This is a genomic window from Bacillus sp. YH3-2-B2 (genome assembly GCF_053663335.1).
On the sequence record NZ_JBSJQE010000001.1, the window covers coordinates 681,372 to 739,042 of the forward strand.

The 57,671-nt window shown below is 47.6% G+C and carries 58 protein-coding genes (2 of these 58 cut by a window edge); 56 read left to right on the plus strand and 2 right to left on the minus strand.

What is annotated here, in order from left to right; translation table 11 throughout:
• From ACWJJX_RS03420 to ACWJJX_RS03445, 6 genes are all read left to right on the plus strand, one after another.
• Positions 1–835 carry the 3' portion of an inorganic phosphate transporter gene (locus ACWJJX_RS03420; RefSeq protein ID WP_146283541.1) on the plus strand. Its footprint begins 230 nt before the window's first position, so the window shows 835 of its 1,065 coding nt (coding positions 231–1,065); its start codon lies beyond the left edge, outside the window; its stop codon occupies positions 833–835.
• A gap of 48 nt (positions 836–883) precedes the next feature.
• On the plus strand, positions 884–2,032 hold the full coding sequence (gene sat, locus ACWJJX_RS03425; protein WP_454022739.1) for a sulfate adenylyltransferase: 1,149 nt from the start codon (positions 884–886) through the stop codon (positions 2,030–2,032).
• 13 nt (positions 2,033–2,045) lie between these two features.
• Complete coding sequence (gene cysC / locus ACWJJX_RS03430) at positions 2,046–2,639, plus strand: adenylyl-sulfate kinase (RefSeq protein ID WP_003154363.1); 594 nt, start codon at positions 2,046–2,048, stop codon at positions 2,637–2,639.
• A gap of 124 nt (positions 2,640–2,763) precedes the next feature.
• Positions 2,764–3,537 carry a uroporphyrinogen-III C-methyltransferase gene (cobA, locus tag ACWJJX_RS03435; protein ID WP_077722182.1) on the plus strand — a complete coding sequence of 258 codons (774 nt, stop codon included), beginning with the start codon at positions 2,764–2,766 and terminating at the stop codon, positions 3,535–3,537.
• Complete coding sequence (locus ACWJJX_RS03440) at positions 3,538–4,323, plus strand: sirohydrochlorin chelatase (RefSeq protein ID WP_454022740.1); 786 nt, start codon at positions 3,538–3,540, stop codon at positions 4,321–4,323.
• Positions 4,304–4,792: a precorrin-2 dehydrogenase/sirohydrochlorin ferrochelatase family protein gene (locus ACWJJX_RS03445; protein ID WP_172614680.1), complete on the plus strand. Its 489-nt coding sequence runs from the start codon at positions 4,304–4,306 to the stop codon at positions 4,790–4,792. Before ACWJJX_RS03440 ends, ACWJJX_RS03445 begins: the two co-directional genes overlap by 20 nt.
• Positions 4,793–5,185: 393 nt before the next feature.
• Here the strand turns inward: ACWJJX_RS03445 and ACWJJX_RS03450 are convergent, their stop codons facing one another.
• A complete protein-coding gene (locus ACWJJX_RS03450) occupies positions 5,186–6,892 on the minus strand; it encodes an Rqc2 family fibronectin-binding protein (RefSeq protein ID WP_146283538.1) in 1,707 nt (568 codons plus the stop codon).
• A 119-nt stretch (positions 6,893–7,011) separates the two neighbouring features.
• Here ACWJJX_RS03450 and ACWJJX_RS03455 point away from each other — a divergent pair, with 119 nt between their 5' ends.
• The 17 genes from ACWJJX_RS03455 (at position 7,012) to spoVM (ending at position 24,566) form a co-directional block, all read left to right on the plus strand.
• Positions 7,012–9,684 (plus strand): calcium-translocating P-type ATPase, SERCA-type, encoded by a 2,673-nt coding sequence (locus tag ACWJJX_RS03455; protein WP_278071833.1) that lies wholly within the window; start codon positions 7,012–7,014, stop codon positions 9,682–9,684.
• Positions 9,685–9,765: 81 nt separating this feature from the next.
• Positions 9,766–10,641, plus strand: coding sequence for a YicC/YloC family endoribonuclease (locus ACWJJX_RS03460; protein ID WP_032856820.1), 876 nt, complete (start codon positions 9,766–9,768; stop codon positions 10,639–10,641).
• Between the two features lie 76 nt (positions 10,642–10,717).
• Positions 10,718–10,987 (plus strand): extracellular matrix/biofilm regulator RemA, encoded by a 270-nt coding sequence (remA, locus tag ACWJJX_RS03465; protein WP_003154355.1) that lies wholly within the window; start codon positions 10,718–10,720, stop codon positions 10,985–10,987.
• 7 nt (positions 10,988–10,994) lie between these two features.
• Positions 10,995–11,609: a guanylate kinase gene (gene gmk, locus ACWJJX_RS03470; RefSeq protein WP_454022741.1), complete on the plus strand. Its 615-nt coding sequence runs from the start codon at positions 10,995–10,997 to the stop codon at positions 11,607–11,609.
• 3 nt (positions 11,610–11,612) lie between these two features.
• Positions 11,613–11,816, plus strand: coding sequence for a DNA-directed RNA polymerase subunit omega (rpoZ, locus tag ACWJJX_RS03475; protein WP_003154346.1), 204 nt, complete (start codon positions 11,613–11,615; stop codon positions 11,814–11,816).
• 90 nt (positions 11,817–11,906) lie between these two features.
• The gene (gene coaBC / locus ACWJJX_RS03480) at positions 11,907–13,127 is read left to right on the plus strand and encodes a bifunctional phosphopantothenoylcysteine decarboxylase/phosphopantothenate--cysteine ligase CoaBC (protein ID WP_418657666.1); all 1,221 of its coding nucleotides are present in this window, start codon (positions 11,907–11,909) and stop codon (positions 13,125–13,127) included.
• Positions 13,124–15,535, plus strand: coding sequence for a primosomal protein N' (priA, locus tag ACWJJX_RS03485; protein ID WP_014304990.1), 2,412 nt, complete (start codon positions 13,124–13,126; stop codon positions 15,533–15,535). Before coaBC ends, priA begins: the two co-directional genes overlap by 4 nt.
• A gap of 24 nt (positions 15,536–15,559) precedes the next feature.
• Entirely contained in the window at positions 15,560–16,042 is a 483-nt protein-coding gene (gene def, locus ACWJJX_RS03490; RefSeq protein ID WP_003154343.1) for a peptide deformylase, read from the plus strand.
• Between the two features lie 4 nt (positions 16,043–16,046).
• Complete coding sequence (gene fmt, locus ACWJJX_RS03495; RefSeq protein WP_062623345.1) at positions 16,047–17,000, plus strand: methionyl-tRNA formyltransferase; 954 nt, start codon at positions 16,047–16,049, stop codon at positions 16,998–17,000.
• Complete coding sequence (rsmB, locus tag ACWJJX_RS03500; protein WP_062623346.1) at positions 16,987–18,330, plus strand: 16S rRNA (cytosine(967)-C(5))-methyltransferase RsmB; 1,344 nt, start codon at positions 16,987–16,989, stop codon at positions 18,328–18,330. The genes fmt and rsmB overlap by 14 nt, the downstream gene beginning before the upstream one ends.
• Positions 18,331–18,333: 3 nt before the next feature.
• Positions 18,334–19,425 carry a 23S rRNA (adenine(2503)-C(2))-methyltransferase RlmN gene (gene rlmN / locus ACWJJX_RS03505; protein WP_003154339.1) on the plus strand — a complete coding sequence of 364 codons (1,092 nt, stop codon included), beginning with the start codon at positions 18,334–18,336 and terminating at the stop codon, positions 19,423–19,425.
• A 5-nt stretch (positions 19,426–19,430) separates the two neighbouring features.
• Positions 19,431–20,192 carry a Stp1/IreP family PP2C-type Ser/Thr phosphatase gene (locus ACWJJX_RS03510; protein ID WP_071391846.1) on the plus strand — a complete coding sequence of 254 codons (762 nt, stop codon included), beginning with the start codon at positions 19,431–19,433 and terminating at the stop codon, positions 20,190–20,192.
• Entirely contained in the window at positions 20,186–22,129 is a 1,944-nt protein-coding gene (gene pknB / locus ACWJJX_RS03515) for a Stk1 family PASTA domain-containing Ser/Thr kinase (protein WP_102422463.1), read from the plus strand. Before ACWJJX_RS03510 ends, pknB begins: the two co-directional genes overlap by 7 nt.
• A 14-nt stretch (positions 22,130–22,143) precedes the next feature.
• A complete protein-coding gene (gene rsgA, locus ACWJJX_RS03520) occupies positions 22,144–23,034 on the plus strand; it encodes a ribosome small subunit-dependent GTPase A (RefSeq protein ID WP_454022742.1) in 891 nt (296 codons plus the stop codon).
• 1 nt (position 23,035) lies between these two features.
• A complete protein-coding gene (gene rpe / locus ACWJJX_RS03525; protein WP_003154331.1) occupies positions 23,036–23,689 on the plus strand; it encodes a ribulose-phosphate 3-epimerase in 654 nt (217 codons plus the stop codon).
• 65 nt (positions 23,690–23,754) lie between these two features.
• Positions 23,755–24,399 (plus strand): thiamine diphosphokinase, encoded by a 645-nt coding sequence (locus tag ACWJJX_RS03530; RefSeq protein WP_031378749.1) that lies wholly within the window; start codon positions 23,755–23,757, stop codon positions 24,397–24,399.
• A gap of 86 nt (positions 24,400–24,485) precedes the next feature.
• Positions 24,486–24,566 (plus strand): stage V sporulation protein SpoVM, encoded by an 81-nt coding sequence (spoVM, locus tag ACWJJX_RS03535; RefSeq protein WP_003154329.1) that lies wholly within the window; start codon positions 24,486–24,488, stop codon positions 24,564–24,566.
• Positions 24,567–24,643: 77 nt separating this feature from the next.
• Here the strand turns inward: spoVM and rpmB are convergent, their stop codons facing one another.
• Complete coding sequence (rpmB, locus tag ACWJJX_RS03540; protein ID WP_003154328.1) at positions 24,644–24,832, minus strand: 50S ribosomal protein L28; 189 nt, start codon at positions 24,830–24,832, stop codon at positions 24,644–24,646.
• Between the two features lie 258 nt (positions 24,833–25,090).
• On the opposite strand from rpmB, the gene ACWJJX_RS03545 reads away from it, so the two are divergent.
• From ACWJJX_RS03545 to hslV, 33 genes are all read left to right on the plus strand, one after another.
• The gene (locus ACWJJX_RS03545; RefSeq protein WP_003154327.1) at positions 25,091–25,453 is read left to right on the plus strand and encodes an Asp23/Gls24 family envelope stress response protein; all 363 of its coding nucleotides are present in this window, start codon (positions 25,091–25,093) and stop codon (positions 25,451–25,453) included.
• Positions 25,454–25,468: 15 nt separating this feature from the next.
• On the plus strand, positions 25,469–27,136 hold the full coding sequence (locus ACWJJX_RS03550; RefSeq protein WP_070081813.1) for a DAK2 domain-containing protein: 1,668 nt from the start codon (positions 25,469–25,471) through the stop codon (positions 27,134–27,136).
• A gap of 142 nt (positions 27,137–27,278) precedes the next feature.
• Entirely contained in the window at positions 27,279–27,941 is a 663-nt protein-coding gene (gene sdaAB / locus ACWJJX_RS03555) for an L-serine ammonia-lyase, iron-sulfur-dependent subunit beta (RefSeq protein WP_003154325.1), read from the plus strand.
• Positions 27,942–27,961: 20 nt separating this feature from the next.
• Positions 27,962–28,864, plus strand: a complete 903-nt coding sequence (gene sdaAA, locus ACWJJX_RS03560; RefSeq protein WP_003154324.1) for an L-serine ammonia-lyase, iron-sulfur-dependent, subunit alpha — start codon at positions 27,962–27,964, stop codon at positions 28,862–28,864.
• On the plus strand, positions 28,842–30,890 hold the full coding sequence (recG, locus tag ACWJJX_RS03565; RefSeq protein WP_063636633.1) for an ATP-dependent DNA helicase RecG: 2,049 nt from the start codon (positions 28,842–28,844) through the stop codon (positions 30,888–30,890). Before sdaAA ends, recG begins: the two co-directional genes overlap by 23 nt.
• 106 nt (positions 30,891–30,996) lie before the next feature.
• The gene (gene fapR / locus ACWJJX_RS03570) at positions 30,997–31,563 is read left to right on the plus strand and encodes a transcription factor FapR (protein ID WP_003154320.1); all 567 of its coding nucleotides are present in this window, start codon (positions 30,997–30,999) and stop codon (positions 31,561–31,563) included.
• A gap of 13 nt (positions 31,564–31,576) precedes the next feature.
• Positions 31,577–32,575, plus strand: coding sequence for a phosphate acyltransferase PlsX (gene plsX / locus ACWJJX_RS03575; protein ID WP_003154319.1), 999 nt, complete (start codon positions 31,577–31,579; stop codon positions 32,573–32,575).
• Positions 32,576–32,593: 18 nt separating this feature from the next.
• Positions 32,594–33,547 carry an ACP S-malonyltransferase gene (gene fabD, locus ACWJJX_RS03580; protein ID WP_007409759.1) on the plus strand — a complete coding sequence of 318 codons (954 nt, stop codon included), beginning with the start codon at positions 32,594–32,596 and terminating at the stop codon, positions 33,545–33,547.
• Positions 33,540–34,280: a 3-oxoacyl-[acyl-carrier-protein] reductase gene (gene fabG, locus ACWJJX_RS03585; RefSeq protein ID WP_454022743.1), complete on the plus strand. Its 741-nt coding sequence runs from the start codon at positions 33,540–33,542 to the stop codon at positions 34,278–34,280. Before fabD ends, fabG begins: the two co-directional genes overlap by 8 nt.
• A gap of 84 nt (positions 34,281–34,364) precedes the next feature.
• Positions 34,365–34,598 carry an acyl carrier protein gene (gene acpP, locus ACWJJX_RS03590; protein WP_003154310.1) on the plus strand — a complete coding sequence of 78 codons (234 nt, stop codon included), beginning with the start codon at positions 34,365–34,367 and terminating at the stop codon, positions 34,596–34,598.
• Positions 34,599–34,736: 138 nt separating this feature from the next.
• On the plus strand, positions 34,737–35,486 hold the full coding sequence (gene rncS, locus ACWJJX_RS03595) for a ribonuclease III (protein ID WP_003154303.1): 750 nt from the start codon (positions 34,737–34,739) through the stop codon (positions 35,484–35,486).
• 101 nt (positions 35,487–35,587) lie between these two features.
• Positions 35,588–39,148: a chromosome segregation protein SMC gene (gene smc / locus ACWJJX_RS03600; protein ID WP_070081815.1), complete on the plus strand. Its 3,561-nt coding sequence runs from the start codon at positions 35,588–35,590 to the stop codon at positions 39,146–39,148.
• 19 nt (positions 39,149–39,167) lie between these two features.
• A complete protein-coding gene (gene ftsY / locus ACWJJX_RS03605) occupies positions 39,168–40,157 on the plus strand; it encodes a signal recognition particle-docking protein FtsY (protein WP_003154301.1) in 990 nt (329 codons plus the stop codon).
• Positions 40,158–40,240: 83 nt separating this feature from the next.
• Positions 40,241–41,011, plus strand: coding sequence for a phosphotransferase family protein (locus ACWJJX_RS03610; protein WP_025851293.1), 771 nt, complete (start codon positions 40,241–40,243; stop codon positions 41,009–41,011).
• Positions 41,012–41,132: 121 nt separating this feature from the next.
• The gene (locus tag ACWJJX_RS03615) at positions 41,133–41,465 is read left to right on the plus strand and encodes a putative DNA-binding protein (protein WP_003154299.1); all 333 of its coding nucleotides are present in this window, start codon (positions 41,133–41,135) and stop codon (positions 41,463–41,465) included.
• Positions 41,466–41,478: 13 nt separating this feature from the next.
• Complete coding sequence (gene ffh / locus ACWJJX_RS03620; RefSeq protein WP_003154298.1) at positions 41,479–42,819, plus strand: signal recognition particle protein; 1,341 nt, start codon at positions 41,479–41,481, stop codon at positions 42,817–42,819.
• A 105-nt stretch (positions 42,820–42,924) separates the two neighbouring features.
• Positions 42,925–43,197 carry a 30S ribosomal protein S16 gene (rpsP, locus tag ACWJJX_RS03625; RefSeq protein WP_003154296.1) on the plus strand — a complete coding sequence of 91 codons (273 nt, stop codon included), beginning with the start codon at positions 42,925–42,927 and terminating at the stop codon, positions 43,195–43,197.
• Complete coding sequence (locus tag ACWJJX_RS03630; protein WP_007611392.1) at positions 43,197–43,442, plus strand: KH domain-containing protein; 246 nt, start codon at positions 43,197–43,199, stop codon at positions 43,440–43,442. The genes rpsP and ACWJJX_RS03630 overlap by 1 nt, the downstream gene beginning before the upstream one ends.
• Before the next feature lie 90 nt (positions 43,443–43,532).
• A complete protein-coding gene (locus tag ACWJJX_RS03635) occupies positions 43,533–43,919 on the plus strand; it encodes a YlqD family protein (RefSeq protein WP_003154291.1) in 387 nt (128 codons plus the stop codon).
• Between the two features lie 4 nt (positions 43,920–43,923).
• Complete coding sequence (gene rimM, locus ACWJJX_RS03640; protein WP_003154290.1) at positions 43,924–44,448, plus strand: ribosome maturation factor RimM; 525 nt, start codon at positions 43,924–43,926, stop codon at positions 44,446–44,448.
• Positions 44,445–45,176: a tRNA (guanosine(37)-N1)-methyltransferase TrmD gene (gene trmD / locus ACWJJX_RS03645; RefSeq protein WP_454022744.1), complete on the plus strand. Its 732-nt coding sequence runs from the start codon at positions 44,445–44,447 to the stop codon at positions 45,174–45,176. Before rimM ends, trmD begins: the two co-directional genes overlap by 4 nt.
• Before the next feature lie 140 nt (positions 45,177–45,316).
• Positions 45,317–45,664, plus strand: coding sequence for a 50S ribosomal protein L19 (gene rplS, locus ACWJJX_RS03650; protein ID WP_003154288.1), 348 nt, complete (start codon positions 45,317–45,319; stop codon positions 45,662–45,664).
• 142 nt (positions 45,665–45,806) lie between these two features.
• Positions 45,807–46,655 (plus strand): ribosome biogenesis GTPase YlqF, encoded by an 849-nt coding sequence (gene ylqF, locus ACWJJX_RS03655; protein ID WP_070081818.1) that lies wholly within the window; start codon positions 45,807–45,809, stop codon positions 46,653–46,655.
• 72 nt (positions 46,656–46,727) lie between these two features.
• Entirely contained in the window at positions 46,728–47,495 is a 768-nt protein-coding gene (locus tag ACWJJX_RS03660; protein WP_094246942.1) for a ribonuclease HII, read from the plus strand.
• 16 nt (positions 47,496–47,511) lie between these two features.
• A complete protein-coding gene (locus ACWJJX_RS03665) occupies positions 47,512–49,215 on the plus strand; it encodes a glycosyl transferase (RefSeq protein ID WP_454022745.1) in 1,704 nt (567 codons plus the stop codon).
• Positions 49,212–49,493, plus strand: coding sequence for a FlhB-like flagellar biosynthesis protein (locus tag ACWJJX_RS03670; RefSeq protein WP_007409769.1), 282 nt, complete (start codon positions 49,212–49,214; stop codon positions 49,491–49,493). The genes ACWJJX_RS03665 and ACWJJX_RS03670 overlap by 4 nt, the downstream gene beginning before the upstream one ends.
• Positions 49,494–49,667: 174 nt before the next feature.
• Positions 49,668–50,825, plus strand: a complete 1,158-nt coding sequence (gene sucC / locus ACWJJX_RS03675; RefSeq protein WP_003154283.1) for an ADP-forming succinate--CoA ligase subunit beta — start codon at positions 49,668–49,670, stop codon at positions 50,823–50,825.
• A 28-nt stretch (positions 50,826–50,853) separates the two neighbouring features.
• Positions 50,854–51,756, plus strand: a complete 903-nt coding sequence (gene sucD, locus ACWJJX_RS03680) for a succinate--CoA ligase subunit alpha (RefSeq protein ID WP_316275771.1) — start codon at positions 50,854–50,856, stop codon at positions 51,754–51,756.
• A gap of 64 nt (positions 51,757–51,820) precedes the next feature.
• Entirely contained in the window at positions 51,821–52,720 is a 900-nt protein-coding gene (gene dprA / locus ACWJJX_RS03685) for a DNA-processing protein DprA (RefSeq protein WP_077722193.1), read from the plus strand.
• A gap of 181 nt (positions 52,721–52,901) precedes the next feature.
• Entirely contained in the window at positions 52,902–54,977 is a 2,076-nt protein-coding gene (gene topA, locus ACWJJX_RS03690; RefSeq protein ID WP_003154274.1) for a type I DNA topoisomerase, read from the plus strand.
• A 64-nt stretch (positions 54,978–55,041) separates the two neighbouring features.
• Positions 55,042–56,349 (plus strand): FADH(2)-oxidizing methylenetetrahydrofolate--tRNA-(uracil(54)-C(5))-methyltransferase TrmFO, encoded by a 1,308-nt coding sequence (gene trmFO, locus ACWJJX_RS03695; RefSeq protein WP_316275772.1) that lies wholly within the window; start codon positions 55,042–55,044, stop codon positions 56,347–56,349.
• Positions 56,350–56,418: 69 nt separating this feature from the next.
• Positions 56,419–57,336 (plus strand): tyrosine recombinase XerC, encoded by a 918-nt coding sequence (gene xerC, locus ACWJJX_RS03700; RefSeq protein ID WP_007409774.1) that lies wholly within the window; start codon positions 56,419–56,421, stop codon positions 57,334–57,336.
• Between the two features lie 15 nt (positions 57,337–57,351).
• Positions 57,352–57,671: the 5' portion of an ATP-dependent protease subunit HslV gene (gene hslV, locus ACWJJX_RS03705; protein WP_003154267.1), read on the plus strand. 226 nt of this gene lie beyond the right edge of the window; only the first 320 of its 546 coding nucleotides appear in the window; the start codon lies at positions 57,352–57,354; the stop codon falls past the right edge of the window.

The following is a 57,671-nucleotide window of genomic DNA, read 5'->3' on the forward strand; positions in this document are numbered from 1 at the left end:
TGTCTGCATTATAATCGGAGCGGCGGCGCTATCGTTATTCACGGCGAATGTGCTCGGCATTCCGCTGTCGACGAGTGAGGTCACTGTCGGGGCGATTGTCGGTGTCGGCGTCGCGTACAAAGTATTGTTTTTACAGCATCTTTTGGTCATCGTGATTTTTTGGGTGCTCGTACCGTTCGTCGCGTTCTGTTTCACCTTTCTCGTATCGAAGGTATTCAGTTCTCTGAATATTCGAGTCATTTCGAAACGGAAACAGAAGATTTTAGGGATTGTGCTGCTTTTTGCGGGGTTTTGGGAAGCTTTTTCAGCCGGAATGAACAATGTCGCAAATGCGGTGGGCCCTTTGGTGGCTGCGGGCGTACTCAGCGTGTCAAAAGGAACGCTGTACGGAGGCATCTTTGTCGCTCTCGGCGCTCTGCTTTTAGGACGTAAAGTGCTTGAAACCAACGGGAAAAAGATTACGAGATTTTCAGCCGGAGAAGGCATACTGCTTTCAGGAACCGGCGCGGGGCTTGTCATTATCAGTTCCGTCTTCGGTCTGCCGGTCCCATTGGCGCAAGTCACATCATCATCAATTATCGGTATCGGAATGGCCAAAAACGGGCCGAACGTTTTTCATAAAGAAGTCGTGAAAACGATGCTCAAAGTTTGGGTCGTTTCGCCGTTTTTGTCACTGTCGATTTCGTATCTGCTTGTCTCCCTGCTGTTAAAAGGAGATTACTATTCCATCTTTATGATGGCCAGCGTGCTTTTGGCAGCTGGCGGAGCCGCCAGTCTGATGAAAGCCATCCGAAAAGAGAAACGCTCTGTCCATGAACAAGGCGGGGGCATTTAACTATTAATCTGAGTTTATTTATCTGTTAACTGGGAGGAATCATGTATTATGAGTTTAGCACCGCACGGAGGAACATTAATTAATCGGGTGAATGAGCAGTATGATCTTACACCCGTCCACAAAGAAATTGAGCTTGATTTGATTTCGTTCGCTGATTTAGAGCTGATCGGAATCGGGGGGTACAGCCCGATTGAAGGATTTTTCACAGAAAAAGATTACGTGTCAGTCGTTGAAAATATGCGTCTGGCATCAGGGGTTGTCTGGTCCCTGCCGATCACGCTTCCGGTCGATTCAGAAAAAGCGGCTGAGCTTGCCGTCGGCGACACGGTGAAACTGACTTACGGCGGAGAAACATACGGTGTCGTCGACATCGAAGATATTTATACGCCGGATAAACAAAAAGAAGCCGTTCACGTATATAAAACCAATGATGCCGCGCATCCGGGCGTGAAAAAATTATTTTCACGCGGCGATACGTATGTCGGCGGGCCGATCACATTAATTAAAAAAGCGTCAAAGCAGTTTCCTGAGTTTACATTTGAACCTGCCGATACAAGACGAAGCTTCGAAGAAAAGGGCTGGAAAACCATCGTCGGTTTCCAAACGAGAAATCCGGTCCACCGCGCCCACGAATATATCCAAAAAACCGCGCTTGAGACGGTTGACTGCCTGTTTTTGAACCCGCTCGTCGGTGAAACAAAATCAGATGACATTCCGGCGGATGTCAGAATGGAAAGCTACCAAGTGCTTCTCGATCATTATTATCCGAAAGACCGCGTTTTCCTCGGCGTGTTTTTGGCGGCTATGCGGTATGCGGGGCCGAGAGAAGCCATTTTCCACGCGCTTGTCCGCAAAAACTACGGCTGCACGCATTTTATTGTCGGCCGCGATCATGCCGGCGTCGGTGATTACTACGGCACATATGAAGCGCAAGAGCTGTTTGATCAATTTACAGCGGATGAACTCGGGATTACACCGATGAAATTCGAGCACAGCTTCTTCTGCCAGAAATGCGGCAACATGGGAACGGCCAAAACATGCCCTCATGACAGAGAAGACCACGTCATTCTGTCAGGAACAAAGGTCAGAGAAATGCTGCGAAGCGGCGTCATGCCGCCGGCGGAATTCAGCCGTCCTGAAGTTGTCGAGGTGTTGATTAAAGGGCTGAAAACGAAAGAAGAAGCAGGCGTTTCTTAAGGAGGAAAATAGAGTGACAAATCGTGATATCGTATGGCATGAAGCCTCAATAACGAAAGAAGAATACCAGCAGAAAAACAAGCATAAAAGCTCTATCCTCTGGTTGACGGGCTTAAGCGGTTCAGGGAAATCCACAATTGCAAACGCCGCAGCGCGCGAGTTGTTTGAACAGGGCTATCAAGTCATTGTGCTTGATGGTGATAACATCCGCCACGGCTTAAACAAGGACTTAGGTTTTTCCGATGATGACCGCAAGGAAAATATACGCCGCATCGGGGAAGTGGCGAAGCTTTTCGTTCAGCAGGGAACCATCGTCATCACGGCTTTTATTTCTCCGTTCCGTGAGGACAGAGATCAGGTGAGAGAGCTTGTGGCAGAGGGCGAATTTAATGAAATCTACGTGAAATGCGACCTCGATATATGTGAAAAGCGCGATCCGAAAGGTTTATATAAAAAAGCAAGAAATGGTGAAATTCCGTTCTTTACGGGGATCGACTCACCGTATGAAGAGCCGAAAGCGCCTGAGCTCGTACTTGATTCAGGCAAATTTGAACGTGAAGAATGCACCGGAAGACTGGTTGACTTTGTGAAAAACAGCTTAGCATAATAGGTCCAAAAAGGCCGCGCAATCAGCCGGATATCCCCCGCAATGGCGGGATATGGTAAAATAGCTGAAGTGCGGCCTCGCGGCTGTTCTGGGAAGATTTCAAAACGGATCGGGGAGACATGTTATGGGGAAAGTATTTATCGTTGGAGCCGGTCCGGGAGATCCGGACTTATTAACGGTGAAGGCAATGAAAGCCATACAGAAAGCGGACGTTATATTATATGACAGATTGGTAAGCAAAGAGATTTTACAGTACGCCGGAGAAGAAGCGGATCTGATTTACTGCGGCAAGCTCCCGGATTTTCACATTATGAAACAGGATACGATCAACCGTTTCCTTGTGAAGTATGCGAAAAAGGGGAAAACTGTTGTAAGGCTCAAGGGGGGCGACCCGTTTGTTTTCGGCCGCGGAGGCGAAGAAGCGGAGGCTCTCGCACAAAACGCCATTCCGTTTGAGATCGTTCCCGGCATTACATCAGGAATCGCGGCTGCTGCTTATGCCGGCATTCCGGTGACGCACAGAGAGGCGAGCTCCAATGTTGCATTCGTTACGGGGCATTATAAACAAGAAGACGACTTTGAAGAAAAATGGAAAGCGCTGGCGACGGGCATTGATACGCTGGTGATTTATATGGGAATTAAAAATATCCGGCAGATTGAAAGAATGCTGCTGGAAAACGGCAGAGACGGCGGCACTCCGGCAGCCTTTATTCATTGGGGAACGACGGACAGGCAAAAAACAGTCGTCTGCACCGTCGGCACGCTTTCAGATACAGTGATAAAAGAAGAAATCAAAAACCCGAGCTTAATTGTTATCGGTGATGTCGTCAATTATCACTGCAAACTGGACTGGTATGCATCTGAACAGAAAAATCCGGATTTGAGCGAGGCGTTGTAAATGAAGCAGGCGATTTTATATATCGGGCACGGTAGCAGGCTGAAAAAAGCGCAGACAGAGTCGGCGGTGTTTTTAAAAGGGTGTATGCCGCACGCTGACGCTCCCATTCAGGAAATCTGTTTTTTAGAACTGCAGGAACCGTCTATTGAAGCGGGATTTGAAGCTTGTGTCAGACAAGGCGCCACTCATATTGCGGCCGTGCCTTTGCTGCTGTTGACCGCTGCCCACGCAAAACATGACATTCCGGCTGAAATCGCCCGTGCGGCGGCCCTGCATCCCGATATAAAAGTGACATATGGTGTTCCGATCGGAGTGGACGATGAAGTCGTAAAAGCCGTGCATCATCGCATTGAAGGTACCGGAGTGCCCATTGAGCAGGCGAAAGTGGTGCTGATCGGAAGAGGAAGCACAGATCCGGCCGTTAAAAACGCAGTCAGTGAGATTGCCGGAAAACTTGAGGCGATTACACCTGTTAAAGAAGTCATCCCTTGTTTTTTAACAGCATGTGACCCGCACTATAAAGAAGTGTTTGCCGGCCTTGAAGAGGATGACGGAGCACCCGTTTTTATCGTTCCATATCTTCTGTTTACCGGGCTTTTAATGACTGAGATTGAACGGGAAGTTCAAAAGCTTCAAACGATCAATCAAAATGTTCATCTCGCATCATACTTAGGTTTTCACCCGCATATTAAGCAGGTGTTTTTGAACCGTGTGACAGAAGCTGTCCGAAACCCCGGCGGTCAGTTTGATTTTAAGGGGGGACAGTATGCTGCCTCTGCACATTAATTTAAGCGGAAAAAGAATTATCATCGCGGGCGGAGGCAATGTTGCCTTAAGAAGGCTCAAAACAGTGCTTCCGGAAGGCGCGGATATTACTGTAATCAGTCCCGATGCCCTGCCTGAAATTAAACAGCTGGCAGATGAAGGACGTATCCGCTGGGTTTCCCGTAAAATTGAAATGAAGGATCTCGCGCCCGCTTTTTTCATCATTGCCGCGACAAATGACCGCAGCGTGAATCGGGAGATAGCCGCGGGCGCTTCTGAAACGCAGCTGGTCAATTGTGTAAGCGAGGCTGAACGGGGCAGCGTGTATATGCCGAAGATCATCCGCAAAGGGCGCATTCAAGTATCCGTATCAACAAGCGGCGCAAGCCCGGCACATACGAAAAGACTGGCTGAGGACATAAAGCCTCTCATTACTGCTGATTTGGCTGAAGAAGTGGATCAATTATTTGAGAAAAGAAGAAGATCATAAAAAATCACCTTGTCTGTCATCAGGCAGGGTGTTTTTTATACTGTCCTGACAGTCCGCCGAATGTGAAAAATTCAAAACGAAAGCGGTCAGGATTGCGAAGTGATGCGGAATATGTATGTGATCCCGATGCCCCCTGAATTCCGCCCGCATACAAAGGAAAGGTCAGAGACCCGCCCGGATGTGCTCAGGTTCGGCGAGGGAAGGTGAAAGTATCCGCCGCCAAATCAGGTGTGACTGTTTTAATCACAGACGGCCCGGCGGATCAGGCAGACATGACGGGAAACTGATCAGATATTGTAAAGATGATTCTGACGGCTGGGAGAGTTTCGTCTCCGTTTATACGTAATAAAAAACACCTCCAAGCTGAGCGCGGGTTTCAGCTTGGAGGTGCGTTTATTTTTTCAGCCGTATGACAAGGTCGGCATCAGGTGTGACAAATACGGTATGCTGGCTGTCATAGGTGACAAATCCGGGCTTTGCGCCGTTTGGCTTTTTCACGTGTCTGATTTTTGTATAATCAACCGGAACGGAGCCGGAATCTTTCGCTTTGGAAAAATAAGCGGCGATCGCAGCGGCCTCCAGTATGGATTGTTCATCCGGATCGCTGCTTTTAATCACAACGTGGGAACCCGGAATGTCTTTCGTGTGGAACCATAAATCATCCCTTGCGGCAGCTTTTGTCGTTAAGTACTCATTTTGTTTATTGTTTTTGCCGACAAGAATCGTCAATCCCCGTGAAGATTCATATTGCTCCAAAACAGGAACGTGCTGCTTCTGTTTTTTCTGTCCTCTCTGCTGTTTCGGCCGCAGATATTTGCCTTCCACAAGCTCTTCCCTTATTTCGTGAATATCCTTTGTGGAGGCGGAGGAGAGCTGCTGGATCAGCTGATCGAAATAAGCGATTTCCTCCTCGGCCAGACGGATCTGTTCTTTTACCACCTCGACGGAATTCTTCGCCTTTTGATACTTTGTAAAATACATCTGCGCGTTTTCTGACGGTGTTTTGTTCGGATTTAAAGGGATGGTCACCGTCTTACTTTCTTCATCATAATAATTGATGACTTCCGCTTCTTTGTCACCTTTTTTCAGCATATACAAATTCGCCGTCAGCAGTTCGCCGTATAGCTGGAATTCCTTCGCATTCTCTGAGTAGTCGAGCGTCTTTTCCAGCTTTTTTATCTTATTGGCGTTCTTTTTCCGTTCATTTGCGACAAACCGCTCGAGATCCTGCGCCTGCTGTTTGACGCGGTCGCGTTCCGCTTTGCCGAAATAAAACCGGTCCAACAGCTCACTCAGTGAGTGAAAGGTGCGCTCCTCTCCGTTTACATGTGTGAGAGACAGGAGATAAAAGTATTCCTTTCCGCCGGCTGTCGTAATGTTCGGTGTAAACCTGCAATCTTTCACGGCATGGAACATTTCAAGCAGCGTCTTCGGCAGCGTTATTTTGTTAGCGAGACCCGCTCTGTGAACGGCTTCTTTTGCAAACAGCGGAGAAACACCGGAGAAATGTCTGACGATCTGCTGGTCAAGCCGTCCTTCCTGAAAACTGAGATAACGCAAAACGTCCTCTTCATCCGCGGCAAGCGGCGAAATTTTTTCCTGAGCGGGAGGAAGCTTGTAATCATATCCCGGCAGAACGGTCCGGTAGCTGTTCATCGACGGAGATAAATGTTTCAGCCCGTCGATGATGGCTCCTTCTCCGTCAGTCAGAATAATATTGCTGTGCCGTCCCATAATTTCAACATACAGCGTTCTTACGGTTTCGTCGCCGATTTCATTTCTGCTTTTTATGCGGAATATCATAATCCGGTCTAATCCGGCCTGCTCTATTTTCTCAATAAATCCGCCTTCTATATGCTTTCTGAGCAGCATACAAAACATCGGCGGCTCGCTCGGATTTTCATAGGCCTGGTTTGTCATGTGCACCCGTGAATAGCTCGGGTGCGCCGACAATAATAATTTGTGGTTTTTTCCGTTGGCGCGGATATGGAATATCACATCGTGCTTAAAAGGCTGATGGACTCTCGTGATCCGGCCTCCGGCAATCCGGCTGTTTAATTCATGTGTCATTCCGTATGTAAACATGCCATCAAAAGACATATAAAACACCCTTTCCTTCTTCCTGCATTCGATAATTATAGCATGAAAAGGGGCGAGTCAGAATAAGCTTGTTTACAGAGTGACATCTCTAAAGCGAGGCAGGGGAGTGGACGAGAAGAATGAAGTTTCATGAAATGGGACAAACCGATTTGCTGAAAGCAACAAATACGTCCATTAAACAGGGGTTGACCGAAAAAGAGGTGAAAAAACGCCTTGAAAAGCACGGACCGAACGAGCTTCAGGAGGGCAAGAGGACACCGGCGATCGTCGTGTTTTTCGCCCAATTTAAAGATTTTATGGTGCTCGTGCTGCTGGCGGCGACCTTAATATCCGGGTTTTTAGGCGAATATGTAGATGCCGTAGCGATTATGGCGATTGTATTTGTCAATGGGGTTCTCGGTTTTTTTCAAGAGCGGCGTGCGGAAAAGTCTTTACATGCATTAAAAGAGCTGTCAACGCCGTATGTGTCAGCGTTGCGGGACGGGAGCTGGAAGAAAATTCAGTCCAAGGAGCTCGTTCCCGGCGATATCATGAAATTTTCAAGCGGCGACCGGATTGGCGCGGATGTGCGGATCGTTGAAGCGAAAAGCCTTGAAATTGAGGAATCGGCGCTGACCGGGGAATCAATTCCGGTGGTTAAACAAGCTGATAAACTGAGAAAGCCGGATGTTTCGTTAGGCGACATCAGCAATATGGCGTTTATGGGTACGATCGTAACGCGCGGCAGCGGTGTCGGCGTTGTCGTCGGTACAGGAATGAATACGGCAATGGGGAAAATCGCCGATATGCTGGAATCCGCCGGCAGCCTTTCAACACCGCTGCAGCGAAGACTTGAAGAGCTCGGCAAAATTTTAATTATCGTCGCGCTCCTTTTAACGGTATTGGTCGTTGCAGTCGGCGTCTTACAGGGACATGATCTTTACAGCATGTTTTTGGCCGGGGTGTCATTGGCCGTCGCCGCGATTCCGGAAGGGCTTCCCGCCATTGTTACGGTGGCATTATCAATCGGCGTCCAGCGCATGATCAAACAAAAATCAATTGTCAGAAAGCTCCCGGCGGTTGAAACATTGGGCTGCGCCTCTGTCATTTGTTCTGATAAAACCGGCACGCTGACACAAAACAAAATGACCGTCACCCATATGTGGTCAGGCGGCAAAATTTATAAAGTGTCAGGCATCGGCTATGAGCCGGAGGGCGTTTTCACCCGAGATGAGCGGGAAATCAAGCCGAAAGATGAGAAGATTCTTGAACAGATGCTGGTTTTCGGCGCGTTGTGCAACACATCTGAAATCGCACTGAAAGACGGCCGTTATGTACTCGACGGTGATCCGACAGAAGGCGCGCTACTGACGGCTGCAAGAAAGGGCGGCTATTCAAACGATTGGCTCAGCGGGCAATACCGCGTGGTTGCCGAGTTTCCGTTTGACTCCGTCCGCAAAATGATGACCGTCATTGTAGAGGATAAGGAAAAAAAGCAGTTCGTCATCACTAAAGGAGCGCCCGATGTGCTGATTGACCGCTCGTCACATCTGATGCACGGCGCAAGAAGTACGCCTTTTTCAGGAGAAAAGAAAGCAGAAACGGAAGCGGTTCTGAAAGAGCTGGCGTCGCAAGCTTTGCGTACGATCGCGATTGCTTATAAACCGCTTAAGGCCGGAGAAAAGCCGACAATGGAGCAGGCGGAAAAAAATCTGACGATGCTCGGCTTGTCAGGCATGATTGATCCGCCCCGTCCGGAGGTCAGACAGGCCATTAAAGAATGCCGTGAGGCCGGCATTAAAACGGTTATGATCACAGGGGATCACGTCGAAACGGCAAAGGCCATTGCAAAAGATTTGCGTCTTCTTCCGAAAAAGGGGCGTGTGATGGACGGCAAGACGCTGAATGAGCTTACGGACAAAGAACTTATCGAAACGGTCGATGATGTCTACGTCTTCGCACGCGTGTCACCTGAACATAAATTGAAAATCGTCAAAGCGTTTCAGGAAAACGGACACGTCGTCGCCATGACGGGAGACGGGGTTAATGACGCGCCGGCCATAAAGCAGGCAGATATCGGTGTTGCCATGGGCGTGACGGGAACGGATGTGGCAAAGGAAGCCTCTTCTCTCATTCTGGTGGATGATAACTTTGCTACGATTAAATCAGCCATAAAAGAGGGACGGAATATCTATGAAAATATAAGAAAATTCGTCCGGTATTTGCTCGCCTCCAACGTCGGTGAAATTTTAGTGATGCTGTTTGCGATGCTTCTCGCTCTGCCGCTGCCGCTCGTCCCGATTCAGATATTGTGGGTGAACTTAGTCACTGACGGGCTGCCGGCGATGGCCCTCGGTATGGATCAGCCGGAAGGAGACCTGATGAGGCGGAAGCCGCGGCATCCGAAAGAAGGAGTGTTTGCGAGAAAACTGGGCTGGAAAGTCGTATCAAGAGGGTTTTTAATCGGAGCCGCAACCATTTTTGCGTTTATCATCGTCTATCACCGCAATCCTGAAAATCTGCCCTACGCACAGACCGTTGCATTCGCGACTCTTGTCCTGGCTCAGCTTATACACGTGTTTGACTGCCGGAGCGAAACGTCTGTTTTCTCCCGGAATCCGTTTGAAAATATTTATCTGCTCGGCGCCATCATTTCTTCTGTCTTCCTGATGGTCATCGTCATCTATTATCCGCCGCTGCAGCCGATTTTCAAAACAGTGCCGATTACGCCGGGCGATTGGATGCTGATTATCGGGATGTCTGGCATACCTACTTTTTTGCTGGCGGGTTCACTTTTGACAAGAAAAAAATAATTCCATATGATATAATCTTAGGGGTAATAGCATGTCTATTGCCCTTTTATTTTGATAACGGGAAAGAATTGGGTGTTTCATATGATACGGAGTATGACAGGCTTCGGCAGCGCAAGCAGCACAAAAGGCGATCTCTCGGCAACCGTTGAATTGAAATCCGTCAATTACCGGTTCAAAGAAGTGAACGCCCGCCTGCCACGGCCTTTGCTATATGTAGAGGATAAGCTGAAACAAACGATATTGCAGCATATACAGCGCGGAAGAGTAGAGCTGTTTCTCACTGTAAACAGTGACGCGCTCATAAAAAGAAGCCTGAACATCGATTGGGAGCTCCTTGATGAATATGTGAGCGCCGCACGCGTCATGAAAGAGCGCTACAGCCTGGCCGCAGAACCCGATGCAATGGATTTCTTTAGATTTGAACACATTGCGCAGATTCACGAAGAACAGATGCGTGATGACAAGCTTGAAGAAGTCATCAGGGAAGCCGCTGAGCTGGCTGTAAAGGAACTTTGTGATATGAGGGAAAAAGAAGGCCGGCTTTTGGCGGAAGACTGCTTTCTGCACATTGAGCGGCTTGAGACGCTGTCCGAACAGGTGAAAGAGCGCGCTTCGGCCGTTGTTATTCAATACCGCGAGCGTCTTTACGCCCGAATGAAGGAATGGACGGAGGACGCGCTCGACGAAAGCAGGCTGATCACGGAATGCGCCATTTTCGCCGATCGTTCTGATATAACGGAAGAAATTACCAGATTAAAGAGCCATTTTGTTCAATTCCGTGATATATTAAAAGAAGGCGGGGCAGTCGGCCGCAAACTTGATTTCCTTGTCCAGGAGCTTAACCGGGAAGCGAACACGATCGGCTCAAAAGCCAATGATCATCAAATCACAAAGCTTGTCGTTGAAATGAAAAGTTCTATTGAAAAATTGAAGGAACAAGTGCAAAATATAGAATAGCGACTGTGCGTATTGTTTACAGACGGTCTCTTCAGGTTACACTAGAGACGTCTATTTTACAGGGGGAACGTAGAAGATGACGATTAAACTGATTAATATCGGATTTGGCAATATCATCTCCGCCAATCGGATGATTTCGATTGTCAGCCCGGAGTCTGCGCCAATAAAGCGAATGATCCAGGATGCAAGAGACCGCGGAATGCTAATAGACGCTACATACGGACGAAGAACCCGTGCAGTTGTCGTCATGGATAGTGATCACATTATCTTATCTGCCGTCCAGCCTGAGACAGTTGCACACAGACTTTCTGTGAAAGAAGAAATTATGGATGAAGGGCAGGGGTAATTGCCGCATGAAAGAAAGAGGGTTATTAATCGTTCTCTCAGGTCCCTCCGGAGTTGGAAAAGGAACGGTTCGGCAAGCAATATTTTCACAACAGGACACGAAATTTGAATACTCAATTTCAGTCACGACGAGAAACCCGAGAGAGGGCGAGGTCGACGGCGTCGATTATTTCTTTAAATCCAGAGATGAATTCGAACGCATGATTGAAAACAACAAACTGCTTGAGTGGGCAGAATATGTCGGCAACTATTACGGAACGCCCGTTGATTATGTCGAACAGACGCTTCAAGAAGGAAGAGACGTCTTCTTAGAGATTGAAGTGCAGGGCGCGCTCCAAGTGCGGAATGCATTTCCGGAAGGCCTGTTTATCTTCTTAGCGCCGCCGAGTCTTTCTGAGCTGAAAAACAGAATCGTGACAAGAGGGACTGAAACCGACGATTTAATCGAAAACAGAATGAATGCCGCAAAAGCTGAAATCGAAATGATGGACGCGTATGATTATGTCGTTGAAAACGACGATATCCAAACGGCTTGTGATAAGATTAACGCAATCGTTCTCGCCGAGCACTTAAAACGTGAACGCGTCGCTCCGAGATATAAGAAAATGCTGGAGGTAGAATAACTTATGTTAGATCCGTCAATTGACTCTTTAATGAATAAATTAGATTCTAAATATACGCTGGTGACTGTGTCTGCAAGACGCGCGCGTGAAATGCAGATCAAAAAGGACCAGCAGATTGAACATACCATTTCTCACAAATATGTAGGCAAAGCTTTAGAAGAAATTGACGCGGGCCTGCTTTCGTTTGAAAGAGAAGACAGCGAATAACAAGCACACGTAGCAACCTATCTCTACATAGGTTGTTATTTTTTTCCGTTTGGGATTTGTCCAATGCTTTCATAAAGGGGAGAAGACTTCATGAAAAACCGAAACATTTTGCTATGCGTAAGCGGGGGAATTGCCGTTTATAAAGCTTCCGCACTCACGAGCAAGCTGGTTCAGGCCGGCGCAAACGTCAAAGTGATTATGACTGAGTCCGCGCGTGAGTTTGTTTCTCCGCTGACATTTCAGGCGCTGAGCCGGAATGAAGTGTATACAGATACATTTAATGAACAGAATCCGAAGGTGATTTCTCATATTGATGCCGCTGACTGGGCGGATTTAATTATTGTCGCGCCCGCTACGGCAAATATCATCGGCAAGCTTGCCAACGGAATTGCTGATGATATGCTCACAACGACGGTGCTGGCGGCTGAGGCCCCGGTCTGGGTGGCGCCTGCGATGAATGTCCATATGTATGATCATCCGGCGGTGAAACGGAACATCTCTGTGCTTTATCAGGACGGGGTACGCTTTATCGAGCCGAGTGAAGGCTATTTGGCATGCGGATATGTCGGCAAAGGAAGGCTGGAGGAGCCGGAGCTTATTGTTGAGCGTGTCAGAGAGCATTTTAAGGAGCCTGAAGACGATGCGCCGCTGAAAGGAAAACATATTGTCATTACGGCCGGTCCGACGCGCGAAGCCGTGGACCCTGTCCGCTTCTTCACAAATAAATCCACCGGCAAAATGGGCTACGCTGCTGCTGAAGCCGCCGTCCGTCTCGGGGCGCGGGTGACGCTGATTTCAGGCCCGGTGTCAATAGAGCCGCCAGTCGGGTTGTATCAGTTTCTTCCTGTGCAATCGGCAACCGATATGAGAGAAGCCGTGCTTTCTGTGTTTGATTCATGCGACATGGTGATTAAGACGGCGGCCGTGGCCGATTTTACGCCGGCGGCTGTTTCTGATCACAAAATGAAGAAGAAAGACGGTTCGCTCGTGATCGAATTCAACCGTACGGCAGACATACTGAAAGAACTCGGCGAACGGAAAACACACCAGCTGCTGGTCGGATTTGCGGCTGAAACGCAAGACGTCGAACGCTATGCGCGCAGAAAACTCGAACAGAAAAACCTTGATATGATCGTGGCGAATGATGTGAAAGCGGAAGGGGCCGGATTTGGCACGGATACGAATGTCGTCACCTTCTATTTCCGGGACGGAAGAAAACGGGAGCTTGCGCTTATGTCTAAACTTGACGTTTCCTTTGAAATGCTGAAGGAAATGACCGCTTTGAAAGCCGAGGACCGAAAACCCGTATGAATGTAGCAGAAGTCATTGTCGATGTCAGCTCCAAAAACATTGACAGACCCTTTGATTACAAAATTCCCGATCATTTAAAAGGGATGATCGAAGTCGGCATGCGGGTGATTGTCCCGTTTGGCCCGCGCAAGCTTCAAGGATTTGTGACCGGTTTGAAAGATTCGTCCGAATTAAACGGCGGCTCAATGAAGGAAGTCGAGAAGCTTCTTGATTTGACGCCAGTTCTGACTGAGGAACTGATGCAGCTGTCTTCATGGCTTTCTGACAAAACGCTGTCGTTTAAAATCACGGCGCTTCAGGCAATGCTGCCCGCCGCACTGAAGGCGAAGTACGAGAAAGAGCTGAAAGTCGTTGACGAAGAAGCGCTGACCCCGGACATCAAACAGCTTTTCAGGAATCAAAAAAGTCTTCTGTACTCGGATATTACCGATGAAAGCATTCTTTCGTCACTTCAGAAATTCGTGCGCAAAGGAAGCATTGATGTCACATATAAAGTCGCCCAAAAAACGAATAAAAAAATGATCCGCATGATCGAAGCGGGGGCAGACAAAGAAGAACTCGCCCGGCACGCAGATTCATTGACAAAGCAGGCTTCTAAACAGCTCGCCGTGCTTACTTATTTTATCGGCGGGGGAGAAAAGATTTCCGCGGCCGAGCTTTGCAAAAAGACCGATTCCAGTTCTGCGACGCTGAAAACGCTTCTTAAAAAGGGGCTCCTTACGGAAAGCTTCGAGGAGGTTTACCGCGATCCTTATCAGGACAGAATGTTCAAAAAAACAGAGCCGCTCTCTCTTACAGAAGAGCAGCAGGCCGCTTTTGAGCCGATTAAACAAGCTGTAGCCGACCATGTCCATCACGTCTTTCTGCTTCACGGCGTCACGGGAAGCGGCAAAACGGAAATTTACCTGCAATCCATTGAAAAAGTGCTGGCAAAAGGACAAGAAGCGATCGTGCTCGTTCCGGAAATCTCGTTGACACCGCAAATGGTCAACCGTTTTAAAGGCCGCTTCGGCTCACAGGTTGCGGTCATGCACAGCGGATTATCCACAGGTGAAAAATACGATGAATGGCGGAAGATTCAGCGCAAGGAAGTCCGGCTTGTCGTCGGAGCCAGATCGGCCATCTTTGCCCCGTTTGAAAATCTCGGCATGATCATTATTGATGAAGAGCACGAATCTTCCTATAAGCAGGAGGAAATGCCGCGGTATCATGCAAAGGATGTAGCCATCCGCCGGGCCGAGCATCACAGCTGTCCGGTCGTCCTCGGGAGCGCCACGCCGACATTGGAGTCATTTGCGCGGGCGAAAAAAGGCGTTTATGAGCTGCTTCCATTAAAACATCGCGTAAACCGCCAGCTCATGCCTGACGTTTCTCTCGTTGATATGAGAGAAGAACTGAGAAACGGCAACAGATCAATGTTTTCAAGAGAGCTGATGGAACAGCTGGAAGAGAAGCTTGCAAAAAAAGAGCAGGCCGTCCTTTTTCTGAATAAACGGGGGTATTCCTCGTTTGTGATGTGCCGGGATTGCGGTTATGTGCCGCAATGTCCGCATTGCGACATTTCCATGACTTATCACCGCTACGGGCAAAGGCTGAAATGCCATTACTGCGGCCATGAGGAACCTGTCCCGGGAACATGCCCGGAATGCGGCAGCGAACATATCCGCTTTTTCGGCACGGGAACGCAGCGTGTGGAGGAGGAGCTTACCAAAGTGCTGCCTCAGGCGCGCGTGATCAGGATGGATGTGGATACCACTTCAAGAAAAGGCGCCCATGAAAAACTGTTGTCAGCGTTCGGTGAAGGGAAGGCGGATATCCTGCTCGGTACGCAAATGATCGCAAAAGGGCTTGATTTTCCGAACGTGACGCTCGTCGGAGTATTAAGCGCAGATACGACGCTTCACATCCCAGATTTCAGAGCCGCGGAGAAGACATTCCAGCTGCTGACGCAGGTAAGCGGACGGGCCGGGCGGCATGAAAAGCCGGGAACGGTGGTCATTCAAACGTATACACCGTCTCATTACAGCATTCAGCTGACGAAAACGCACGACTATGAAACTTTTTTTCAGCAGGAAATGGCGCACAGACGGGCCCAGTCATACCCGCCGTATTATTACGTGGCGCTGGTGACCGTTTCTCATGAAGAGGCGGCAAAAGCCGCGGTCACCGCAGAAAAGATTACAAACTATTTAAGAGCGGGATGCGGGCCTGATACGAAAATTCTTGGGCCGGCGGCTTCCCCGATTGCCAGGATCAAAGATAGATATCGCTATCAATGCGTGATAAAATACAGACAGGAAAACGAGTTGCAGATTCAGTTGAAAAAGATACTGGAGCACTATAAACGCGACATTGCGCAAAAGCATGTAATGATTTCAATCGATATGAATCCGTACATGCTGATGTAACATTAGTTTTTGGAGGGCAAAATTTTGGCTGTGAAAAAAATCGTCACACACCCGGCGGAGGTTCTGGAAACACCCGCCGATGAAGTGACAGTGTTTGATAAAAAATTAAAAAAACTGCTTGACGATATGTACGATACGATGCTCGAAATGGATGGCGTCGGTCTCGCCGCGCCGCAAATCGGCATTTTAAAAAGAGCGGCCGTCGTGGACATCGGTGAAGAAAGCGGCCGGATCGACCTTGTAAATCCGGTTATTCTTGAAAAGAGCGGTGAACAGACCGGAGTCGAGGGCTGCTTAAGTTTTCCCGGGGTTTTCGGTGATGTCACCCGCCCGGATTACGTAAAGGTAAAAGCCCATGACCGTAAAGGAAAACCGTTTATTTTAGAAGCGGAGGGTTTTTTGGCCAGAGCCGTTCAGCATGAAATGGATCATTTAGACGGCATTTTATTCACATCAAAAATTACGGCTTACTACACTGAAGAAGAACTGGCAGAAATGGAAGGATGATTGGATGACAAGGATCGTTTTTATGGGAACGCCCGACTTTTCAGTTCCCGTCCTGCGCACGCTTATTGAAGACGGATATGAAGTGGTTGGTGTCGTTACGCAGCCGGACCGCCCGAAAGGCAGAAAAAAAATCATGACGCCCCCTCCTGTAAAGGCTGAAGCTGAACGTCACGGCATTCCCGTGCTTCAGCCCGAAAAAGTAAGGCTCGAAGAAGAAATAGAAAAAGTGCTCAGCCTGAAGCCGGACCTGATTGTTACGGCGGCATTCGGACAGATCCTGCCCAAGCAGCTGCTGGACGGCCCGACATACGGCTGTATCAACGTACACGCGTCACTATTGCCTGAATTAAGAGGCGGAGCGCCGATACATTATTCGATTCTCCAAGGCAAGAAGAAAACGGGCGTGACGATCATGTATATGGTTGAAAAGCTTGATGCGGGCGATATGATTTCTAAAATCGAAGTGGAAATTGATGAAACGGATAACGTCGGCACGCTGCACGACAAATTAAGCATAGCTGGGGCAAAGCTTTTGTCAGAGACCGTCCCGAACGTCATTTCCGGAAATATTAAACCGATCAAACAGGACGAATCAAAAGCGACTTACGCGCCTAACATTAAGCGTGAGCAGGAGCGGATTGATTGGGCAAAGCCCGGAGAAGAGATCTACAACCAGATCAGAGGTTTAAACCCTTGGCCTGTCGCCTATACAACTTTGAACGGTCAAACTATTAAAGTATGGGCTTCTGAAAAAGTTGCTGCAAAAACTGAAGCTGCGCCCGGAACAGTCATCCGCACGGAGCAAAACGGCATTGTCGTCGCATCAGGAAACAGCACCGCCCTTTTAATCACTGAACTGCAGCCGGCGGGGAAAAAACGGATGAAGGGCGAAGATTTTGCAAGAGGCAAAAATGTGCAGTCCGGTGACGTGTTAGGAGCAGCAAATGAAGAAAATTAATGTCCGGGAGCTCGCCCTTGAAGCGCTTGAGAAGCTTGAGCAAAATCAGGCATACAGCAACCTGCTTCTTACATCGGTTATCAAAACGAACACGCTCAGCGATCAGGACAGAGGACTGCTGACAGAGCTTGTCTACGGAACGCTGCAAAATAAAATCGCCTTAGACTATATGCTGAAGCCTTTTATCCGCAAGCCGAATAAGGTGAAGCCGTGGGTGATTCAGCTGCTTCGTCTGTCCGCGTATCAAATGGAGTATTTAGAAAAAATTCCGGATCGCGCCGCCATCCATGAAGCGGTTGAAATCGCCAAAAAACGCGGGCATAAGGGCATTGCGTCCTTTGTCAACGGCATTCTCCGCTCCCTGCAGCGTGAGGGGGCGCCGTCATTTGCTGAAATTGAAGACCCGGTTCTCCGTCTTTCTACAGAGACAAGCCATCCCGAATGGCTCGTAAAAGAGTGGGTCGAGGCGTACGGCTTTGAGGCGGCTGAAAAGATCTGCCGGATTCATCTCATTCCGCCGAAGCAGACGCTCCGTGTCAATCACATAAAGAGCGACAGGGAAACGGTGCTGAATGAGATGGAGAATGCCGGTCTGGAAGCGGAAGCCGGAGACCTTTCTCCTGATGCGATTAAGCTTTTGAAAGGAAGCATCGCGAACACGGCATTTTTCCAAAACGGCCGGGTATCCATACAGGATGAAAGCTCAATGCTTGTCGCGCGGGCGCTGAACCCGAAGCCGGGCGAAACCGTTTTAGATGCATGCGCCGCACCGGGCGGAAAGTCGGCTCACATTGCGGAACTGATGGAGAACGAGGGGAGCCTCACATCGCTTGATCTTCACCGCCATAAAGTGAAGCTGATTAAAGAGGGCGCAGAACGGCTCGGACTTACGATCATCGACGCGCAAACGATGGATGCGCGAAAAGCGGGAGAGGCCTTTGGTGCAGAACGGTTTGACCGTATTCTCGTTGATGCCCCTTGCTCAGGTTTCGGTGTCATCAGAAGAAAACCCGATATGAAATATACGAAGACGCCGGAGGACAGCAGACGGCTGTCAGAAATCCAGCTCGGCATTTTAAGGGAAATCGCCCCATTAGTAAAAAAAGGTGGCACACTCGTATACAGTACGTGTACAATGGATCGGACAGAAAATGAAGAAGTTATGCATGCGTTTATACAAGAACACCCTGAGTTTGAACCCGATTTATCTCTTGAAAAGCGGCTGCCTGAAAAGGCGAGACCCTTTGTTCAGGATGGAAGCCTTCAAATTCTTCCGCATTATTTCGGAACAGACGGTTTCTTTATTAGCAGCATGAGAAAGAAGGGATAAAAAATGACACAATTAAAAAAGACAAGCGTACGGAAAGAGCTGCGGACTGAGCAGCCGTCCATTTACTCTTTTGAATTAGATGAAATCAAACAATGGCTGACCGAGAATGGCGAAAAGCCGTTCCGCGCAGCACAGATTTTTGAATGGCTCTATGAAAAGCGGGTTTCTTCATTTGATGAAATGACAAACCTCTCAAAAAGCCTGCGTGAAAAACTCGAGAGCAATTTTGTGCTGACAACGCTGAAAACGGCTGTAAAACAGACATCTCAAGATGGCACGATGAAATTTTTATTTGAGCTTCATGACGGTTATACGATCGAAACGGTTTTAATGAGACACGAGTATGGTAATTCTGTATGTGTAACGACACAGGTCGGCTGCCGGATCGGCTGCACATTTTGCGCGTCAACACTCGGCGGACTGAAACGGAATCTTGAAGCGGGAGAAATCGTCGCTCAAGTCGTGAAAGTGCAAAAGGCGCTTGATGAAACGGATGAACGCGTCAGCTCAGTCGTCATCATGGGAATCGGAGAGCCGTTTGATAATTTCAATGAAATGCTCGCTTTCTTAAAAATCATTAACCACGATAAAGGGCTGAACATCGGAGCGCGTCATATCACAGTTTCCACCAGCGGAATCATTCCGAAGATTTACGATTTCGCCGATCAAAAAATGCAGATCAATTTCGCAATTTCTCTGCATGCTCCGAATACGGAAATCAGAAGCCGTCTGATGCCGATTAACAAAGCCTATAAGCTTCCTGACCTTATGGAGGCCGTCAAATATTACATCGAGAAAACAGGCAGACGGATCAGCTTTGAATACGGGCTGTTCGGCGGCGTAAATGATCAGGTCGAACATGCAGAAGAGCTTGCAGAACTGTTAAAAGACGTGAAATGCCATGTCAATTTAATTCCGGTAAACTATGTGCCTGAACGGGATTACGTCCGTACACCGAGAGATCAGATTTTTGCATTCGAAAAAACGTTAAAATCCCGCGGTGTAAATGTCACGATCAGAAGAGAGCAAGGCCATGACATTGACGCGGCCTGCGGTCAGCTTCGCGCGAAGGAGCGTCAAGACGAGACGAGGTGAAGAGGTTGATTACAGCCTTGAAAACAGATACAGGTAAAGTCCGCCGGCATAATGAAGATGCGGCGGGCATTTTCACAAAAGAAGACGCGGTGCTTGCGGTTGTCGCCGACGGCATGGGCGGTCATCTTGCCGGAGATGTAGCGAGCAGGATGGCGGTTGCGGCGATGGAAGAGCAGTGGAACCGGACCGAAACGGTTCCTTCTCTGCCGTCTGCTTGCGAGGATTGGCTGAAAGACCGGATTCATGAGGCGAATGTCAAAGTACATGACCACGCTAAAGCGAATGAAGAATGCCGGGGAATGGGCACCACCATTGTTTGCGCCTTATTCACGGGGAAGTTTGTCACTGTGGCTCATATCGGAGACAGCCGGTGCTACCTGCTTCAAGAGGGGGAATTCACTCAGCTGACTGAGGACCATTCGCTTGTGAATGAGCTGGTCAAGACGGGGGAAATTTCGAAAGAGGACGCCGAGCACCATCCGCGGAAAAATGTATTGACGAGAGCGCTGGGGACAGATGAAACCATCAGCCCCGACGCCCGTTCTTTTGAGCTGTCTGACGGCGATCAGCTGCTTTTATGCTCTGACGGACTGTCAAATAAAATAGAAGATCACGAGATCAAACAAATGCTTCAAGCCGAATCTGATCCTCAGGAAAAAGTAGACCTTCTCATCAGCAAAGCGAATCAAAACGGCGGCGAAGATAACATCACGGCTGTGTTGATTGAGTTTTCCGCAGATGAAAAAGAGGGTGAAGACAAGTGCTAACCGGCAAGCGGATCAGCGGGCGTTATCATATCCTCCGGCCCATTGGCGGCGGCGGAATGGCAAACGTTTTTTTAGCTGAGGACATCATTCTCGAACGTGAAGTCGCAATTAAAATTCTGCGGTTTGACTTTGTGAATGACATTGATTTTATCAGGCGTTTCAGAAGAGAAGCACAGTCGGCATCAAGCCTCGATCATCCGAATATCGTCAGTATTTACGATATCGGGGAGGAAGGCGATATTTATTACATTGTCATGGAATATGTGGAAGGCATGACATTAAAGGAATACATAACCGCACACGGACCGCTCCATCCGAAAGAAGCGCTGTCCATTATGGAGCAGATCGTCTCGGCCATCGCCCATGCCCATCAAAACCATATCGTGCACCGGGATATTAAACCGCACAATATATTGATAGATCATTTAGGGCATATCAAGGTGACGGATTTCGGCATCGCCACAGCGCTTACGTCTACGACAATCACACATACGAATTCTGTGCTGGGCTCGGTTCATTATTTGTCTCCGGAGCAGGCGAGAGGCGGTCTGGCAACGAAAAAATCAGATATTTACGCGCTCGGCATCGTGCTGTTTGAGCTTTTAACAGGCAAAATCCCTTTTGACGGAGAATCAGCCGTCAGCATAGCGCTAAAGCATCTGCAAACAGAAACGCCTTCCGCCAGAAAGTGGAACCCTTCCATTCCGCAGAGCGTTGAAAACATTATTTTAAAGGCAACCGCCAAAGACCCTTTTCACCGCTATGAAAGCGCCGAAGACATGGAGGCGGACATCAGAACGGCTTTTGACGCCGGCAGGCTGAATGAACAAAAATTTTCCGTGCAGGATGATGAGGAAATGACAAAAGCCATTCCCGTTATTACTGACGGCCCAAAAGTCGCGTCTCAGGCGGAAACGCCGGGGGAGACGGATGATCAGGAACAGCAGCCAGCCAAAAAGAAAAAACGGAAATGGCCGTGGGTTTTGCTGGCCGTCTGTTTCATTTTCATTATGGCGGCTGTTCTTGCGGTCACCGTGTTCCCGTCTTTATTTATGCCTAAAGATGTAAGCGTCCCCGACGTACGGGGCATGAAGTACGAAAAAGCGGAAGCCCTGCTTGAAAAGAACGGGCTACGGGCGGATCCTGATATAACGGACATTGAAGATGAAAAAATAGAAGAGGAATTAATGGTCAAAACGGACCCAAAAGCGGGGTCTACCGTTAAAGAAGGCTCTTCTGTAAAACTGTACAAAAGCATCGGAAAACCGAAAACCCAGCTGATCGACGTGAAAGGACGGCAGATCGGCGACGCAAAAAAAGCGCTGAAGGAAAAAGGCTTCAAACATGTCAATGTCAAAGAAGAAAACGATGACAGCGAGGCCGGCACCGTAATTGATCAGGACCCGTCAGCCGGCACCGACATGGTCGCAAGCGACGATGAAGTCAATCTAACGGTCAGCCTCGGCCCGGCGGACGTTACGCTGAGGGACTTAAAGACTTACAGCAAAGAAGCGGCTTCAGGGTATCTTGAAGATAACGGCCTGCAGCTTGTTGAAAAACAAGCCCATTCAGATGACGTGCCGGAAGGACAAGTCATGAAACAAGAGCCGTCAGCCGGCACTGCGGTTAAGCCGGGAAGTAATGTTGAAGTGACGTTCTCGCTCGGACCTGAAGAAAAACCGGCGAAAACGGTAAAAGAAAAAATCAGCATTCCTTACGAACCTGAACATGAAGGGGACGAGCTTGAAGTGCAAATCGCCATCGATGATAAGGACCACAGCATCTCTGATACGTATGACTCATTTAAAATAAAAGAGCCGACTGAAAAAACAATTGAACTGAAGATTGATCAGGGACAGAAGGGGTATTATCAAGTGATGGTCGATCATAAAGTCGTCAGCTACAAAACGATTGAATACCCGAAAGATAATGACTGACAAGGAGGGACCCTATGCCTGAGGGCAAAATTATAAAAGCGTTAAGCGGATTCTATTATGTCTTGGATGAATCACAGGACAAGATCATTCAATGCAGGGGCCGGGGCATTTTCAGAAAAAATAAAGTAACGCCCCTGGTCGGCGATTATGCCGTTTATCAGGCTGAAAATGATAAAGAAGGCTACCTGCTGGAAATCAAAGAACGAACAAACGAGCTGATCAGGCCGCCGATTTCAAATGTCGATCAGGCCGTTCTCGTCTTTTCTGCCGTTCAGCCGGCGTTCAGCACGTCTTTATTGGACCGTTTTCTCGTCCTTGTGGAAGCCAACGGCATTCACCCGATCATCTGCATAACCAAAATGGACTTAGCTGCAGACGGGGAATCGAAAGAGGCGATACTTTCTTACGTGAAAGACTATCAGGCGATCGGTTATGACGTATATGTGACGTCATCAAAAGAAAACAGCGGTTTAAAAGGCATTGTGAAACACTTCGAGGACAAAACGACGGTGTTTGCCGGTCAGTCCGGAGTCGGAAAATCTTCGCTTTTAAATGCGATCAGCCCGGAGCTTGAGCTGAAAACAAACGAGATTTCCGCGCATTTGGGACGCGGAAAACATACGACGCGCCATGTGGAGCTCATTCATACATCAGGCGGTCTGGTTGCGGATACTCCGGGGTTCAGTTCGCTTGAATTTACCGGCATTGAGGAAGAAGAGCTGGGCTGCACGTTCCCTGAGATCAGAGAAATAAGCGCCTCCTGCAAATTCAGAGGCTGTCTGCATCTTAAAGAACCGAAATGCGCGGTAAAGCAAGCGGTGGAAGAAGGAGAGATTCAGCCGTACCGCTATGAGCATTACAAAGAATTTATGCAGGAAATAAAAGAGAGAAAGCCGAGGTATTAATATGATTAAGGTTGCGCCATCAATTCTTTCCGCCGATTTTGCTTCACTGGGCGAGGAAATTAAAGACGTGGAAAAAGGAGGGGCGGACTATATCCATATTGATGTCATGGATGGCCATTTCGTCCCTAACATTACAATCGGGCCGCTTATCGTTGAAGCCGTCCGTCCGGTGACTGATCTGCCGCTGGATGTCCATCTTATGATTGAAAACCCGGACCGCTACATCCCGGCATTCGCAAAAGCCGGTGCGGACATCCTTTCCGTTCACGCTGAAGCGTGTCCGCATCTTCACCGGACTATTCAATTGATAAAAGAGCAAGGGGTAAAAGCGGGAGTTGTGCTTAATCCGCATACGCCCGTCCAAATGATTGAACATGTGATCGAGGAGCTTGACCTTGTGCTGTTAATGACGGTTAACCCCGGTTTTGGCGGACAGCGCTTCATTCATTCGGTTCTGCCGAAAATCCGTCAGGTCAAACAGCTGGCTGAGGAGAAAGGCCTGTCTGAGCTTTTAATCGAGGTGGACGGAGGCGTTAATAAAGAAACAGCCCCTTTATGCGCTGAAGCGGGCGCCAATCTGCTTGTTGCCGGGTCTGCCGTATATAATCAGCCGGATCGGAAAAAAGCCATCGCCGACATCCGAAACGCATCATAAACATGCTGAAAAAGAGCCCGGTGAAAGCCGCCGGCTCTTTTCGCGTCTAAGAGAGAGGATAGCATATGAAGACAATCAATATCGTTGCGGGCGGCCCGCGGGAGCTTATTCCCGATCTATCCGAATACACAGACGGAGATACGACGTGGGTCGGAGTTGATAAAGGGACGGTTGCTCTTTTGGAGGCCGGAATCATTCCGCAGGAAGCTTTCGGTGATTTTGACAGCATTACGGAAGAGGAGCTCATGCAGATTCAAAAAGCGGCGCCGGCCCTCCATGTGTATCAGGCGGAAAAAGATTATACCGATCTTGAACTCGCTCTTGACTGGGCTTTACAAAAAGAACCGGAAAACATTCGGGTATTCGGTGTGACGGGCGGAAGAGCCGATCACTTTTTAGGGAACATCCAGCTGCTGTATAAAGCCTTACATAAGCATACCGATGTCGAGCTGATCGACCGGCAGAATGACATTCAGATGTTCGGGCCCGGCCGTTATACAATTGAAAAAAAAGCGCGCAGACGCTATATTTCTTTCATTCCGTTTACGGAAGCGGCAGACGGCCTGACACTCGACGGTTTTAAATATCCCCTTGATAATTGTCATATTCCTCTGGGTTCCACACTATGTATTAGTAACGAACTCATTCATTCACGAGGTACTTTTTCGTTTGCAAAAGGCATATTAATAATGGTAAGGAGCGCGGATTAGAAAAGCGGCTTCTGCCATATGCGGAAAAAACCATGAATCCTAAAGTGATGAACGCAGCGGATACGGGACTTATAGGAGGGGACAAAATGAAATTTTATACCATTAAATTGCCGAAGTTTTTAGGAGGAATTGTCCGGGCGATGCTGGGCTCATTTAGAAAAGAGTAAGCCCAAGAAGCTGAAATTGCCCTCTTTGAACGCATAAAAAACGCCTGCCGCATAAAAGGGCAGGCGTTCATTTTTGCTTATACACGCTCAACTTTACCGGATTTTAAAGCCCGGGCAGATACATACACTTTTTTAGGTTTGCCGTCAACGAGGATGCGGACCTTTTGAAGGTTGGCGCCCCAAGTACGCTTAGAAGCGTTCATTGCGTGAGAACGGTTGTTTCCGGCTTTTGTTTTTTTACCTGTAATAAAACATTTACGTGCCATTTGTTTCCCTCCTAACTGCGCGAAACATCTTTTTAAACATAGTGTCTCAGATGCTTTCGTTATACAATACTTTAAATAATTTACCACAGCTAAAAACCGTTTGCAACTATTGTTTCCCTTACTTTCAAGAAAAATCACTTGACATGTAAAACCAATCACATTTCCGCGCTGAAGGCCGCTGTCTGTATCTTTTCTTTTCATAATGGGATACATATAGTAGAATAATGATAACTCTATGCACCTGAAGGAGGAACCTGTGTGTCCATTGAAATGAAGACAAAATACGGACAGATTGATATATCCAACGAAGTCATCGCAATGGTTGCCGGAGGCGCTGCCATTGACTGTTACGGAATAGTGGGGATGGCCTCAAAAAACCAGATTAAAGACGGTTTGTCTGAAATCCTCCGGAGAGAGAACTTCGCAAAAGGCGTACATGTCCGTCAGGAAGCCGAACAAATACATATCGACATGTACATTATTGTCAGCTACGGCACTAAAATATCCGAAGTAGCCCACAATGTTCAGACGAAGGTAAAATACACAGTAAATCAAACAATCGGACTTGCAGTTGATTCTGTAAATATTTATGTCCAAGGCGTACGAGTAACGAACCCGTAGTGAGGAGGATGAGTATTGTCTAGACGAAACTTAGATGGGAGAGCTTTTGCGGCAATGATTCTGGCGGGGGCTGAGACATTGTCTCAAAACGCATCCGCGGTGGATGCGCTGAACGTGTTTCCCGTGCCTGACGGCGATACCGGAACAAATATGAATTTATCGATGTCATCCGGTGCAAGAGAGGTAGAGCACATTGACTCACCCGACATCGGCAAAGTCGGCATCGCCCTGTCAAAAGGCCTGCTTATGGGAGCGAGAGGAAACTCAGGGGTGATCTTGTCCCAATTGTTCAGAGGTTTCACAAAGAGCATTGAAAACAAAAACCAAATAGATGCCCGAGAGTTTGCCGCAGCACTCCAAGCGGGAGTGGATATGGCATATAAGGCGGTTATGAAACCGGTTGAAGGAACGATTTTAACCGTGGCCAAGGATGCGGCTAAAAAAGCGGTCGCCTCGGCCAAAGAAGAAACCGATATTATTTCGGTCATGGAGGCCGTTATTGAAGAAGCGGAAGCGTCGCTCAACCGCACGCCGGACCTGCTTCCTGTTTTAAAGGACGTCGGTGTCGTTGACAGCGGCGGAAAAGGTCTGCTTTGTGTATATGAAGGCTTTTTGGCTGCTTTAAAAGGAGAGGCCGTACCGAAAAAAGCGGTTCTTCCGGCACTCGATGATATGGTGAATGCCGAGCATCATAAAAGCGCGCAGAGCATGCTGAGTACAGAAGACATTGAATTCGGATTTTGTACGGAAGTGATGGTGAGGCTGGATCAAGATAAACGGACGTTCAAGGAAGAGGCGTTCAGAAACGAACTGAGCCGTTTCGGCGATTCATTGCTGGTCGTGGCTGATGATACGCTGGCGAAAGTTCATATTCATGCCGAAGAACCAGGGAACGTACTCAATCTCGCACAGCGTTACGGCGATTTGATTAAAATTAAAATTGAAAACATGAGGGAACAGCATACTTCAATCATCAGCCAAGAACATGATGAAAAAAAGCCGGCCGGCGTTATGAAAGAAGCCCGTAAGCCTTTTGGCATCGTGACTGTGGCAATGGGAGAGGGCATTTCTGAATTGTTTACGAGCATCGGCGCTTCACACGTAATCGAAGGCGGCCAGACAATGAATCCGAGCACGGAAGATATTGTTGAAGCCGTTCAGTCTGTCAATGCGGAGACGGTTTTCATTCTTCCGAACAATTCCAATATTGTGATGGCTGCCAATCAGGCGGCGAGCGTGGCTGAAGAAAATGTCATTGTCATTCCGGCAAAAACGGTCCCTCAAGGCATGACCGCTCTGCTTGCGTTTAACCCTGACCAGCCGGCTGATGTAAATGAAGCCAATATGCTTGAGGCCATCCGGAATGTGAAAAGCGGACAGGTGACATATTCAGTCAGAGACACCCATATTGACGGCAAAGATATTAAAAAAGGTGATTTTATCGGCATTTTAAACAGTTCAATTATCGGCAGCGCCGAAGATCGGATAAGTGCGGCGAAATTGCTGCTGGATGAAATGATCGGGGAAGAAGATGAAATCGTCACCATCCTGTACGGAGAGGACGCGCCGGAAGAAGAAGCTGAGAAACTCGCTGAGTATATTGCTAGCGTCTGTGAAGATATCGAGGTTGAAATCCATAACGGCAGACAGCCTCTGTATCCATATATATTTGCGGCAGAATAGAAGGGCTTATCAGGCCCTTCTATTCTTATGCCTTTATTTACCTGCGGCAGTGCGGCAGTGTGCCTGCTTGCCAATTGAGAAATGTTCAATTAGTCTAAAGAAAAGCGCTGAATGAAGTGATGTTAAGGAGGAGCAAACCAGCATGAAGTATAGAAGCGTTTTTGATATTATCGGCCCGGTCATGATCGGTCCGTCCAGTTCACATACCGCAGGCGCCGCCCGGATCGGCAGAGTGGCCAGAAGCTTATTCAGGCGGGAGCCCCGCCGGATCGTTGTGTCTTTTTACGGATCATTTGCAGAAACGTATAAGGGTCACGGCACTGATGTCGCGATTATCGGCGGCCTGCTTGATTTTGATACATTTGATGAACGGATTAAAACAGCGATTCAAATTGCGGAAGAGAAGGGCATATATGTAGAGTTCCGTACAGAGGATGCCGTGCCCGTTCATCCGAATACGGCGCGTATCGTCATTTCTGATGATGAGGGAGAGCTAGCCCTTACCGGTATTTCCATCGGCGGCGGAAAAATAGAAATCACGGAGCTCAACGGCTTTGAGCTGCGACTTTCCGGAAACCACCCGGCTATTTTAGTCGTTCATAATGATAAATTCGGCACGATTGCAGGCGTTGCCAATGTGCTTGCGAAATTCTCCATCAACGTCGGGCATATGGAAGTGGCGCGTAAGGACGTCGGCCAGCTTGCGCTGATGACGATTGAGGTCGATCAGAATATTGAAGAAGAAGTGCTTGACGAACTTTCAACACTTCCTAATATTATACAGGTTACTAAGATAGCTGACTAAAAAGTCAGGAGGAAAATGACATGTTTCGTAATGTAAAAGAATTAATAGAAATCACTCAAGAAAAACAAATTCCGATTTCGGAAGTGATGATCACCCAAGAGATGGAAGTGACGCAAAAAACACGGGAAGAAATCTTTCAAGGAATGGAGCGCAATCTCTCCGTCATGGAAGCAGCTGTTGAAAAAGGGCTGAAGGGCGTCACAAGTCAGACCGGTTTAACAGGCGGAGATGCCGTGAAACTTCAGGCATACATCCAATCGGGAAGAAGCCTGTCGGGCAATCTGATTTTAGACGCCGTTTCTAAAGCTGTGGCGACAAATGAAGTCAATGCGGCGATGGGAACGATCTGCGCTACACCGACCGCCGGCTCTGCCGGAGTTGTGCCGGGAACGTTATTCGCCGTAAAGCATAAGCTGAACCCTACGACAGAACAAATGATCCGTTTTCTGTTTACAGCCGGCGCGTTCGGTTTTGTCGTAGCAAATAATGCGAGTATTTCAGGAGCGGCAGGAGGCTGTCAGGCGGAAGTCGGGTCAGCATCAGGCATGGCAGCGGCTGCGATTGTGGAAATGGCGGGCGGAACGCCTCAGCAATCAGCGGAAGCAATGGCGATTACACTGAAAAATATGCTCGGTCTCGTATGTGACCCGGTCGCCGGATTGGTAGAAGTGCCGTGTGTCAAACGAAACGCAATGGGAGCATCCAACGCGATGATCGCGGCGGATATGGCGCTGGCCGGGATTACAAGCCGTATTCCTTGCGATGAGGTGATTGACGCGATGTACAAAATCGGCCAGACGATGCCGACAGCACTGCGTGAAACGGGACAAGGCGGTTTAGCTGCGACACCGACGGGAAGAGAATTAGAGAAAAAAATTTTCGGAGGAGCGCTGAAATCAAGTGACACACCATCAGCAAACTAGTATAGCGGAAATTAAGGGCATTGGGCCGGAAACAGAAAAAACATTGCACGAACTTGGTATCTATGACATTTCTGATCTTCTGAATTATTTCCCTTACCGTTATGACGACTATGAGCTGAGGGATTTAGAAGAAGTAAAACATGAAGAAAGAGTGACGGTAGAAGGGAAGGTTCATTCAGAACCTTCTCTTACCTATTACGGCAAAAAACGAAACAGGCTGACATTCAGGGTGCTTGTCGGCAATTATTTAATTACCGCGGTCTGCTTTAACCGTCCCTACTTAAAAAAGAAACTGACATTAGGTTCTGTCGTCACGATATCCGGGAAATGGGATAAACACAGACAGACCGTTTCCGTGCAGGAATTAAAAACTGGTCCTCATCAAGAAGATAAAAGCATTGAGCCTGTTTATTCCGTTAAAGAAAACGTCACCGTAAAAATGATGAGACGGTTTATTAAGGAAGCGCTGCAGCATCATTTGGACAGTGCAGCCGATCCGCTTCCTGAAAAATTGAGAATCCGCTATAAGCTGCCTGATTACAAACATGCCCTGCAGACGATGCATCAGCCTGAAACGAGGGAATCGTTACAGCAGGCAAGACGCCGGTTTGTTTACGAGGAATTCTTATTATTTCAGCTGAAAATGCAGGCGTTCCGTAAAGCGGAAAGGGAACAGTCAAAAGGCATCAGCCATGTGTTTCCTGCTGAAAAGCTCGCCGCTTTCACAGACAGCCTGCCGTTTTCGCTCACGACCGCACAGACGCGCGTGCTTCGGGAAATTACCGCTGATATGACATCCCCTTACCGAATGAACCGTCTGCTGCAAGGTGATGTCGGTTCAGGGAAAACGGCCGTCGCCGCCATCGCTTTGTACGCTGCGATTCTGTCGGGGTATCAGGGGGCATTAATGGTGCCGACTGAAATTCTGGCCGAACAGCATGCAGATTCTCTCGTATCGTTGTTTGCAAATGAAGATGTAAATATCGCGCTTTTGACGAGTTCTGTAAAAGGAAAGCGGCGCAGGGAGCTTTTGGAGCGGCTTGCTCTCGGAGAGATTGATATTTTAGTAGGGACCCATGCTTTAATCCAGGATGAAGTGGAATTCAAAGCGCTGAGTCTTGTTATTACGGACGAGCAGCACCGGTTCGGGGTCGAACAGCGCAAAAAACTCAAGAATAAAGGTCAGGATCCGGATGTGCTGTTTATGACAGCCACCCCGATACCGAGAACGTTGGCCATTACCGTCTTCGGAGAAATGGATGTTTCCGTGATAGATGAAATGCCCGCGGGGCGAAAACAAATCGAAACGTATTGGGTGAAACACGACATGCTGGAGCGGATTTTGGCTTTTATAGAAAAAGAGCTGAAGCAGGGAAGGCAAGCCTATATTATCTGCCCGCTCATTGAAGAGTCGGATAAACTGGATGTACAGAATGCGATTGACGTATATAACATGCTGTCTGACGTTTACCGCGGTAAATGGAATGTCGGCCTGATGCACGGGAAGCTCCATTCTGATGAAAAAGATCAGGTGATGAGAGAATTCAGCGCCAATCAATGTCAGGTACTTGTGTCAACAACCGTCGTAGAAGTCGGGGTGAACGTGCCGAATGCGACGATTATGGTCATCTATGACGCCGACCGTTTCGGATTATCTCAGCTCCATCAGCTACGCGGCCGGGTCGGGCGGGGAGACCACCAATCTTTCTGCATCTTGATGGCCGATCCGAAATCCGAAACCGGGAAGGAACGGATGAGAATCATGTCAGAGACAAACGACGGCTTCGAGCTGTCTGAAAAGGACCTTGAACTGCGCGGCCCCGGTGATTTCTTCGGAAAAAAACAGAGCGGTATGCCCGAGTTCAAGGTGGCGGATATGGTTCATGACTACAGAGCTTTGGAAACGGCCCGCCAGGATGCGGCCAACCTGGTGTCTTCAGAGGCTTTTTGGAAAGATGACGAATACCGCATGCTGCGCGGTCAATTACTTTCAAGCGGCGTCTTAGAAGGGGAGAAATTAAGCTGATTCTGTAAAATTCGGCGGCTTTCAAAAAACAATCATTGCATTCCAATCTATGAGATTATATACTACTATTAGTACCTAGTCTTAATTGTCCGGATGGTGTTTACAGATGAGAAGAAGCAAGAAAGAACGCCAAAAATTATTGCAGCAGACGATCAAATCGACACCCTTCATCACAGATGAAGAATTAGCGGGGAAATTCGGCGTCAGCATTCAGACGATCCGTTTAGACCGCTTAGAGCTCTCAATACCGGAGCTGAGGGAAAGAATTAAAAACGTGGCAGAACAAACGCTTGATGATGAAGTGAAATCATTGTCTTTAGACGAAGTGATCGGTGAAATCATTGATCTGGAGCTTGACGGCCAGGCCATTTCCATATTAGAAGTAAGACGCGAACATGTCTTCAGCCGCAATCAAATTGCGCGGGGGCATCATTTGTTTGCGCAGGCGAACTCACTCGCCGTAGCCGTCATTGATGATGAGCTGGCGCTGACCGCAAGCGCAAATATCCGCTTTACAAGACAGGTGAAAGAAGGCGAGCGCGTCGTTGCGAAAGCCAAAGTGACGGCAGTCGAAAAAGAAAAAGGCAGAACGGTAGTTGAAGTCAACAGCTATGTGGGAGAAGAAGTCGTGTTCTCCGGCAGCTTTGACATGTACCGTTCAAAACAATCATAAAGGTGGAGCATGCATGAGAATAGCTGTAGATGCAATGGGAGGCGACAACGCACCCAAAGCTGTTATTGACGGAGTAATGAAGAGTATTGAGGCATTTGACGATCTTCATATTACGCTGGTCGGTGACAAGACAACAATAGAATCACACTTGCCAACAACATCAGACCGCATCACTGTGTTGCACGCCGATGAAGTGATTGAACCGACGGATGAACCGGTCCGCGCCGTACGCAGAAAGAAAAACTCTTCTATGGTGCTGATGGCGCAGGAAGTGGCTGAAAACAGAGCGGACGCCTGCATCTCAGCGGGGAATACAGGCGCACTCATGACAGCGGGACTGTTTATTGTCGGCAGAATTAAAGGAATCGACCGGCCTGCGCTTGCGCCGACGCTTCCGACCGTTTCAGGCGACGGTTTCCTTCTTTTGGACGTGGGAGCCAATGTCGATGCCAAACCGGAGCATCTCGTCCAGTACGGAATTATGGGATCTGTATATGCCCGGCAGGTTCTCGGAATCAGCTCGCCCCGCGTCGGCTTGTTAAATGTCGGCACGGAAGAAAAGAAAGGAAACGACCTGACAAAAAAGACGTTTGAATTATTAAAAGAAACAAACGTGAATTTTGTCGGAAACGTTGAGGCGAGAGACTTGCTCGAAGGCGCTGCTGACGTCATCGTCACAGACGGCTTTACGGGCAACGTCACGTTGAAAACATTGGAAGGTTCAGCGTTATCGATTTTCAAAATGCTGAAAGATACACTGACTTCAAGTTTTGTTTCTAAGCTCGCAGCGGGAGTGCTGAAGCCGAAGCTGATGGAAATGAAACTGAAAATGGACTATTCTGAGTACGGCGGGGCGAGTCTTTTCGGTTTGAAAGCGCCCGTCATTAAAGCGCACGGCTCTTCTGACGCACGCGCTGTTTACCATGCGCTGCGCCAGGCGAGAGAAATGGTCAGCCAAAACGTGGCCGCATTTATAGAAGAAGAAGTAAAAGAAGAAAAAACAGATGAGTAGTCTGGAGGTTACCGCATCATGAGTAAGATTGCATTTTTATTTCCCGGACAGGGATCACAATATATCGGTATGGGAAAAGACCTGTACGAACGCGAAGAAGCGTCAAAACGTATTTTTGATGAAGCGGATGAAACGCTTGAAACAAAGCTGAGCTCGCTCATTTTTGAAGGTGACGCTGAAGAATTGACCCTTACATACAATGCGCAGCCCGCGCTGTTGACAACGAGCATCGCCGTATTGGAAAAGTTTAAAGAATCCGGCATCACCCCTGATTTCACCGCCGGCCACAGCCTCGGAGAATATTCGGCGCTTGTTGCGGCGGGAGCGATGACATTTAAAGATGCCGTTTACACGGTAAGAAAACGGGGAGAATTCATGAATGAAGCCGTGCCGGCCGGAGAAGGCGCCATGGCTGCTATTCTCGGAATGGATGCGGAGTCCTTGAAAAAGGTGACGGATCAAGTGACGGAAAACGGTCATCTCGTACAGCTTGCAAACCTGAACTGCCCCGGCCAGATCGTCATTTCCGGAACGGCAAAAGGCGTGGAGCTGGCTTCAGAGGAAGCGAAAAACAACGGAGCCAAACGGGCGATCCCATTAGAAGTAAGCGGACCGTTCCATTCTGAATTAATGAAGCCGGCAGCGCAAAAACTCGAGGAGGTGCTCAGCGCCTGTGAGTTGAAAAATGCGGCTGTTCCCGTGATTTCAAACGTTTCGGCTGACGTTATGACAGAAAAAGACGATATCAAGAAAAAACTGATCGAACAGCTGTATTCGCCTGTTCGCTTTGAAGAAACCATTAACAAACTGATTGACGAAGGCGTCACGACGTTTGTTGAAATCGGGCCCGGAAAAGTGCTTTCAGGCCTTGTGAAAAAAGTGAACCGCCGCCTTAAAACAATCGCGGTTTCTGACCATGAAACCATCGAACTGGCGATTCAAACACTGAAGGAGGAGAATCAGGATGCTTAATGAAAAAACAGCAGTGGTAACGGGGGCGTCCCGCGGAATCGGGCGGGCGATCGCGCTTGATCTTGCGAAAAACGGCTGTAACGTAGTAGTCAACTACTCCGGGAATGAAGCGAAAGCGAACGAAGTCGTAGATGAGATCAAATCTTTGGGCCGAAACGCGATCGCGGTAAAAGCCGATGTATCAAATTCCGAAGAAGTACAAAACATGATGAAAGAGGCTGTCGCTGCATTTTCTTCAATCGACATTCTCGTGAACAATGCGGGGATCACCAAAGATAATCTTCTGATGAGAATGAAAGATAATGAATGGGATGATGTCATCAACATTAACTTAAAAGGTGTATTCAACTGCACGAAAGCCGTTACAAGACAGATGATGAAACAGCGCTCCGGCCGGATTATCAACGTATCATCAATCGTCGGCGTCAGCGGAAACCCCGGCCAGGCAAACTATGTGGCGGCAAAAGCCGGAGTAATCGGCTTAACGAAGTCATCAGCCAAAGAGCTTGCGAGCCGAAATATTACGGTCAATGCCATTGCTCCGGGCTTTATTTCCACGGATATGACGGACAAGCTTTCTAAAGAAGTCCAAGATGAAATGCTGAAGCAGATTCCGCTCGCGCGTTTCGGTGATCCTTCCGATATCAGCAGCGTTGTTACGTTCCTTGCTTCTGAAGGATCGCGTTATATGACGGGCCAAACCCTTCATATTGACGGCGGAATGGTGATGTAAAGATTTGTTTTTAAAATTTCATCCTAGTTTCTCTAGTTTTTTAAAAACGAATCCTCTATAATACTTGAGGGGAGGTGAATTGCTATGGCAGATACATTAGAGCGTGTAACGAAAATCATCGTAGACCGCCTTGGCGTTGATGAAGCTGACGTCAAACTTGAAGCTTCTTTCAAGGAAGACTTAGGTGCTGATTCCCTAGATGTAGTTGAGCTTGTTATGGAACTTGAAGACGAGTTTGATATGGAGATTTCTGACGAAGATGCTGAAAAGATTGCAACAGTCGGCGACGCTGTGAACTACATACAAAACCAGCAATAAGCTGATGCTAAAAGTCCCGCCTGACAGCGGGGCTTTAGCCCTTTAATCGTTCGGTTACCGGCGTCTGACGCTGTACGCGCTGCCGATTCCGTTTACGGCGGGGAGCGCGGTGAACCTGATGTGCCTATGGAGGTTACTATGTCAAAACACTCACATTTTAAAGATAAAAAAAAGTTCTATAAAAAAATAGAGCAATTTAAAGAGTTCCAAGAACGGATTTCGGTTCATTTTCAAAACGAGAAACTTTTGTATCAAGCATTTACACATTCATCTTATGTGAATGAGCATCGGAAAAAGCCGTATGAAGACAACGAAAGGCTTGAATTTTTAGGTGACGCTGTTTTGGAACTGACGATCTCCCAATTCTTATTTGCCAAATATCCGGCCATGAGTGAAGGAGATTTGACGAAGCTGAGAGCCGCTATCGTATGCGAGCCGTCACTCGTCTCACTTGCCCACGAATTGTCATTCGGCGATCTTGTTCTCTTGGGAAAAGGAGAAGAAATGACGGGCGGCAGAAAGCGTCCTGCGCTTTTAGCGGATGTGTTTGAAGCGTTTATCGGCGCACTGTATCTGGATCAGGGCCTTGAGCCGGTTCAGCAATTCCTGAAAGAGTACGTGTTCCCTAAAATAAACGATGGTGCTTTTTCTCATGTGATGGATTTCAAAAGCCAGCTTCAAGAATTTGTACAGCGGGACGGAAAAGGATCGCTTGAGTACAAAATTCTCAATGAAAAAGGGCCTGCCCACAACCGGGAATTCGAGGCGCTGGTCTCTCTTAAAGGTGAGGCGCTCGGCATCGGGAACGGACGTTCCAAAAAAGAAGCCGAGCAGCATGCGGCACAGGAAGCTCTTGCAAAATTGCAAAAACATCATACGAAACAATAAAATCCCCCTGTATCCCTAGGGGGATTTCAGTATGTCTGCGCCTGATATAAGCGGGTGATTATGATAATATTGAGATACTTATACGATAAGGAGGATCTGGGATGTTCCTCAAACGTTTAGACGTTATAGGATTTAAATCATTTGCAGAACGGATATCCGTTGACTTTGTAAAAGGCGTCACGGCCGTTGTCGGTCCGAACGGCAGCGGAAAGAGCAACATTACCGAAGCCATCCGCTGGGTGCTCGGCGAACAATCGGCACGCTCGCTTCGGGGCGGAAAAATGGAAGATATCATTTTTGCGGGAAGTGATTCGCGCAAGCGGCTGAACCTTGCCGAAGTCACGTTAACGCTTGATAATGAAGATCAATTTCTCCCGATCGATTATCATGAAGTCAGCGTGACGAGACGGGTGTATCGTTCCGGAGAAAGTGAATTTCTCATCAACAATCAGCAGTGCCGCCTGAAAGACATCATTGACTTATTTATGGACTCCGGGCTCGGAAAAGAAGCATTCTCTATTATCAGCCAGGGAAAAGTCGAAGAGATTCTCAGCAGCAAAGCGGAAGACCGCCGCAGTATTTTCGAAGAAGCTGCCGGCGTGCTGAAATATAAAACAAGAAAGAAAAAAGCGGAAAACAAACTGTTTGAGACGCAGGATAACTTAAACAGGGTGGAAGATATTCTCCACGAGCTTGAAGATCAGGTTGAACCGCTGAAAATCCAGGCATCAATCGCCAAAGACTACTTAGAAAAAAAGAAAGAGCTTGAGCATGTCGAAATCGCCCTTACCGCCTTTGACATCGAACAACTGCATGGCAGATGGTCGGGTTTAAAAGACAAGGTGCAGGCTGCTAAAGAAGAAGAATTGGCGGAATCATCGGCTCTGTCCGCAAAAGAAGCGATGATAGAAGAGACGAGAGATAAAATCCACGCGCTTGATGAATCCGTCAACGAACTGCAGCAGGTTCTGCTCGTGACAAGTGAAGAGCTGGAAAAGCTGGAAGGCCGGAAAGAAGTGCTGAAAGAGCGTAAAAAAAACGCCGCGCAAAACCGGGAACAGCTAGAGGAATCCGTTACACATTACACGAACAAAGAAGCCGAACTGAAAGCGGACATTGAAAAGCAGTCTGCCGTCTATGATAAACTTCGTGCGGAAGTGAAGCGGTTAAACGCCCAGGTGAAAGAAAAGCAGCAGGCTCTCAGTCTGCATAATGAAAATGTAGAAGAGAAAATCGAACAATTAAAAAGCGATTACTTTGAATTGTTAAACAGCCAGGCGTCGATTCGCAACGAGCTGCAGCTTTTAGATGATCAGATGTCCCAATCTGCGGTCCAGCAGGCGAGACTGACCGCAAACAATGAAAAATACCTTGAAGAACGTAACGATATTGCAGTCCGCAAAGCGGCGTGCGAAGAAGAATTGGCCGCCGTTGAAGAGGATATTCACAATCAGGTCGTCCGCTTTCGCGAAGTCCAGACAGCATATGAACAGAAAAAACGCCAGTATGAAAAGAAAGAATCAGCGCTGTATCAGGCATATCAATTCGTCCAGCAGGCCAGATCCAAAAAAGATATGCTTGAAACGATGCAAGGCGATTTTTCAGGATTTTACCAAGGCGTAAAAGAAGTGCTGAAGCAGAAAGAGCAGCTCGGCGGCATCCGCGGCGCCGTTCTCGAACTGATTGCGACCGAACAAAAATATGAAACGGCGATCGAGATTGCACTCGGCGCAGCGGCGCAGCACGTTGTCACAGACGATGAGCAGGCGGCGCGGAAAGCGATTCAATATTTAAAACAGAATTCCTTCGGCCGCGCGACGTTCCTGCCGCTTACGGTTATGAAACCGCGCCAGCTCCAAACCCGTGATGAACAGACGGCTTCAAAGCATCCGTCTTTCCTCGGCACAGCGAGCGGGCTTGTCACATATGACGCGGCGTATCGGAATGTCATTCAAAACCTTCTCGGCACCGTGCTGATCACTGAAGATTTAAAAGGCGCGAATGAACTGGCCAAGCTTCTCGGGCACCGCTACCGCATCGTGACGCTTGAGGGCGATGTCGTCAATCCAGGCGGATCAATGACAGGCGGCGCGGTCAAAAAGAAAAACAATTCTCTGCTCGGCAGAAGCCGCGAGCTTGAGACGGTGACTGCGCGGCTTGCCGAAATGGAAGAAAAAACAGCTCTGCTCGAAAAAGAGGTCAAAGCGCTGAAGCAGGCCATTCAAGAGCTTGAACATACGCTGAGCGGTCTCCGTGAAGACGGTGAGGCTTTCAGAACAAAGCAGCAGGATGTAAAAGGCAGGCTGTATGAACTCGAAGTTGCTGAAAAGAACATCAATACCCATCTGGAGCTTTACGACCAGGAGAAAGCATCACTGACGGAAAGCAGCCGGGAAAAAGAGACGCGCAAATCAGCTCTGGAAGAACAGCTGAGTGAGGCATCCGGCCAGCTGAAAGAGCTTGAGGAAGAGATGGAAAGGCTGACAAAACAAAAGCAGACCCTATCCTCAACAAAAGAAACGCTCTCTCATGAACTGACGGAATGTAAAGTGGCCGCTGCGAAAAAAGAACAGGCGTGCTCGAGTGAGGAAGACAACCTCAAAAGGCTGAAAAAAGAGCTTGAAGAAACGCAGCTCGCTCTGAAAGAAACACGGGAAGATTTAAGCCTCCTGACCTCAGAGATGACGTCCAGCACAAGCGGAGAGGAGCAGCTTGAAGAAGCAGCCCATCATAAGCTTCACGATAAAACGAGAACGATCGAATTGATCGCCAGCCGGCGCGACCAGCGTGTGAAGCTCCAGCGGGCGCTTGATACGAACGAGCTTGAATTGAAAGAGATGAAGCGTCTGTACAAGCAAAAAACGGACATTCTGAAAGATGAAGAGGTAAAACTCGGCCGGATGGAAGTTGAGCTTGATAATCTCTTGCAATATTTACGCGAGGAGTACAGCTTATCCTTTGAAGGGGCAAAAGAACAATATCAGCTTGAACTCGAGCCTGAAGAGGCGAGAAAACGAGTCAAACTGATCAAGCTTTCAATTGAAGAGCTCGGAACGGTCAATCTCGGCAGCATCGATGAGTTTGAAAGGGTAAACGAACGGTATCAGTTTTTAACAGAGCAGAAAAATGACCTGACGGAAGCGAAAAACACACTGTTTCAAGTCATTGAAGAAATGGATTCTGAAATGACGAAGCGATTCCATGAAACGTTTATCCAGATCCGTTCTCAATTCAACGACGTGTTCCGTTCTTTATTCGGAGGAGGACGGGCTGAACTGAAGCTGACTGATCCGAATGATCTTCTTAATTCCGGAGTGGACATTATCGCGCAGCCTCCGGGCAAAAAACTGCAAAACTTAAATCTTTTGTCAGGGGGAGAACGGGCGCTGACTGCCATTGCCCTTTTATTCTCTATTCTGAAAGTAAGGCCCGTGCCGTTCTGCGTCCTTGATGAAGTGGAAGCTGCGCTTGATGAAGCCAATGTATTCAGGTTTGCGCAATACTTAAAAAAATACAGCGGCGACAGCCAGTTTATCGTCATCACCCACAGAAAAGGCACCATGGAAGAAGCGGATGTCCTCTACGGTGTTACGATGCAGGAATCCGGCGTTTCCCGAATGGTTTCGGTCAAACTGGAAGAAACAAAAGAATTCGTTCAGTAACGAGGAAAGAGGTTGAAAGATGAGCTTTTTTAAAAAATTAAAAGAGAAAATCACGAAACAGACAGACTCCGTCTCTGAAAAATTTAAAGATGGTCTTGAAAAAACAAGAAATTCCTTCTCAAATAAAGTGAACGAACTCGTCTCCCGCTACCGGAAAGTCGACGAGGATTTCTTCGAGGAGCTTGAGGAGGTGCTGATTGGCGCTGACGTAGGTTTTACAACCGTCATGGAGCTGATTGATGAGCTCAAGAAAGAAGTGAAGCTGAAAAACATCCAGGATCCTCAGGAAGTGCAGTCCGTCATTTCTGAAAAGCTTGTCGACATTTATAACAGCGGCGACGAACAGATTTCTGAATTAAATATTCAGGACGGGCGTTTGAACGTTATTCTGCTTGTCGGGGTAAACGGCGTCGGAAAAACGACAACGATCGGAAAACTTGCCCATAAGCTGAAGAATGAAGGCAAATCCGTTGTGCTCGCTGCCGGAGACACCTTCAGAGCCGGGGCGATTGAACAGCTTGAAGTGTGGGGAGAGCGTACAGGCGTGCCTGTCATTAAGCAGGCTGCCGGAAGCGACCCTGCGGCGGTTATTTATGATGCCGTACACGCGGCTAAAGCAAGAGGAGCGGATGTGCTGATTTGTGATACGGCCGGCCGCCTTCAGAATAAAGTTAACTTAATGAAAGAGCTTGAAAAGGTCAAACGCGTCATCGAACGCGAAGTGCCTGAGGCTCCGCATGAGGTTCTCCTCGCGCTTGACGCGACGACAGGTCAGAATGCGATGGCGCAGGCGAAAGAATTCTCCAAAGCGACGAATGTGACGGGTATCGCATTAACGAAGCTTGACGGCACCGCAAAAGGCGGTATCGTCCTGGCGATCCGCAATGAGCTTCACATCCCCGTGAAACTGGTCGGCCTCGGAGAAAAGGTTGACGATCTCCAGCGGTTTGATGCAGAATCTTACGTATACGGTCTCTTTTCGGATTTAGTTGAAAAAGCCGAGGATTAATGAATAAAAAACGAGTATAAAATGGACGGTTTTATACTCGTTTTTTTATACGCATTGATAGATCGGAATGGAGGGGACAGTTGTTGGACAAATGGCTTAAAGCTGAATTGGAAAGTAAGATCGGCGCGATAAACCATATGTCGCTGCTGGATGAACAGGGAGGCACTTCAACCGTTCGAAAAATAGTGACCGGCCAAGACGCATTTCTGCTGAAAAGTTCTTTTCAACAGAAGTATCGGGAATGGTTAATGAGAGAAGCCTTCGTTTTACAACAACTGACGGAAACTCGTCGTCTGCCTGTTCCTATTTATTATGGGATGATACAGGAACAGCATGCCAGCCATATCATCATGTCATTTGAGGATGGAATCACCCTGACTTCGGCTTTAAGAAAAGCCAAAGGGGATACTGAAAAGAAAAAGCTGATCAAAAGTTTCGGCCAGTTTCTGCAGCGGCTGCATGAAACCGAAATGGTCTCTGGTTTACAGCCGGAAACAGACTGGCTCGATCTGCAAATCAAACGAGCCGGGGAATATGTCAAAAAAGGACAAGCTGAAGGAAGTGCAGAGCTATTGAAGGAATTGGACAGGTACAGGCCTGTTCCTGTTCAGCAGACAATGATTCACGGTGACTGCACGACTGATAATGTGCTGGTGAGAGACGGAGAGGTCTATCTGTTTATCGATGCTGCGGGAATATCGGCGGGAGATCCGCGTTATGATGAATCATTAGCGATCAGTCGTTTTGTCACAAATGAATCATGTCTCAATGCTTTTTACGAAGGCTATTGCCGCTATCGTGTATCAAAACAAGAATTCGAGTATTTTAACGACGGTCTGTATGAATTTTTTTGAAAACACTTATTATGTAAAAAGAGCATCATGCTTTGACAAGATAAAAACTTGACACACGCTCTGAAACCATGTAAACTAAGTTTTTGTAAAGGGATTTGACTTAACAAAGGGGAGAGCTCAAATGTCGCTCGAAAAAACGACGAGAATGAACTATTTGTTTGACTTCTATCAGTCGTTGCTGACGTCAAAACAAAAGAGCTATATGTCGCTTTATTATCTGGACGATTTCTCCCTTGGTGAAATAGCCGAAGAGTATGACGTTTCAAGGCAAGCCGTTTACGATAACATCAAACGGACTGAAGCGATGCTTGAACAATATGAAGAAAAACTGCTCCTTTTTAAAAAGTTTCAGGAGCGTAAAGAAATGTTTACAAAGCTGAAAGAGCTTGCTTCCGGCTTGCAGGAAGAGGAAAAAATGACGGCTCTGATTGAAGCGCTTGAGAAATTAGATTAGGAGGCGGCAAACAATGGCATTTGAAGGATTAGCCGACCGACTGCAAAAGACGATTTCAAAAATCCGCGGAAAAGGAAAAGTCAGCGAACAAGACGTAAAAGAGATGATGCGTGAAGTCCGTCTTGCGCTTCTTGAGGCTGACGTTAACTTTAAAGTCGTAAAGGATTTTGTGAAAAAAGTAAGTGAACGGGCTGTCGGGCAGGACGTCATGCAGAGTCTGACACCCGGTCAGCAGGTTATTAAAGTCGTAAAAGAAGAGCTTACCGAGCTGATGGGCGGCGAAGAAAGCAAAATTGCCGCCGCCAAACGCCCGCCGACCGTTATTATGATGGTCGGGCTCCAAGGTGCCGGTAAAACGACAACCACGGGGAAGCTTGCCAACCTGCTGCGCAAAAAACATAACCGCAAACCGCTGCTCGTGGCTGCGGATATTTACCGCCCCGCCGCGATTAAACAGCTGGAAACACTGGGGAAACAGCTTGATATGCCGGTCTTTTCGCTTGGCGATCAGGTCAGCCCGGTGGAAATTGCCAGACAGGCGATTGAAAAAGCGAAGGAAGAGCATCATGATTATGTGATTTTAGATACCGCCGGACGGCTGCACATCGATCATGAACTGATGGATGAGCTCTCCGGTGTAAAGGAAGTCGCAAATCCTGAGGAAATTTTCCTTGTCGTCGACTCAATGACCGGTCAGGATGCGGTAAACGTCGCCAAAAGCTTTAATGACCAGCTCGGTTTAACGGGCGTCATTTTAACAAAGCTTGACGGGGATACCCGCGGAGGTGCGGCGCTTTCTATCCGCGCGGTCACCGAAACGCCGATTAAATTCGCCGGAATGGGAGAAAAGCTCGATGCTCTTGAAGCGTTCCATCCTGAACGGATGGCATCCCGGATTCTCGGAATGGGTGACGTGCTGACGCTGATTGAAAAAGCTCAGGCGACCGTTGATGAAGACAAAGCCAAAGAGCTTGAGCAGAAAATGAGAACGATGAGCTTCACATTGGATGATTTTCTGGAGCAGCTCGGCCAGGTCCGAAACATGGGGCCTCTTGACGAACTGCTGCAAATGATGCCCGGCGCAGGCAAAATGAAAGGCTTAAAAAACATCCAAGTCGATGAAAAACAGCTGAATCATGTGGAAGCGATCATTAAATCAATGACTGTTCTTGAAAAAGAACAGCCGGATATTATTAACGCCAGCCGGCGGAAGCGGATTGCCAAAGGAAGCGGAACATCCGTTCAGGAAGTCAACCGTCTTTTAAAGCAGTTTGAGGAAATGAAAAAAATGATGAAGCAGATGACCAACATGTCAAAAGGGAAGAAAAAAGGCTTTAAATTACCTTTTATGTAATCGGTTATACATGATAAAACCGTTGTTAAGAAAAAACACTTTACAAACACTTTTATCATTGTTAATATACTATCTTGTTGAAATATTTTCGGAGGTGCTAGTAAAATGGCAGTAAAAATTCGTTTAAAACGTATGGGAGCAAAAAAATCTCCTTTCTATCGTATTGTTGTAGCAGATTCTCGTTCACCGCGTGACGGCCGTTTCATCGAAACAGTCGGCACATACAACCCGGTTGCAAAGCCGGCTGAAGTGAAAATCAACGAAGAGCTTGCTCTTAAATGGCTTCAAACAGGAGCTAAACCTTCTGATACAGTCCGCAACTTGTTCTCAAGCCAAGGAATTATGGAAAAATTCCACAACGCTAAACAAGGCAAGTAATGACTGATCAGAACTTGGAAGATTTGATTGTCAGCATTGTGGCTCCGCTTGTCGACCATCCGGAAGACATAACGGTCACAAAGGAAGAGACTGATCAAAAGATTGCGCTGCGCTTATCTGTCAATAAGTCAGATACCGGTAAGATTATCGGAAAGCAAGGCCGGACTGCAAGAGCGATTCGAACCGTCGTTTTTGCAGCTGGCGCACAGTCTTCTAAGAAAGTTCAATTTGAAATATTTGACTGAAAAAGGGAGAGGGCCGGCACCTCCCCTTTTTTTACACGTAAAAAAGGCAAATGAACAGAAATATGTTGGAAGAGTGGGGAGTCTGGTCCTATGCAGATTATTCACAGGGTAACCGTTATGCAGGTTCTGACCGAGCAAAGCAAGGAAAAGCTTTTGGCCTCTTTTGCAGAAAAAAAGCAAACGCTTGAACGAGAATGCAGCCAGCTCTATTTTCAGCTTAGAAAACATGAAAAAGATCAGCAGAATCCCGATGTAGCGGAATCTTTTAAAAAAGCCATTGAAAAAAGACAAGACAAAATCAAAATGATCGATTTCCAAATAAGCCAGACAGAGTCGCTCCCGCTTGGAAGCGAAGTGAAGGAAAAGGAGATCGATGCGCTGCTTTCAATCAATGTCGGTGATAACTGGCATGAAAAAACAGCGGCAAATACCATCGTCATAAAAGACGGGGTAGTAATTGAAATCCGCCCGAGGTGATAATATGACAAACAGATGGTTTAATGTAGGCAAAATTGTAAATACCCACGGCATTAAAGGCGAAGTGCGGGTCATTTCTAAAACGGACTTTGCCGAAGAACGGTACAAGCCCGGCAATACGCTCTATTTGTTTGCGGAAGGGGCTGCGGAGCCAATCAAAGTAACGGTCAGCGCCCACAGGCTCCACAAACAGTTTCACCTGCTGCAATTCAAAGAAATGCCGAGTCTCAATGAAGTCGAACACTTAAGAAACATGGTGATCAAAGTCCCTGAAGAAGACTTGGGAGAGCTTGAAGAAGATGAATTTTATTTTCATGAAATCATCGGCTGCGAGGTTGTGTCAGAAGACGGGGAACTGATCGGCACAGTGAAGGAAATCTTGACGCCCGGGGCTAATGACGTATGGGTGGTTGCAAGAAAAGGCAAAAAAGATGCGCTCATTCCGTATATTGCTTCTGTGGTAAAGGATATTAATATAAATGAGAAGAAAATTAAGATTCATGTAATGGAAGGGTTAATAGACGAATGAAAATCGACTTTTTAACACTGTTTCCCGAAATGTTTCAAGGGGTGCTCGGCTCATCCATTCTGCAAAAAGCACAGGAAAAAGAGGCTGTCCGTTTTGGCGTCATCAATTTCCGGGCTTTTTCGGATAATAAACACCAAACGGTTGATGATTACCCGTACGGCGGGGGAGCCGGGATGGTGTTAAAGCCGCAGCCCGTATTTGATGCGGTTGAAAAGCTGACAGCCGGTACGGACGCCAAGCCGCGCATTATTCTCGTCTGCCCGCAAGGTGAGCGTTATACGCAGAAGAAAGCCGAGGAGCTGGCGGAAGAGGAACATCTCATGTTTATTTGCGGACATTATGAAGGGTATGATGAACGGATCCGGGAACATCTTGTCACTGATGAAATCTCCATCGGGGATTTTGTGCTGACCGGGGGAGAGCTCCCTGCCATGATGATTGCCGACAGCGTTGTCAGGCTTTTGCCTGGCGTCCTCGGAAAAGAAGCATCCCACGTGGAGGATTCCTTCAGCACGGGGCTTTTAGAGCATCCGCACTATACGAGGCCAGCAGATTATAAAGGCTTAAAAGTGCCTGAGACCCTTCTGTCCGGCAACCATGCCAAAATACAAGAATGGCGCAATAAAGAATCAATTAGAAGAACCTTTTTAAGACGTCCGGATCTTCTTGAAAACTATCCTCTCACTGATGAGCAAAGAAAATGGATTTCCGAGTGGGAAAACGAATAGATTCTATTGCGCAGGTGATGAAGATATGATAAGATACTACTTGTGGCTTAAGGAGGCTTATCCTTCAGAAGCTTGAAAACGATGTTCCGCTGTGCCTTGCAGTTGTGGCCAAGAGCATCTGTTGGAAGGAGTTGAAAACGATGCAAAAACTAATTCAAGATATCACAAAAGAACAGCTTCGCACTGATCTTCCTGCGTTCCGTCCTGGTGACACTTTACGTGTACACGTAAAAGTTGTTGAGGGTAACCGTGAGCGTATCCAGATCTTCGAAGGTGTTGTGATCAAGCGTCGTGGTGGTGGAATCAGCGAAACGTTCACAGTTCGTAAGATTTCTTACGGTGTTGGCGTTGAACGTACATTCCCTGTACACACACCAAAAATCGCGAAAATCGAAGTTGTACGTTACGGTAAAGTACGTCGCGCTAAGCTTTACTACCTGCGTGAACTTCGCGGAAAAGCGGCTCGTATTAAAGAAATCAGACGATAATGATAACGAACGAAAAGAGCTTGTTACCCGTAACAGGCTCTTTTTTTATATGAAATTTGTAAAAGCGGAACAAGCAACGTAAAATACATAAGAGATCATCGGAACATCCGGTTCCGGTAAATAAGGCAGGTGTCGAAGTCACATGACCATTCAATGGTTCCCGGGCCATATGGCTAAAGCGAGACGGGAAGTAACAGAAAAACTGAAATTAATTGATATCGTATACGAATTGGTGGATGCGAGAATCCCGATGTCATCGAGAAATCCGATGATTGAGGAGATTTTAAAAAATAAGCCGCGCATTATGCTTTTAAATAAAGCCGATAAGGCGGATGCGGCTGTGACTGCCCAGTGGAAGGACCACTTTCAGGAACAGGGCATTCCCTCTCTTTCAATAAACTCCGTTAACGGGCAGGGACTGCATCAAATCGTGCCGTCCTCGAAAGAGCTGTTGAAGGATAAGTTCGATAAAATGAAAGCAAAAGGCATTAGGCCGAGAGCAATCCGCGCATTAATCATCGGCATTCCGAATGTCGGCAAGTCTACGCTCATTAACCGGCTGGCCAAAAAAAACATTGCCAAGACGGGAGACAGGCCCGGCATTACCACTTCACAGCAGTGGGTAAAGGTAGGCAAGGAATTAGAGCTGCTCGATACACCGGGAATTTTATGGCCTAAATTTGAAGATGAGCTTGTCGGCTTGCGCCTGGCGATCACCGGGGCGATTAAAGATACGATTATCAACCTGCAGGATGTGGCTGTTTTCGGGCTGCGCTTTCTGGAAGAGCATTATCCCGACCGTTTGAAGGAGCGCTACGGACTTCAGGAAATCCCTGAGGATATCGCCGCTCTTTTCGACGCGATCGGTGAAAAACGCGGCTGTTTGATGGGCGGCGGAATGGTTGACTATGATAAAACAACGGAAGTCATCATTCGGGACATCCGTACGGAAAAATTCGGCAGGCTTTCATTTGAAGCACCATCAGAATAAAGACGCGCAGCGATGCGGGTCTTTATTTTTTCCGCAGAATACCGATATACATAATGTAAGGGAGAAGAGAACGTGAATACATTAACCGTAAAAAGCGTAAAAGAACGCCTGCAAGAGATCAGGGACGAAAGCGACCCCTTCCTTGCCCAATGTGAGAAAGACCCGAGAAAAAGCGTACAGACGCTTTTAGAGCAATGGCTGAAAAAGCACGCGAAGGAAAAAGCTCTTAAAGAGCAATGGCTGAACATGACGGCATACGAAAGACTGTCATCCAAAAAGGGCTTCCGCCTGATTGCGGGTGTTGACGAAGCCGGAAGAGGGCCGCTTGCCGGACCGGTTGTCGCCGGCGCCGTCATTTTGCCGGCAGAATGCGAGATTCTCGGTCTCACGGACTCGAAGAAATTGTCGGAAAAGAAGCTCGAGGAGTATTACAGCCGGATCACGGAAGAAGCGGCGGCTGTAGGAGTCGGCATTGTCCATGCGGACGTCATTGACCGGATCAACATTTATGAGGCTGCGAGACTGGCGATGGTAAAAGCCGTCAATGCTTTAACGGAAACACCTGATTATCTGCTTGTTGATGCCATGACCCTTCCGCTTGACATTCCGCAGTCATCAGTTATAAAAGGGGATGCCAAAAGCGTGTCAATTGCCGCCGGAGCCTGCATAGCAAAAGTAACGCGGGACCGTCTCATGGCTGAGTACGCCAAAACCTACCCCATGTACGGCTTTGAAAAAAATAAAGGCTACGGAACGAAAGAACATCTTGAAGCTCTTCAGGCATACGGACCGACAACTATTCACCGAAAAACGTTCGCTCCCGTTCAATCTTATTGTTAGAAAAGAGGCTTAAGACATGAACATTAGCGGCGAAATCCAAGCGGCTTTCAGACAGCTGACGGCGGAAATCCCTCCGGACCGGCAGGACGGCGGTAAAGACAGCGGCGCTCAAAGGCTGCTGTTAGGGAAGGTTCTCCGTTTGCTGGACGATCAAAGCGCTCTTATCCAGATCGGCGGCCGGACGATGCAGGGAAAGCTTGAAACCGCCCTCCGACCGCAGGCGTATTACTGGTTTTCTTATGACAGACAGCCGGCGGAAAAAACGGGCCGGCTTCATGTCATCGACCAATTCGAAGGAAGCCCGAAAACCGTTCAGGAAGCGGCGGGTAGACTGTTAAACGCACTTTCCGTCAAACCGGGCCCTGTGTCTCTGCAGATTGCCGAAACGTTTATGCAGCAGAAGCTGCCGATGACGGAAAACAGCCTCAAAGCCTGCATCCGCTGGGCTGAATCGCTTCCGGCCTCCGAATTGAAAAAAGCGGCGGAAACAATCGTATTTGCGCTGAAACGGGAACTGCCCGCACATCCGGAAGTCTTGTCAGCCATTCATGCCGTTAAATATCCGGTTCCGACCCGTCGCCTCCTCTCAGGACTGCTTCAGGCAATCAATCAGGCTCCGCAATCGGCAAAAGAGCTGTCTGTGCTCAAAGAGGCGGTTTCTGACGTGTTAAACGCGGAAACGGATCTTCATGCAGAACGTCTCTTGAAGAAGCTTGCCGGGGCTGCACGCATGCCGATCTCAGAAACCGGGCTGATGGATGAAGGAGAACGGACGGAATCAAAACAATCACCATTTGTCCGAGAGACTCGTGAAAACGGAAAGGCAGTCTCAAGCCAACCTTCTCCTCCGAGTGCACGGACAGATCCGGAACTTCCTGAAAAAACGGCAAAACAGATTATAGAAAAATTAATGACATCGGCAGAAAAAACTGAAAACCGCCCAGTAAAAGTAACGGCGGAGATCATTAAGGCTTTCATTTCTCAAGAAAAAACATTTAAAACAGCACCTGTTCTTCAAAACGCACATCTGACAGAACAGGAGGCGGCTGTTTTCGGAAAAGCCGTTCAGCTCACCGAATTGAAATATGCGGAAAAAGATGATGTATTAAGCCTTTTGCAGAAAATCAAAAAAGGATTGGGCACGCGTGATGAATTATCATTCATTACAGCGCTTGAAAAAGGCGTATCTCCGCAGCCGGAGAAACAAGCGCTGAAAACGGCCCTCCAAGCCGTCCGGACGCTTCAAGAAGCGCCCCAATCCGTTAAACAAGAGGCGGAACCGCTTATTCATAAATTAAACGGCCAGCTGTTTATTGAGCAGCATAACCCTTCTTTTACGCAGATGGTGCTGTCATTTCCGCTGGGAGCGTCCGCGTATGAGAATGATATCACAGTTCTCTTTAAAGGACGGAAGAAGCCGGACGGAAAACTTGATCCGTCACATTGCAGGCTCCTGTTTTTGCTGCATCTTGAAACACTGCAAGAAACCGTTGTGGACTGCATGATTCAGCAAAATGTAATGACCATTACGGTTGAGACTGATTTTGAGCTTCAGGCGGCCATCGACCCTCTCGTACCGGCTTTAAAAGAAGCCGTAAAAGAAACGGGCTTCAGCCTGTCAGGCGTCACGTCTAAAAAACGGCGCCCGAAAGACCAGAGCGCTCTTGTGGAAGAGTTTATAGAAAAAGACGGCGGAAGAAAAGTGGATGTGAAAATATGAAAGAGCAAACGCCGTTAAGAAGAGCTGTCGCCCTGCATTACGACCGGCAGAAAGACCAAGCCCCGAAGGTTGTCGCAACAGGCAGGGGGCATGTGGCGGAAAATATTATAAAAGAAGCTGAGAAGGCTGGGGTCCCCATTCAGGAAGACAGAACCCTTGTCGAATTAATGCGCCATTTGACGGTTGACGATCAGATACCGGAGGCGCTCTATGAAACCGTTGCCGAAATTTTTTCATTTGTTTACAGACTGGACGAAACCCTGAAAAACGAAAAATAAGGACCATTCATTTCCCGGACTCCGTTTAAATTTATATTTTCAATAAAATAAAAGTTAGAATGTTTGGAAGGATATAAAGATTTTGTTTTGAACCCTAGACAATTCTTCCAGTATTATATAGAATGAAAGCGCAGTCTATTTTTAGTTTTGCTACATAAGTTAGGAGGATGGGAAATGAATATCCATGAGTACCAGGGAAAAGAAGTCCTCAGAAAATACGGGGTGTCTGTTCCTGAAGGTAAAGTGGCTTTTACAGCAGAGGAAGCAGTTGAAAAAGCAGAGAGCCTGTCAAGCTCGGTTTATGTCGTAAAGGCGCAAATCCATGCTGGCGGCCGCGGCAAAGCTGGTGGGGTAAAGATTGCAAAAACAAAAGATGAAGTGAAAGAGTATGCCGAAGAACTGTTAGGCAAGACGCTCGTCACACATCAAACGGGTCCGGACGGACAAGTAATAAAACGCTTACTTATTGAAGAAGGCTGCGATATTAAAAAGGAATACTATGTCGGGCTTGTACTTGACCGCGCTACTTCAAGAATCGTTTTAATGGCGTCTGAAGAAGGCGGAACGGAGATTGAAGAAGTAGCGGAAAAAACACCTGAAAAAATTAAAAAAGCGGTAATTGATCCGGCTGTCGGCCTTCAGGGCTATCAGGCAAGGGAAATTGCATTCGCAATTAACATCCCGAAAGAGCTTGTCGGCAAAGCCGCTAAATTTATGCTCGGTTTATATAAAGCATTTGTTGAGAAGGACTGCTCCATCGCCGAGATCAACCCTCTCGTCGTTACGGGGGACGGAAACGTCATGGCGCTGGATGCTAAGCTGAACTTCGACAGCAATGCGTTATACAGACAAAAAGACATTATGGAATACAGAGATTTAGATGAAGAAGATCCGAAAGAAATCGAAGCGTCAAAATACGATTTAAGCTACATTTCCCTTGATGGAAATATCGGCTGTATGGTAAACGGCGCGGGTCTTGCAATGTCTACAATGGATATCATTAAACACTACGGCGGAGAACCTGCAAACTTCCTTGATGTCGGGGGCGGCGCAACCGCAGAAAAAGTGACGGAAGCTTTTAAAATCATTCTTTCCGATCAAAACGTAAAAGGAATTTTCGTTAATATTTTCGGAGGCATCATGAAGTGTGATGTTATCGCCGAGGGCGTTGTTGAAGCGACGAGACAAGTCGGATTGACATTGCCGCTGGTCGTGCGCCTTGAAGGGACAAACGTAGATTTAGGAAAGAAAATCCTGAATGAATCAGGCTTAAACATCACATCTGCGGAATCAATGGCAGACGGCGCACAGAAAATCGTATCCTTAGTTTAGGAAAGAATGAAAGGCAGGGGACCAGATAATGAGTGTTTTTATCAATAAAGATACAAGAGTTATTGTACAGGGGATTACAGGTTCTACCGCTTTATTTCATACAAAGCAGATGCTGGAATACGGCACGAATATCGTTGGCGGTGTAACACCTGGAAAAGGCGGAACGGAAGCAGAAGGCGTACCGGTATTCAATACGGTCGCAGAAGCGGTTCATACAACGGGCGCTGATGCGTCAGTCATTTACGTGCCGGCTCCGTTTGCGGCGGACGCAATTATGGAAGCGGTTGACGCGGAAATTGATTTTGTCATTTGTATCACTGAGCACATTCCGGTTTTGGACATGGTGAAAGTGAAGCGCTTTATGGAAGGCAAGAAAACGAGATTAATAGGGCCGAACTGTCCGGGTGTTATTACACCTGAAGAATGCAAGATCGGCATTATGCCGGGATACATTCATAAAAAGGGTCATGTAGGCGTTGTATCCCGTTCAGGAACATTGACATACGAGGCCGTCCATCAGCTTTCAGAAGCCGGCGTAGGCCAGTCTACCGCTGTAGGGATCGGCGGCGATCCGGTCAACGGCACGAACTTTATTGACGTGTTAAAAGCGTTCAATGAAGATCCTGAAACACATGCCGTCATCATGATCGGAGAAATCGGCGGCACAGCTGAAGAAGAAGCGGCTGAGTGGGTGAAAGCGAACATGACGAAGCCTGTTGTCGGCTTTATCGGCGGTAAAACCGCGCCTCCGGGAAAACGCATGGGCCATGCGGGCGCCATCATCTCCGGAGGAAAAGGCACGGCAGAAGAAAAAGTCAAAACGATGAACGCCTGCGGAATTGAAGTAGCGGAAACCCCTTCTGTAATGGGTGAAACGCTGATTAAGGTGTTAAAAGAAAAAGGCTTATTTGAAACGTGCAAAACGCACTGATCGAAGCAGGGGCAGCCGTAACGGCTGTTCCTGTTTTTGCTGAAAAAAGAGGAGGTTGCCAGATTTGGATCAAGCATCGCGCTGTTTAATGGTCTGCAGTATTAATCAAATCATTTCCCCGTCTCTTCTATTAAAATGGTGGAAAGCTGATCACTCTCTGTCTTTTTTACCGGATCCGCATCCATTAACTGTTTTATCAGAAGGGAAAACAGTGCCCGAAGCAATTTTTCGGGAAATAGAGCGCAAGGATCCGGAACTTGATGAAGTTCTGTCCGATTACCGCCGCAAAGGCATTACTGTCATTCCGATTTCATCAACCCGCTATCCAACATGGCTTAAAGCGATTTATGATCCGCCGGCTGTCTTGTATGCAAAAGGAAACACGCCGCTTCTTGAAAAAGGCAGAAAAATCGGGATTGTAGGAACGCGGAAACCGACGGAAGACGGAATAAAAGCGGCTGGGCATCTTTCCGCCGAACTCTCAAAAAAAGGCTGGGTCATTGTAAGCGGGCTTGCATCCGGTATAGACGGATTGTCTCATAAGGCGAGCATCAGGGCAAAAGGGCTTACGATCGGCGTGATAGCCGGCGGATTCCATCACATCTATCCCCGGGAAAATCTCCTGTTAGCAGAATACATGGCTGAACACCATCTCCTACTCTCAGAACATCCTCCTGAAACAAAGCCGAAAAAATGGCATTTTCCGATGAGAAACCGCATAATCAGCGGACTAAGTGAAGGAATTGTGGTCGTGCAGGGAAAAGAAAAAAGCGGTTCATTAATCACAGCTTACCAGGCCCTCGATCAAGGCAGAGAGGTATTTGCCGTTCCGGGTTCCATATTTAATCCATATTCCGGAGGACCTATAAAACTCATTCAAGAAGGGGCGAAAGCTGTATTATGCGCAGAGGATATTGACGGAGAGCTGACCGCCCGATGCGTTCAGTATACGGAACCCTTTTGAAATATCGTTTGACAAACGGTATTGTAATATTTAATAATAGTGAGGATTTAAAGTTGCATATTATTTTCATGTATAAAATGACGTTCATCATAAAGAATGAAATGTTGAAAGCCATAAAAAGGCAGCTCTAAAATGAATTGATACTTGAAAAGAGAGAGAACACCTCTTGAGGGGGATGAAAATGTCTGATTATCTAGTCATCGTGGAATCGCCGGCAAAGGCGAAAACGATTGAACGTTATTTAGGGAAGAAATATAAAGTCAAAGCTTCAATGGGACATGTCCGGGATCTTCCGAAAAGTCAAATGGGAGTTGACATCGAACAGAACTTTGAACCGAAATATATTACGATCCGCGGAAAAGGCCCTGTTTTAAAAGAATTAAAAACAGCGGCAAAGAAAGCAAAAAAAGTCTATCTCGCAGCCGACCCCGACAGAGAAGGGGAAGCGATTGCATGGCATCTCGCACACAGCCTTGATCTGGATCTCAGCTCGGACTGCCGGGTCGTCTTTAATGAAATAACGAAAGACGCCATTAAAGAATCATTTAAACATCCGCGCATGATTAATATGGATCTTGTCGATGCGCAGCAGGCGCGCCGCATACTAGACAGACTCGTCGGATACAAAATCAGCCCGATTCTTTGGAAAAAAGTAAAAAAAGGCCTCAGTGCGGGCCGTGTGCAATCCGTTGCGCTCCGGCTGATCATCGACCGGGAAAAGGAAATCAATGACTTTAAACCTGAAGAGTACTGGACGATTACCGGCTCATTTTTAAAGGGAAAAGAGACGTTTGAAGCCGGATTTTTCGGGAAAAACGGCAAAAAGCTTCCTTTAAAAAGCGAAGAAGACGTAAAAGCCGTCCTTGCTCAGCTGAAAGGCAATAAGTATACAGTTGACAAGGTGACAAAAAAAGAGCGCAAACGAAATCCCGCTCTGCCGTTTACAACGTCCACTCTGCAGCAGGAGGCTGCCAGGAAGCTGAATTTCAGAGCGAAGAAAACGATGATGATCGCTCAGCAATTATATGAAGGAATTGATCTCGGCAAAGAAGGGACAGTCGGACTCATCACGTATATGAGAACGGACTCAACGCGGATTTCCAATACAGCCGTTGAAGAGGCGTCAGCTTTTATTGATCAGGCATACGGAAAAGAGTACTTAGCGGGAAAACGGAAACCGGCAAAGAAAAATGAAAACGCTCAAGATGCCCACGAAGCGATCCGCCCGACTTCGGTGCTCAGAAAACCTGCCGACTTAAAAGCGGTGCTTGGAAGAGACCAGCTCAGACTATACAAGCTGATTTGGGAGCGTTTTGTTGCAAGCCAGATGGCGCCTGCCGTACTTGATACGATGAGCGTCGATCTCAGCAATAACGGATTGACATTCCGGGCAAACGGAAGTAAAGTCAAATTCGCCGGCTTCATGAAAGTCTATGTAGAGGGTAAAGACGATCAGCTGGAAGAAAAAGACCGCATGCTTCCGGACCTTAAAGAGGGAGACACGGTTTTATCAAAAGATATTGAGCCTGAGCAGCACTTTACTCAGCCGCCTCCGCGTTACACAGAGGCGCGCCTGGTTAAAACGCTTGAAGAACTGGGGATCGGCCGTCCTTCGACATATGCGCCGACTCTTGACACCATCCAGCGCCGCGGTTACGTGGGATTAGACAATAAACGGTTTGTGCCGACTGAGCTTGGGCAGATCGTGCTGGATCTTATCATGGAGTTTTTCCCGGAAATCATCAACGTTGAATTCACGGCTAAAATGGAAAGGGACCTTGACCATGTTGAAGATGGCGAGACAGAATGGGTTCAAATCATTGACAGCTTCTATACCGATTTCGAAAAACGCGTGAAAAAAGCGGAAGCTGAAATGAAAGAAGTGGAAATTGAACCTGAATACGCAGATGAAGATTGTGAATTATGCGGCTCCCGGATGGTTTATAAAATGGGCCGATACGGTAAATTTATGGCGTGTTCCAACTTCCCTGACTGCCGGAATACAAAACCGATTGTTAAACAAATCGGCGTAAAATGTCCTAAGTGCCATGAAGGAAATATTGTCGAACGAAAATCAAAAAAGAAACGCGTCTTTTACGGCTGTGACCGTTATCCTGAATGCGACTTCGTATCTTGGGACAAACCGATTGAACGAAAATGCCCGAAATGTGAAAATATGCTCGTAGAGAAAAAGCTTAAAAAAGGCATACAAGTCCAATGCGTCGAATGCGATTATAAGGAAGAACCACAGAAGTAGCGGTGAGCAGAGCCTTGCTCACCTTCTTTGTGTGGAAGGGACAAACAACAGGAGATGAAAAGAAATGAACCAGCAAACAGTTAATGTAATCGGAGCAGGCCTTGCCGGAAGTGAAGCGGCATGGCAGCTTGCAAAACGAGGAATTCAAGTAAAACTATACGAAATGCGGCCCGTCAGGCAGACGGCAGCCCATCATACTGATAAATTCGCTGAACTGGTATGCAGCAACTCCCTCCGTTCAAATACACTCGCCAATGCGGTAGGCGTATTAAAAGAAGAAATGCGGGCGCTTGACTCAGCAATCATTCAATCTGCTGATAAATGCTCGGTTCCCGCAGGGGGAGCGCTTGCAGTTGACCGCCATGAATTTGCGCAAAGCGTGACGGATCTCGTGAAAAACCATCCGAACGTAACGATTCTTACTGAGGAAGTAACAGAAATTCCGGAAGGCCCGACGGTGATCGCGACCGGACCGCTTACGTCAGAATCGCTTTCACAGCAGCTGAAAGAGCTCACGGGAGAAGAGTATCTGTATTTTTATGACGCGGCGGCGCCGATTGTCGAAAAAGACAGCCTTGATATGGAGAAAGTGTACTTAAAATCCCGTTACGACAAGGGAGAAGCGGCATACTTAAACTGCCCGATGACAGAGGAAGAGTTCGACCGTTTCTATGAAGCATTGACGACGGCTGAGACTGTTCCTTTAAAAGAATTCGAAAAAGAAATCTTCTTTGAAGGCTGCATGCCGATTGAAGTCATGGCGAAAAGAGGCAAGAAAACGATGCTGTTCGGACCGATGAAACCGGTCGGACTGGAAGATCCGAAAACAGGCAAGCGCCCTTATGCAGTCGTTCAGCTCAGACAGGATGACGCGGCGGGAACGCTTTATAATATTGTAGGTTTTCAGACACATTTAAAATGGGGAGACCAAAAAGAAGTGCTTAAACTGATCCCCGGCCTTGAAAATGTTGATATCGTCAGATACGGCGTCATGCACAGAAACACATTTATCAACTCGCCGAGCCTTTTGAACCCGACATATCAATTTAAACAGCGGAACGATCTGTTTTTCGCGGGCCAAATGACCGGTGTAGAGGGTTATGTTGAATCTGCCGCTTCAGGTCTTGTAGCGGGAATCAATGCCGCCAAACTTGTGCTCGGTCAGGATCTTGTGACATTCCCGCAGGAGACGGCGATCGGAAGCATGGCTCACTACATTACGACGACAAATCAGAAGAACTTCCAGCCGATGAATGCAAACTTCGGCCTCTTAAAAGAATTGCCTGTAAAAATTAAAAACAAAAAAGAACGAAATGAAGAATACGCTAAACGCGCAATTGAGACTATTCAAACTATTTCGAAAACGATATAGCTTTTCATTGCAACTTCGATGCATTATATGATACCATTTAAAAGCCCTTCGGAGAGGGAGGTCTTCATAATGACTGAGAATGTTAACTTTTTTTTAAAGTTATTCGTTGAATATTTACAAATTGAAAAAAATTATTCACAATATACTATTGTGAATTATGTTAATTCGATTGAAGAATTTGGGATGTTTCTGCATGCTCAAAATATAAATGGAATGAAAGAAGCTGCATATCATGATGTGAGAATATTTTTGACAGAGGCTTATGAAAAAGGCCTGTCAAGAAAAACAATCAGCAAGAAAATTTCAGCTTTGAGAAGCTTCTATAAATTTTTAATGAGGGAAAAGCTTGTTGAAGAGAATCCGTTTCAGCTTGTTCATCTGCCGAAACAAGAGAAACGGATTCCGAAGTTTCTTTATGAAAAAGAACTTGAGGAACTATTCGCTGTCTCAGACAGAAGTCAGCCGTCAGGGATGCGCGATCAGGCCCTGCTTGAGCTTCTTTATGCGACCGGAATGAGGGTCAGTGAGTGCTGTACGCTCACTGTCGGCGATCTTGACCTGTTCATGGATACGGTGCTCGTTCACGGGAAAGGCAAGAAGCAGCGCTATATCCCGTTCGGCTCATATGCCCGTGATGCGCTGGAGCTGTATATCAACAGCGGAAGGCAGTGCCTGCTTGAAAAAGCAAAAGAGCCTCATGATGTGCTGTTTGTCAATCAAAGAGGCGGCCCGCTGACCGCCAGAGGAATCCGGTATATTTTAAGCGGGCTTGTAAAAAAAGCATCCGGCACTTTACATATACACCCGCATATGCTTCGGCACACGTTTGCGACTCATCTGCTGAATGAAGGGGCTGATTTAAGAAGCGTCCAGGAGCTTTTGGGCCATTCCAATCTGTCTTCTACGCAGATATACACGCATGTATCGAAGGAAATGCTGAGAAACACATATATGTCCCACCACCCGAGAGCTTTTAAAGAAAATTAAAAGGAGGCCCTTCTCATGTCATCTTTTCATGCGACAACGATTTTTGCCGTCCAGCATAACGGGAAAAGCGCTATGTCAGGAGACGGCCAGGTCACATTCGGTCAGGCTGTAGTCATGAAACATACTGCGAGAAAAGTGAGAAAGCTGTTTAACGGAAAGGTTCTGGCCGGATTTGCGGGATCTGTTGCAGACGCTTTCACACTTTTTGAAATGTTTGAGGCGAAGCTTGAAGAATACAACGGCAATTTAAAACGGGCGTCGGTTGAGCTTGCGAAAGAATGGCGCAGCGATAAAGTGCTGCGCAAGCTGGAAGCCATGCTGATTGTCATGAACCA

Excerpts from the sequence above, each read along its gene's own strand:
- sat (WP_454022739.1), top strand. The coding sequence starts at position 884 with ATGAGTTTAGCACCGCACGGAGGAACATTAATTAATCGGGTGAATGAG.
- cobA (WP_077722182.1), top strand. The coding sequence starts at position 2,764 with ATGGGGAAAGTATTTATCGTTGGAGCCGGTCCGGGAGATCCGGACTTA.
- ACWJJX_RS03440 (WP_454022740.1), top strand. The coding sequence starts at position 3,538 with ATGAAGCAGGCGATTTTATATATCGGGCACGGTAGCAGGCTGAAAAAA.
- ACWJJX_RS03445 (WP_172614680.1), top strand. The coding sequence starts at position 4,304 with ATGCTGCCTCTGCACATTAATTTAAGCGGAAAAAGAATTATCATCGCG.
- ACWJJX_RS03450 (WP_146283538.1), bottom strand. The coding sequence starts at position 6,892 with ATGTCTTTTGATGGCATGTTTACATACGGAATGACACATGAATTAAAC.
- ACWJJX_RS03455 (WP_278071833.1), top strand. The coding sequence starts at position 7,012 with ATGAAGTTTCATGAAATGGGACAAACCGATTTGCTGAAAGCAACAAAT.
- ACWJJX_RS03460 (WP_032856820.1), top strand. The coding sequence starts at position 9,766 with ATGATACGGAGTATGACAGGCTTCGGCAGCGCAAGCAGCACAAAAGGC.
- remA (WP_003154355.1), top strand. The coding sequence starts at position 10,718 with ATGACGATTAAACTGATTAATATCGGATTTGGCAATATCATCTCCGCC.
- gmk (WP_454022741.1), top strand. The coding sequence starts at position 10,995 with ATGAAAGAAAGAGGGTTATTAATCGTTCTCTCAGGTCCCTCCGGAGTT.
- rpoZ (WP_003154346.1), top strand. The coding sequence starts at position 11,613 with ATGTTAGATCCGTCAATTGACTCTTTAATGAATAAATTAGATTCTAAA.
- coaBC (WP_418657666.1), top strand. The coding sequence starts at position 11,907 with ATGAAAAACCGAAACATTTTGCTATGCGTAAGCGGGGGAATTGCCGTT.
- priA (WP_014304990.1), top strand. The coding sequence starts at position 13,124 with ATGAATGTAGCAGAAGTCATTGTCGATGTCAGCTCCAAAAACATTGAC.
- fmt (WP_062623345.1), top strand. The coding sequence starts at position 16,047 with ATGACAAGGATCGTTTTTATGGGAACGCCCGACTTTTCAGTTCCCGTC.
- rsmB (WP_062623346.1), top strand. The coding sequence starts at position 16,987 with ATGAAGAAAATTAATGTCCGGGAGCTCGCCCTTGAAGCGCTTGAGAAG.
- rlmN (WP_003154339.1), top strand. The coding sequence starts at position 18,334 with ATGACACAATTAAAAAAGACAAGCGTACGGAAAGAGCTGCGGACTGAG.
- rsgA (WP_454022742.1), top strand. The coding sequence starts at position 22,144 with ATGCCTGAGGGCAAAATTATAAAAGCGTTAAGCGGATTCTATTATGTC.
- rpe (WP_003154331.1), top strand. The coding sequence starts at position 23,036 with ATGATTAAGGTTGCGCCATCAATTCTTTCCGCCGATTTTGCTTCACTG.
- ACWJJX_RS03530 (WP_031378749.1), top strand. The coding sequence starts at position 23,755 with ATGAAGACAATCAATATCGTTGCGGGCGGCCCGCGGGAGCTTATTCCC.
- spoVM (WP_003154329.1), top strand. The coding sequence starts at position 24,486 with ATGAAATTTTATACCATTAAATTGCCGAAGTTTTTAGGAGGAATTGTC.
- rpmB (WP_003154328.1), bottom strand. The coding sequence starts at position 24,832 with ATGGCACGTAAATGTTTTATTACAGGTAAAAAAACAAAAGCCGGAAAC.
- sdaAB (WP_003154325.1), top strand. The coding sequence starts at position 27,279 with ATGAAGTATAGAAGCGTTTTTGATATTATCGGCCCGGTCATGATCGGT.
- sdaAA (WP_003154324.1), top strand. The coding sequence starts at position 27,962 with ATGTTTCGTAATGTAAAAGAATTAATAGAAATCACTCAAGAAAAACAA.
- fapR (WP_003154320.1), top strand. The coding sequence starts at position 30,997 with ATGAGAAGAAGCAAGAAAGAACGCCAAAAATTATTGCAGCAGACGATC.
- plsX (WP_003154319.1), top strand. The coding sequence starts at position 31,577 with ATGAGAATAGCTGTAGATGCAATGGGAGGCGACAACGCACCCAAAGCT.
- fabD (WP_007409759.1), top strand. The coding sequence starts at position 32,594 with ATGAGTAAGATTGCATTTTTATTTCCCGGACAGGGATCACAATATATC.
- fabG (WP_454022743.1), top strand. The coding sequence starts at position 33,540 with ATGCTTAATGAAAAAACAGCAGTGGTAACGGGGGCGTCCCGCGGAATC.
- acpP (WP_003154310.1), top strand. The coding sequence starts at position 34,365 with ATGGCAGATACATTAGAGCGTGTAACGAAAATCATCGTAGACCGCCTT.
- rncS (WP_003154303.1), top strand. The coding sequence starts at position 34,737 with ATGTCAAAACACTCACATTTTAAAGATAAAAAAAAGTTCTATAAAAAA.
- smc (WP_070081815.1), top strand. The coding sequence starts at position 35,588 with ATGTTCCTCAAACGTTTAGACGTTATAGGATTTAAATCATTTGCAGAA.
- ftsY (WP_003154301.1), top strand. The coding sequence starts at position 39,168 with ATGAGCTTTTTTAAAAAATTAAAAGAGAAAATCACGAAACAGACAGAC.
- ACWJJX_RS03615 (WP_003154299.1), top strand. The coding sequence starts at position 41,133 with ATGTCGCTCGAAAAAACGACGAGAATGAACTATTTGTTTGACTTCTAT.
- ffh (WP_003154298.1), top strand. The coding sequence starts at position 41,479 with ATGGCATTTGAAGGATTAGCCGACCGACTGCAAAAGACGATTTCAAAA.
- rpsP (WP_003154296.1), top strand. The coding sequence starts at position 42,925 with ATGGCAGTAAAAATTCGTTTAAAACGTATGGGAGCAAAAAAATCTCCT.
- ACWJJX_RS03630 (WP_007611392.1), top strand. The coding sequence starts at position 43,197 with ATGACTGATCAGAACTTGGAAGATTTGATTGTCAGCATTGTGGCTCCG.
- ACWJJX_RS03635 (WP_003154291.1), top strand. The coding sequence starts at position 43,533 with ATGCAGATTATTCACAGGGTAACCGTTATGCAGGTTCTGACCGAGCAA.
- rimM (WP_003154290.1), top strand. The coding sequence starts at position 43,924 with ATGACAAACAGATGGTTTAATGTAGGCAAAATTGTAAATACCCACGGC.
- trmD (WP_454022744.1), top strand. The coding sequence starts at position 44,445 with ATGAAAATCGACTTTTTAACACTGTTTCCCGAAATGTTTCAAGGGGTG.
- rplS (WP_003154288.1), top strand. The coding sequence starts at position 45,317 with ATGCAAAAACTAATTCAAGATATCACAAAAGAACAGCTTCGCACTGAT.
- ylqF (WP_070081818.1), top strand. The coding sequence starts at position 45,807 with ATGACCATTCAATGGTTCCCGGGCCATATGGCTAAAGCGAGACGGGAA.
- ACWJJX_RS03665 (WP_454022745.1), top strand. The coding sequence starts at position 47,512 with ATGAACATTAGCGGCGAAATCCAAGCGGCTTTCAGACAGCTGACGGCG.
- ACWJJX_RS03670 (WP_007409769.1), top strand. The coding sequence starts at position 49,212 with ATGAAAGAGCAAACGCCGTTAAGAAGAGCTGTCGCCCTGCATTACGAC.
- sucC (WP_003154283.1), top strand. The coding sequence starts at position 49,668 with ATGAATATCCATGAGTACCAGGGAAAAGAAGTCCTCAGAAAATACGGG.
- sucD (WP_316275771.1), top strand. The coding sequence starts at position 50,854 with ATGAGTGTTTTTATCAATAAAGATACAAGAGTTATTGTACAGGGGATT.
- topA (WP_003154274.1), top strand. The coding sequence starts at position 52,902 with ATGTCTGATTATCTAGTCATCGTGGAATCGCCGGCAAAGGCGAAAACG.
- trmFO (WP_316275772.1), top strand. The coding sequence starts at position 55,042 with ATGAACCAGCAAACAGTTAATGTAATCGGAGCAGGCCTTGCCGGAAGT.
- xerC (WP_007409774.1), top strand. The coding sequence starts at position 56,419 with ATGACTGAGAATGTTAACTTTTTTTTAAAGTTATTCGTTGAATATTTA.